The organism is Roseobacter sp. FCG-D35, assembly GCF_033436665.1.
Classification (GTDB): domain Bacteria; phylum Pseudomonadota; class Alphaproteobacteria; order Rhodobacterales; family Rhodobacteraceae; genus JAWQFO01.
The window spans coordinates 1-57671 of the sequence record NZ_JAWQFO010000008.1; the positions used below are offsets into that span (position 1 = coordinate 1).

Below are 57671 nucleotides of genomic sequence, written 5' to 3' on the forward strand. Positions count from 1 at the left end.
CCTGATGTTCAGGAGCTTGAATCAGCCCGATGCACCGACTGCAACCAAATCAATGGGTCCAGAGCCTAGGGCAGGGCGGCGCGTCAGTCCTTTTCGGACGTCTCGGCGAGACCGTCCCGGATCCTGGTGACAAGCTGGTCGAGCCGGCTCTCGGGTCGGCGGATCAGGTCGATGGCCATGATGCGCACGCGGGCGCGGTTCACCTCCGACAGGTACTCCACCGGGGATTTTCCGTCGACGCGGGCCAGCATCAAGGCGGGCAGCAGCCGTGTGATGCGCGTCTCCAGTGCGCCGCGGGCTCCGGCATCGACATGCGCCATGTAGGCGTCACGGAACACAAGAACCGAGTTCAGCAGGCGCCCGCGCGATCCGGGCCGGTGCACGGCTTTCAGCAACAGGTGGTTGAGGCAGTAGGCCGGGTCGAAGCTGCGGTCGCCCATCGTGGCGCATTCCGAGTCCAAAAATACAGGCCCCGCCGCGCGGAACAGAATGTTCTTGGGGCTCACGTCGCCATGCACCAGCACCTCGTCCGCCTCGTAGAGCGTGTCGGCCAGCGAGGTCAGCGGTTCGGCGAGATCGGGGTGAACAGAGGCCGTGAAGGTCAGATAGGGTTCGATCCGAATGGCGCGGAAATCGTCGCGGTTGCGAAACGCCCGCGTGTCGAACTCCGGACAGTCTGACGCCGCATGGAGGATGCCGAGCAGGTCGCCGACCTGCCGTGCCTCATCGCGGTCCGGCGCCTCTTCCAGCAGCGCGGCTTTCCAGAGGTAGACCTCGGGACCCGTGATGAACTCCATGATGAAGCCGTGGGCCTCTTCCGAACGTCCGAAAAGCCGAACGGCGGACTCGGGACTGACTTGTGCCGCGAATTGCAGCCAGGCATACTCCGCGGCGCTTCGGTGAACCGGCACATGCCAATCCTTCTCGACCTTCAGCTTCGGAAGGGCGAATTTCGCGCAGTAGTTTCGGCCATTCATCTCGAACCGCGCGATGTCCGAGGCAACGCCGCCGGTCAGCGGCTCGACACCGCGGACGTCCCCGGGACGCCCCAACCCGAGGTCCGCGACAAGCGCCCGGCACCGGCTGTCGATATCGCTGGCCATACATCGTCTTTCATGCAATTGTTCACGTGAACATAGATGCTATCGCTCGTAAAATGTCAAGACAGCACGAAACGTCTGCGGTAATCATCCTTCGGCAAGGAAAGTAGATGTCGAGACGCGTCACGATCAAGTCTATCGCCGAGGATTTGGGCATCTCGCACATGACGGTGTCGCGGGCGCTTTCCGGGCATCCCAACGTCCAGCAATCGACCCGCGACGCAGTTGTGCGACGCGCCGAGGAACTGGGATACGTGCGCAGTGCTGCCGCAAGCGCGATGCGGGGCGACCCAAGCTCGATCGTGGGCCTGCTGATCCCGAACATAACAAACGATTTCTATGCCCGTTTCGCCAATACCCTTGCCGAGACCTGCGAAGCGCATGGCCTGCAGCTGATCATTCATTTGACCAAGGACGACTACGAGGCCGAGCGGCTGGCGACGCTGCGGCTGCGCGAGGTCCAGGCCAGGACCGTGGTGAGCGTCCCGACGCCATTGCCAGGCACGCTTCCCACCGCGCCGGAGAGCGGACTCGACACGGTGCAATTGATCCGCGACCGCCCGGGGGCGGACCCCGCCGCTTCGGTTCTTGTCGACGATGCGCGTGCCCTTCGCGATGCGGTTTTGCATCTGCACCGGCAGGGTCATCGCCGTATCGCCTATCTCGGGGCGCCCGAAACGCTGTCCTCGGGGCGGCAGCGTCTGGCCGCCTACCGCGCGGGCATGCGAGACGCGGGCCTCGACCCGGATCCGGTTCTGACCTTGCTCGAACCGCCCTCGATCGCCATGGGCGACCGGCTGACGTGCCGCCTTATCGATCACACCGACGCCAGCGCGGTGCTCTGCGGCGGGTTCGAGATCTCCAACGGGGCGCTCAAGGCCGCCATGCAGCGCGAGGCGCTCGGCTCGCGGCTGGCCTTCGTCGGGTATGGCGACCCGGAATTCTACTCGTGGATCAGGGGCGGGTTGACCACGATCGAGGTTCCGGTGGACGAGCTGGCGATCCGTACGGTCGACGTGATCACGCAGCCGGAGAGTGCGCCGCGCGGACAGCGCCACAGCTTCGCCGCCAAGCTGAAGGTTCGGGGCTGAAGTCGAACCGCGCGTTTCCGCAGCGGGCATCTAGCGCCGTCTCAGCTGCCGGCGTTCAGCTCGACCGGGTGCGCTCACTTGTGCCGGGACTCGGTCCGCGGCGAACCACCAGCCGCCAGGTGCGCAGGTCGAACACGACCTTGGCCAAAGCCGCTGCGACCGCCAGGCACAGCACGATCTTCGACGCTTGCCCCATCGTTCCTTCGATGAGCAGCGCGTGAACGATGCTGCCCAGTACAACGACGCTCACCAGTGCGGTATGCGCCAGTCGCCAGACGCGCGGGCCGATCCGTCGTCGTCTGTACAAAGCAGCGCAGACGGCAGCGGCAAAGAGTGCCCACATCGCCACAACGCCCCAGGCCGAGAACGGCGTCGGAGAGACGAACAGCAGCGCATCGACAACGTCCGGAGGGCTGGTGATCCACAGGCCCGCCACGTGGATAACAACGGCGGTCAGGAGGCCCATGCCGACAACGGCATGCACCTGGCGTCCGCGCCGCGCCGGAAGGCCGGGCAGGTAGCCGCCGGCCAGAAGCGGCTGGATCAGTACAAGCACCATGGCGATGACGCCCGCCAGTCCCGCGAGAACATAGACAGGGCCGCGCCAGGCAAGCAGGGGACTTGTAGCCGCAACGATAATCGCCGTGCCGGCGATAAGCGCGAGCGCGGACCAGACAATGACCGGGCGCGGCGATTGCATTCCGGTCAGACAGGTTCCAGGACGAAATGCGCGGCGAGGGTCTTGTCGCGGGCGCTGGACATCACGGGGCGAAGGAACACGGTCTTGTACCCACCGCTGTCATAGGCGAGGTGGCCGTGCGGCTGTCCGAAGGCCGGGACGATTTGCGGCATCTCGAGCCGGAAAGCACCGGTCGCGTCCGTCAGGGTCGCACCGTGACTGTGAGGATCGCGTTCGTGACCCTCGGTCGTATGCGCCCAGATCTGGATGCGTGCGCCGGACAGCGGGGCGCCGTCTCCGGCGCGGCGCACGGTGCCGGTCATCAAAAAGCCGCCGCCACCAATCCGCTCGACGATGGGCGCGCCCGGCAGGTAATTGTTCGCGCCGCCCCGCATCGTCGGGGTCGGTGCCACGCCCTGCGCGCGGGCGGGAACAGGCAGAGCGGCTGCACAGGCCGCGGCGGCGGCCCCCGTGATCAGCGCGGTGCGTCGGGTTATGATGGTCTGGGTCATCCGGGTTCTCCCGTTGCTCAGAAAAGGATGGTCCGTAGCCTTCAAACCCGCGCGCAGCACGCGAAGATCATCGGCCTCATCAGTCTTACCCAGCCAACCTATGTGCGCACGATGGCGCGAACAGCGGTTGCACAAACATGTGAACCGGGTCGATGACCTTTTTTGACCGGTCGAAGCGCTTCGCGGCCGTCACCGGCCCCTCAGGGCGATGGCGGACAATGGTGCGTTGGACCCTACTCGGCCGCGTGGCGAACGATGCCGAGATGCCGAGGCGGTTCTGGCGTGGGATCGGGATTGATCTCACCGAGTTCCGGCAGGATCTCGGCCAGTTCCGCGCGCAACGTGTCAAGCTGCGACCCGGCGACCGCCTCATCCAGTTCCACCTTCTGCGTCCAGCCCTTGAGCTCCATCAGGACACCCTTGGCGTGGTCGATCCGCTGGCGGAACAGGTCGACCTCTTCCTGGCGCTGCTGCAGGAAAGTGCGCGCCCGCGCCACGTTCTCGTCCGAGTAGGTGTCGGCGAGGTCTCGCGACAGATGGCTCATCTGTGCCGCGATCTCGAGGATCGAGGGTTCCAGCCCCTGCAGTTCGGGATGGTCACGCAGATGCACGATGCGCTCGCGCACCGCGTCAAACTCGGAGGCGAGTTGGAAGGCCCCCTGCCGATCGGCGGCATGGGCCGTGTAGTAGGCCCGGGCGACGTCTTCCATCTGCATGTGAAAGCGCCGGTGCGAGTTCTCCAGCGTCAGCACGCGTGTGCTGGCGGGAAGCGCCGACGCCATCATCACCATCAGCGCCGTGAGACCGATTTGGACGACCATGCCGGCCTGCGCGGCGGGAATGGCGCCGATCGCGATGTCGAGGTTGAGCCACGGCAGAAGTCCGAAAGCCGACAGCGCCGTCCAGGCCAGGCCGGCCGCCGCTCCGAGAGAAATGAGAAAAATGCTGAGCCAATTCAGGCAGACCTGTGCCTGGCGCGAAAGGGTATGAAAAGCATGCATAAATTTTACTCCGTCACTGAACGTGCCAAAATCGGGCACGAGAAATCACTAAATTCGCTGCGCCGTTGCGCTTCCTCCTGCATCTGCCTCGGGTTCGGGAGCCGGTCACTGTCGCCAGCACCACTATAAGGATAGTAACGCACGAAGGCGTTTTGACAAAATTTTTAGGCGTTTGTTGGTTGCACGCACTCCGGGCGAAACTGCACCGGTCGCCCATTTTGGCGCGAAAATGCCGTCCGCGCGCAACCGGGACCCGTGGTGCAAGCATCCATCGGTCCGGCAGAATGACCGGATGCCGAATCGACGTTTGTCTTAACCAGCGCGCCTCGGCCCCAGGCAAGCGTTGCAGAACTGCCGCTCGCGGCCCGCGTGATGGGTGACTGACCCCTGGTCGGGATTTGATCCGACGCCCATGCGCTGACACTATGCAGCCGGCACTACCGAGGAACGACGACATGATCCAAATGGCGCTGCACCGCGTGGTGGCAATCGGTCTGATGCTGGCGCTGTCGGCCTGCGCCCCCAAGGTCGTAGAGGTCGCCAAACCGCGGTCCGCCGCGTTCTCCGATACCGGCGATACCTTTCTCGCAAGCCGCGCCCGTGCCCTGGGTGATCCGGGCAACGGCACCTCGGGTGTCCGCCTCGTGGCCAGTGGTCCGGAAGCGCTGGCACTGCGCCTGTTGCTGTCGGAACGCGCCGAGCGCAGCATCGACGCGCAATACTACATCCTGCACAACGACACGACCGGCCATCTCTTCGCCGGCGAACTGCTCCGCGCGGCCGATCGCGGCGTCCGGGTGCGGCTGCTGCTCGATGATATGTACACTGCCGAGTATGACCCGATGACGGCCGCTTTGACCCGTCACCCGAATATCGAGATCCGGCTCTTCAATCCCTTTCGCAGGGACATCGGGCGGGTGCTGGGCGGCCTTCTGGAGTTCGGTCGCATCAACCGCAGGATGCACAACAAGTCGATGACCTTCGACAATCAGGTCACGCTCGTCGGGGGTCGCAACATCGGCGACGAATACTTCGCCGCGCGCGAGGACAGCAATTACGACGATCTCGATCTGCTTGCCGCCGGGCCGGTTGTGCGGGACGTGTCGGCGGTCTTCGACGACTACTGGAACAGCCCCTACGCGATCCCCGCGGACGTCCTGATCGGGCCGATGCCGGCGCTTTCGACCGAAGATGCACGCGCCCGGATGCAGGCGCTCTATGAAGCTGCCAAGCTCACCGAATACGGGTCGGCGCTCGATCACGAGATCCGCGCCCAGCTGCAATCGGCGCGGCTGCAACTCGACTGGGTGCCTGCCCAGGTCGAATCGGACCCGCCCGACAAGGCGGGGCGCTCGGAGGCCTCGGTGCTCGCCGACGACCTGCTGCCGGTGCTGCAGGCGGCCGACAGCGAACTTGTCGTCGCCTCGGCCTATTTCGTGCCCGGTCCGCGCGGCACGGCCCTGCTGACCGGGCTGGCGCGGCGCGGCATCCGGGTGACGATCCTGACCAACTCGATGGATTCCAATGACGTCGAGCCGGTCCACGCGCATTACTCGAAATACCGCAAGGCGTTGCTCGAAGCCGGGGTCGAGCTGTGGGAATTGCGCCCCAACAAGGAGCGCCCGGACCGCACCCTGCTTCAGCTTGGCCAGTCCCTGTCGGGGCTTCACAGCAAGGCCTTCGCGGTCGATGAGCGGCATTTCTTCATCGGGTCGTTCAACTGGGATCCACGCTCGGTCGCCCTGAACACCGAGATGGGCATTCTCATTGACGCGCCGCGTGTGACGCGCGCAGCGATCCGAGAATGGCGGGCGGGCCTGCCCGACGCGGCCTACCGTCTCGTGCTGACCGAGACCGGCGAGATCGCCTGGCTTGAAAAGCGAGAAGATGGATCGTGGACTGGCTACGGGCGCGAGCCTACGTCCTCGGGCTGGCGAAGGTTTCGGATGGGTCTTTACCGCACGCTGCCGATCCGCCGACAGCTTTGAAACATCGCGCTCGGCGCTGAGAGAGGCCCTGCCGCGTGGTCGGTGTCCACCAAGCGGCGCAACCTGCGCCCTGCCTTCCAAGGACAGGACGGTATCCGGTCTGATGCTGTTGCGGTTCTGGCCGCGCTGGGGTTCTATGCGCGCGAATTATGCCCGATCCGCCGACTGCAAGGCTGTCGCGGCGCACCAGAACCGGAGACCGGCCGATCGCGCATGACCTCGATACCGCCCTCAGAGGCATCTCTGGCATCCTGGTGACCCCCTACGATGCTGCGGGCGAAATCGCGCCGGGTCGGCTTGCGCCGATCATAGACCGGGCGCTGGGCGCGGGGGTGCACGTCCCTGTGGTCAACGGCAACACGGGCGAGTTCTACACCCTCACGACCGACGAGGCCTGTGCGATGGTCGGCGCGGTGGCCGAGCTGGTCGACGGGCGCGCGCCACTGGTCGCCGGTGTCGGGCGCGGCATCCGCGACGCTTGCCGGCTGGCCGCGGCGTCGGCGCAGGCCGGGGCGGCGGCATTGATGATCCACCAGCCGCCCGATCCGTTCGTCTCGGCGCGCGGCACGGTCGACTATGTGAAAGCGGTGTCGGATGCGGCAGACGGGTTGCCGATCCTGCTCTATCTGCGCAACGACGCCATCGGAACGCAGGCCATCGCCGACCTGTGTGCCGTTCCGGGCGTCAAGGGCGTGAAATGGGCCACGCCCAACCCGCTGAGGCTGGCTGCCGCGATCCGTGCCTGCGATCCGTCGATCGTCTGGATCGGCGGGCTGGCCGAAGTCTGGGCGTCGCCGCTCTATGCCGTCGGCGCGCGCGGCTTCACCTCGGGCCTGATCAATGTCTGGCCGGAGCATTCCGTCGCCATCCACGCGGCACTGGACGCAGGCGACTACGCCGCAGCGAACCGCCTGATCTCGCGGATGCGGGCCTTCGAGGACATCCGCGCAGAAGAGTTGAACGGCACCAACGTTACCGGCGTCAAGGCAGCACTTCAGGCGCTGGGCCTCGATTGCGGTCCGACGCGCCCCCCGTCGGCCTGGCCGCTGAGCGTAGACCAGAAAGCCCGACTGGACGCCTTTCTTGCCGATAACGGCCTGACCTGAGGACACCACCGAATGACCGACCACCCGCTGAAGCCCGAGACCAAGGCGCGGCTCGAAGCCGTTTCCGTCGCAACGCTGGCGACCGCGCTTTACAAGCGCGGTCTGCGCAACCAGGCCATCCAGGATGTCCGGCCGCTGGCGCAGAAGGGCCGCAACATGGTCGGACCGGCCTTTACCCTGCGCTACATGCCGGCCCGCGAAGACCGCAACCAGCTGGCCGAATTCCGCAATCCCGATCACCCGCAGCGCAAGGCGGTCGAGACATGTCCGCAAGGCCACGTGCTGGTGATGGACAGCCGCAAGTCTGCCTATGCCGCCAGCGCCGGCGACATCCTGATCACCCGTCTGATGGTGCGCGGCGCGGCCGGGGTGGTGACCGACGGCGGCTTTCGCGACGCGATGAACATCGCCAAGCTCGACATGCCGGCCTACCACAACCGCCCGTCCTCGCCCACGAACCTGACCATCAACGAGGCCATCGACATCAATGTGCCGATCGGCTGCGGAGACGCGCCGGTCTTTCCCGGCGACATCGTCGTGGGTGACGACGACAGCGTGATCGTGATCCCGGCGCACCTGGCCGAAGAAATCGCCGAGGAGGCGGTCGAGATGACGGCCTACGAGGATTTCGCGCTCGAGCAGGTACAGGCCGGCGCTTCGATCATTGGCTTGTATCCTGCGACTAGAGAAGAGAACCTGACCAAATTCGCCGAATGGCGTAAGACCAACAACCGCTGATACCGGAGAACGACATGCTCGACGATACCTTCAAACCGCACGGACGGCACCTGATCGCCGGAGACTGGGTCGAAGGCGAAACCACCTTCCGCTCGGAACCCGCCAGCGGCGAAGCCTTCGACTACTCGGTCGGGACGCCCGACCTTGTCGACCGCGCCTGCAAGGCGGCGGAAGAGGCGTTCTGGTCCTACGGCTATTCGAGCCGCGAGGACCGCGCCAGGTTCCTCGAGACCATCGCCGACGAGATCGACGCACGCGGCGCGCAGATCACCTTCATCGGAACCTCCGAGACCGGCCTGCCGCAGGCGCGGCTCGAGGGCGAGCGCGGGCGCACGACCGGTCAGCTGCGGCTGTTCGCCGAGCACATCCGCAAGGGCGACTACCTCGACCGGCGCCACGATGCGGCGCTGCCCGATCGTCAGCCGCTGCCGCGCCCGGATATCAAGATGGTGCAGCGCCCGATCGGGCCGGTTGCGGTCTTCGGAGCGTCTAACTTCCCGCTTGCCTTCTCGACCGCCGGCGGCGACACGGCTGCGGCGCTGGCCGCGGGCTGCCCGGTCGTGGTCAAGGGCCATTCTGCGCATCCCGGCACCGGCGAGATCGTCGCCGAGGCCATCCACGCCGCGATCGGAAAATGCGACATGCCCGCCGGGGTCTTCTCGCTGATCCAGGGCGGCAAGCGCGATGTCGGGCAGTCGCTTGTCCAGCATCCGCTGATCAAGGCGGTGGGCTTCACCGGGTCTTTGGGCGGCGGGCGCGCGCTGTTTGATCTGTGCGCCCAGCGTCCGGAGCCGATCCCCTTCTTCGGCGAGCTGGGCTCGGTCAACCCGATGTTCCTGCTGCCCGCGGCGGCCAAGGCCCGCGGCGCGCAGATTGGCGAAGGCTGGGCCGGTTCGCTGACGATGGGAGCGGGGCAGTTCTGCACCAATCCCGGCATCGCCGTGGTCGAGACGGGTGCGGACGGAGACGCTTTCGTTGCCGCCGCCAAGGACGCGCTGTCGAAGGTCGATCCGCAGGTCATGCTGACCGATGGCATCGCCGCGGCCTACAAGGACGGCAAGACCCGGTTCGATGGCCGAAACGCGGTAAAGCCGGTGCTGACCAACGACGACGAGGGCCGCCATGCCTCTCCGAACCTCTACGAGACCGACGCCGACGCCTACCTGCAGGACCACGCACTGGGCGAAGAGGTGTTCGGACCGCTCGGCCTTGTCGTGCGGGTGTCCGGTGCGGACGAGATGGAAACGCTTGCCCGCGGCTTCGAAGGCCAGCTGACGGCAACGCTGCACATGGATGACGGCGACACCAACCGTGCGCGGACATTGCTGCCGATCCTCGAACGCAAGGCCGGCCGGCTTCTGGTCAACGGCTTTCCGACAGGCGTCGAGGTCGCGGACACGATGGTGCATGGCGGGCCGTACCCGGCTTCGACGAACTTCGGGGCGACGTCGGTGGGCACGCTGTCGATCCGCCGTTTCCTGCGTCCGGTCTGCTACCAGAACGTTCCCGACGCGATCCTTCCGGGCGACCTGGCCTGAGGTCGCCAAACCGGTGATTTGAGCCGGACCGCCGCCCGTTCGGACGGTGGTCTGTCCTTGAGAAGACCTCAAGCGGGCGCGGCGGCGACCTGCATATCGACCACGGAGCGGCCCGACGCCCCCTTCAGGTTCTCGGTCAGGCGGCGGGTGATCGTGCGCATCACCGCCAGCCCAAAGCTTGGATCCTCGAACTGCAGGCGCATGAACTGCTTGGCATCGACACTGTAGACCACGGCCTCCGACAGGCAGCGTGCCGTCGCCGTGCGGGCCGCCGCATCGGTGAAGAACGCGATCTCGCCGAAGATGTCACCGGGAGACAGGTCGATCCCCAGTTCCGCGATCCGAACGCGCCCCTCGGCGAGGTAGTAGAGCCGGTCGACGGGATCGCCGCGCTCGAAGACCACCGCGCCGGACGCGAGCTTGCGGCGCCGACCGTAGGTTTGGACCACCGAAAAGTCCGCCTGCGCGTTGCCGGACGCGTTGCTCAGCTTGCCGCGCAGCGCCACGACCTGCCAGAAGCGGTAGAGGTTGATCGGCAACAGCAGCAGTTCCATCGCCAGCAGCGGCCAGAGTTGCAGGACCGACGCGTAGATCACGAAGCAGACCGACGAGGCTATGGCGAGAATGCGCAGCGGCAGCATCGTGCTCATCGAGTAGGTGGCGATGGTGAGCAGCGACGCCACCCAGCCGACGGCCTCGATCCAGTCGATCTGGCTAAGGTGATCCATTGAGTGTCTCCCGATGTTCAATGTACGTCACGACGCAGCTCTCGCGATGCCGGGCGCTTGGTGATTGGCGAATAGCTTGGATGAAAAACGTGCCTTTCGCAGGCCGCGCGCCGGTCTTGCCGGAACCCTGACCTGCGTCGATACTGGCGCAGCGACCCGGAAAGGAAGGCCGATGCGACCGCGGATATTGATTGCCTGCCTTGTCGCCGTGGCTTGTCCCGGCGCGGTGCCGGGCGATCCCGGTGAAGCGATGGCGCAGGCGAAAGCTGGCGCGTTTGACGCGATGGGCGAGGTGCGTTGCGCACAAGAAGTGGGGCAGACGCTCGGGATATGTGTCGCGGACGTCGCCCGCCATGAAAGATCCGCCGCGGTGGTCGTCACCTTCGCCAACGGATTTGCGCGCACGCTCACCTTCGAAGATGGCGACTTTTTGCGCGGCAACGCGACGATGTCAGGCGTCGGTACGGATATCGAATGGGAACTCGTCGAGGGTCTTTACCGCGTCAGGGTAGACGACCAGCGCTTTGAATTGCCCGAAGCGCTGGTCTTCGGCGACTAGCCCCGCGCGATGCGCGGGGCTGCCGACACTCAATTGCCGGGCGTTAGCTTGTGGATCATGCCCTCGTCGATGGCCGTGTAGAGGCTGCCGTCGGGCCCCATGACCAGCGACCGGAAACGCCCGGACTCCATCGGCAGGGTCATCTCGGTCACGTCCTGCACGTCGGTGTTCTCGTCGTTGAACTGGATCACGTCGATGCGCTGGCCGATCGGCGTACCGCCGAAGCCGATGCCCATGATGCCGACGACCATCGCGCCGTTCCAGTCACCCCATGCCTCGCCGTCGAGGAAGGCCGCCGACGAAGTCCCCTGCGACCAGCCGTTGTTGTTCCAGATCGGCGGCATGGCGTCTGGGTAGGTGTCGAAGTCGGTCATCGGCATGAAGGCGGCGCGCTCGTAGCGGTTCATGCCGTCTTCCTGGTTCGGGCTGTAGCCGCAGTAGTTGTCCGGGCAGTCGCCCCGTCCGGCCATGTTCGGGCGCGGATCCCAGCCGGCGTTGCCGCCATTCTCGAGGATCGTGATCTCGTCCGAGTGCCAAGGTCCGTGCTCGGCGGTGATCGCCGCGCCGGTCTCGGGGTGGAAGGCGATGCCCTGCACGTTGCGGTGACCGTAGGTGTAGGTGCGCTGGTCGAAGCCCTCGGGCGGGCTGTTCTCGGCATGGGCATTGCCGTCGGTGTCGATGCGCAGCACCTTCGAGCCCATCATCGTCGGGCTTTGCGGCACCTCGCCGTTGTGGGTGTCGCCGGTGGTCAGGAACAGGTTGCCATCGGCGTCAAAGCGGACGCGGCCGCCGTTATGCGCGCCGGGACCGCCGAACGGGTGATCGGAGGCCGCCATCTTGTAGGGTACGTCGTCGACGATGTCGGTGCGATCCGCGACGGCCGTGAAATCCTCGCTCAGCGTGAAGCGCATCAGCCGGTTGGTGTGCGGATCCGACATGTTGGAGGTCGAGTAGACATAGATGCGGCGGTTGTTTCCGAATTCCGGGTCGAAGGCGACGCCCATCATGCCCGCCTGTCCCTCGCAAAAGAGGTCCGAACCGTTCGAGTTGTACCCTTCGGTCTCGCCGACGCCGTAAAGCGCGTTGACCGTGCCGTCCGGCAGGCGCACCGACAGTCCCTTGCACTTCTCGGTGAACAGCATCGTGCCGTCGTCGAGGAACGCCATGTCCCACGGGTTCTCCAGCCCTTCGAGCACGACTTCGTGCTGAAGGCTGGTGGTGTTCATGCCGCTTTGCGCCAAGGCCGGAGTCGCGACAAGCGCCGCCCCGGCCATGAGCGTTGCAGTAACCGAACAAGTCCTGAAGCCAACCATTTTATCCTCCCAGATTTTGGTCAACGATCTTCCCCGGAGCGGTCGAAGCCACTCTCGCGGAGCGGGAAAACCGAGCCTGCAGCGTAGGTCTGGGTTGACTCTCGGTCAACGCAATATTGACGCTGCGTCAGGCGGATATCCGCCCGCGGCCCGGCAAAACGCATCAGTCGAATGCCGTGGCGACGTAGACCGCGAGGCCCTCGATATCCTCGTCGGACAGCTTCTTGGCGTGCTGGATCATCAGCACCGAATTCGGCCCGATCTTCTCGCCCGAGCGGTAGATCCGCAATTTCTCGGCGATCTGCTCGGGCTCCTTGTCCGAAAGCTTGGGATAGCTCGCCACGCCTTGCGCCTTGTTGCCGTGGCAGGCCCGGCAGGTCTTGCTGAAAATCTTCTCGGCGGCCGCCAGATCGACGTCGGCATCACCCGAGGCCGCAGCAGTGTCGTCGGCCGAAGCTGCGACCCCCCACAAGACGAGTGCCGATGTCAGAATTAAGCGCGTTACCATCTATGGTGCTCTCCCTCGCTATCAGATTGCGACCCTTGTAGTGGGTTCCAACGCCGTGGCCAATGTAGCGTCACATGACACTTTCGTATCGGTCTGCACCGGACGCTTTGTCCCTTGTATCGAAGCGTACGCGTCACCGGCAGGACCGTTGCGACCTGCAAAACGCCTTTGATGGGCGCTTCTGCCGGATGCCGGGCGAGGCTCAAAACAGAGCGCTGACAAAGGCGGGCTTTGGCAGCAGACTCGGATCCAAAAGCGTGGCAAGGGGGCGCAGGTTCTCCGAGTTAAACTCGTCCGCGATTTCGTCGAAGGACAGCGCCCACGGTTCTCGATCAGGATCGAGGTCTCCGTTGTATACTGGCGCCAGACCGAAATCTGCGCGCCCGCGCACACCTGCCCGGTTCTTGTGCGATCGCGCAGCCGACACCGCTGCAACGGCCACCTGCAAGAGCCTCGCACGTGACATGCGGCGCACATGACATAGGTCTTGGTCCGGACAAGCCGCGCCCGGACGCGCACGGAACCAATAAGCTCTGGAGGAACTCACTTTGCCAGCGCCAGCACGACACAGCACACAAACCCCGGACATGCAGACCCTTGCCCAGTCCCGCCTTGTGATCGAGGGAATATCACCCGAGATCGACCACGGAGCCTTCCCGGCCAAGTCGGTCGCCGGCTGGCCGATGCGCATCGAGGCCGACATTTTCGGCGATGGTCACGAACTTTTCGGTGCGGCGGTGGTCGCGGCCGACGGCTCAGAAACGCCGATGGAGGCGCTGCCGAACGACCGGTGGTTCGCCGAGATCGTGTTTGCCGAAAACGGCCCGTCGCATTTCACGCTGATCGCTTGGCGCGACGTGTGGGCGACATGGTCTCGCGACACCCGGAAGAAGCAGGAGGCAGGCCAGGACATCTCGGTCGAGCTGATGGAAGCGCGGGACCTTCTCGACCGGGTCACCGCGGCCAAGGGCACGAAAACGGCCGTCGCCAAGCTCAAGCGCGCTGCAAAGGCGGGGGACGCCGACACGCTTCTGTCCGCGGACACTTCGGCGCTGATGGCGCGCGTCGGACCACGGGCAAACCTCACGCCGCTTGGACGCGACATCCCGGTCTGGGTCGATCGCGAACGCGCCGCGTTCTCCGCCTGGTACGAGCTGTTTCCACGGTCGTTGGGGGCAGAGGGGCAGCATGGCACGTTCCGCGACGTGATCGACCATCTGCCATATGTCCGCGATCTTGGTTTCGATGTCCTCTATTTTCCGCCGATCCATCCGATCGGGACGACGAACCGGAAAGGCAAGAACAATTCACTGACGTCAGCGCCCGGCGACGTCGGCTCGCCCTATGCCATTGGTTCGCCAGAGGGCGGCATGGATGCCGTTCATCCCGAACTCGGCACGCTCAAGGATTTCGACGCCCTCGTGTCCGCCGCGCGCAAGGAAGGCCTGGAGATCGCGCTCGACATCGCGCTCAATGCCTCGCCCGATCACCCCTGGATCGAAGAGCATCCCGACTGGTTCGAGCGCCGGCCCGACGGCACGATCAAGTTCGCCGAGAATCCTCCGAAGAAATACGAGGATATCGTCAATTTCCGCTACTACCGCGACGATGGCACGCCCAACGCGCCGTTCTGGGAGGCGATCCGCGACTTGTTCCTGTTCTGGGCCGGTCACGGGGTCACCGTGTTCCGCGTCGACAATCCACACACCAAGCCGTTCCCGTTTTGGGAATGGATCATCGCGGAGGTAAGAAAGGATCATCCCGGCGCGATCTTCCTGTCCGAGGCTTTCACCCGGCCCAAGCTGATGAAGCGGCTTGCCAAAATCGGCTTCAACCAGAGCTATACCTACTACACCTGGCGCAATACCAAGGCTGAGTTGACCGAATACCTGACGGAACTCAGCACCGAGGAATGCCGGCATTACATGCGGCCGAACTTCTTCACCAACACACCCGACATCAATCCGTACTTCAACCACGACTCCGGCCGCGCCGGGTTTCGTACCCGCGTGATCATGGCCGGGTCGCTGGTCGGAAACTGGGGCATGTATTCCGGCTACGAGCTGTGCGAGGCCGAGTGGCTGCCGCCGAAGGACGAATACCTCAACGCGGAGAAATACGAGTTGAAACACCGCGATTTCGCGGCGCCCGGGAACATCACGGCCGATGTGAAGTTGATCAACAGGCTCCGACGCGACAATCCAGCGATGAAGGATTTCACCAACTTGCAGTTCTTCAATGCCTGGGACGACCGGGTGCTTTGCTATGGTCGCTTCGACGAGGCCGCCCGCAACTACCTGCTGTTTCACGTTCTGATCGACCCGCATGCCGGCGCGTCCTTCGACTTCGAACTGCCGCTCTGGCAATTCGACCTGCCCGACGAGGGCGCGATCGAGGTAGAGGACGCGATCCACGGCAACCGGTTCACATGGTTCGGCAAGACCCATCACCTCACGCTCGATCCCGCGGACCGGCCCTATGCCATCTGGAAACTCTTTCCCCCGGGAGGCGCACAATGAATGTCGCAGACAAGACCCTCGTCGCACCCGACCCGGCTGCGGCGGCGGCCGACTGGTACAAGGACGCGATCATCTACCAGGTCCACGTCAAGGCCTATCAGGACGCCAGCGGTGACGGCATCGGTGATTTCGCCGGGCTGATGAACCGGCTCGACCACGTACAGGAGCTTGGCGCCACGGCGATCTGGCTGCTGCCGTTCTATCCGTCTCCGCTGCGCGACGACGGCTATGACATCGCCGAATACAAGGCGATCAATCCGTCCTACGGCACGATGGAGGATTTCGAGGGCTTCGTCGAAGAGGCCCACCGGCGCGGGCTCAAGGTCATCACTGAGCTTGTGATCAACCACACCAGCGACCAGCACGACTGGTTCCAGCGCGCGCGCCGCGCGCAGAAGGGCAGCCCAGAGCGCGATTTCTATGTCTGGTCGGACGATCCGCAGAAATGGATGGACAAGACCCGCGTGATCTTCAACGACACGCACGATTCCAACTGGTCCTGGGATCCGGTGGCCGAGCAGTTCTTCTGGCACCGCTTCTTCGATCACCAGCCGGATCTCAACTTCGACAACCCCGAGGTGCTGCGCCAGGTGCTCGACGTGATGCACTTCTGGCTCGACAAGGGCGTCGACGGGCTGCGGCTCGACGCGATCCCCTACCTGATCGAGCGCGACGGGACGAATAACGAAAATCTGCCCGAGACCCATGACGTGCTGAAGGCGATCCGGGCCGATCTGGACAAGCACTACGATGACCGGATGCTGCTGGCCGAGGCGAACCAGTGGCCCGAGGACACGCGCCCCTATTTCGGCGAGGGCGACGAGTGTCACATGGGCTTTCATTTCCCTCTGATGCCGCGCATGTACATGGCTGTCGCCCAGGAAGATCGCTATCCGATCAGCGACATCATCCGGCAGACCCCGGAGATCCCCGAAGACTGCCAATGGGCGATTTTCCTGCGCAACCACGACGAGCTGACGCTGGAGATGGTCACCGATCGCGAGCGTGACTACCTTTGGAACTTCTACGCCAGCGACAAGCGGGCGCGGATCAACATGGGCATCCGGCGCCGCCTCGCACCGCTTCTGGAAAACGACCGGCGCAAGGTCGAACTGCTGAACTCGCTGCTCTTCTCGATGCCGGGCACCCCCGTGGTCTACTATGGCGACGAAATCGGGATGGGCGACAACTACTACCTCGGTGACCGCGACGGCGTGCGAACCCCGATGCAGTGGTCGGCGGACCGCAACGGCGGGTTCAGCCGGGCCAACCCGCAACAGCTTTACCTGCCCACGATCCAGGACCCGGTCTTCGGCTATGCCACGGTCAACGTCGAGGCGCAGGCCGCGGCGCCGTCCTCGCAACTGAACTGGATGCGCCGGATGATCGGTGTGCGGCAGCGGCACGCGGCCTTCGGGCGTGGGTCGATCCGGCTGCTCTACCCGCGCAATCGCAAGGTGCTCGCCTACCTGCGCGAGCACGAGGGCGAAACGGTGCTTTGTGTCGCCAACGTGTCGCGGCAGGCGCAGGCCGCCGAGATCGACCTGTCGGAATTCTCCGGGCGAGTGCCGGTCGAACTGACCGGACAGTCGCCGTTTCCGCCGATTGGCGATCTGCCATACCTGCTGACGCTGCCAGCTTACGGCTTCTACTGGTTCCTGCTCGCCGACGACGAGGACGCGCCGTCCTGGCATCTTCCGCACGGCCAGATGCTTCCCGACTTCCTGACCCTTACGACCCGCGATGGCAAGCTTTCGACCGCGCTGCAGGATCGCTCGGCCAAGGAATTCCGCGACGGGTCGCTCAAGGACTACCTGCCGCTGCAACGCTGGTTCGCCGCCAAGGATAGCAAGATTGCGTCCGTCGACTACCGCCCGCTGGCCGAACTTGCCGAGGGTCAGGCGTTGCTCGGGCTTGTCGATGTCGAGACCGGCGCGGAGACCCAGCGCTACTTCCTGCCGCTCGCGGCGGAATGGAGCGAGGACGCGCTGGGTACACCGGCGACGCTGGCCAAGCTGCGCCAGGCAAACCACGTTGGCGCGATGATCGACGGGGCGTCCGGCGCGCTGTTGCCCGAGACGCTTCTCAAAGTGATCCGAGACGGTGCCGAGATCGAGGCCGAGGGCGGCCGCATCGTCTGCACGCGCAGCGACCGGCTGGACGCGATCGCCGATGCCGACGAACCGCCGAAGCTCTTGTCCGCCGAGCAGTCCAACGCCTCCATCGCGTTCGGAGACGCGGTGATCCTCAAACTCTACCGCCGTCTGCGCGAAGGTGTTCAGCCTGACATCGAGATCTCTCGGTTCCTGACCGAGAAAACTGCGTTCGAAGCGACACCCGCGCTGCTCGGCACGGTGGATTTCGTGGCGGACGACGGCACCGTGACCACGCTTGCCAGCCTCAGTGAGTTCGTGCGCAACCAAGGCGATGCCTGGGCCTACGTTATCGATGCGCTCGACCGCGAGATGGAACGCGCGTCCGTCGCGGACGCCAGCGAGAACAGCGAACAGGAGGCGATTATCGCCGGCCCGCTCGACCTTGGCGAGGTGCTGGGGCGGCGCACCGCAGAAATGCATCTCGCGCTCGCCTCGGGCGACCAGGATGGCGCGTTTGCCGCACGACCGCTGACCGGCGATGACCTTGGGACGATCACCGATCAGGTTGCGGAAGATGTGCGGGAGGTTCTTGCCGAACTCGAGAAACGCCAGTCGAGCCTGCCGGACCCCGCCGCCGCGCTGGCGAGCGCCTTGCTGGACCGTCGCCGTTCCTTGGAGTCATGGATCGAAAGCGTGCGGGACATGACGCCCTCGGGCGCCTTGACGCGAATCCACGGCGACTATCACCTAGGGCAGGTCCTCGTGGTGCAGACGGACGTGCGCATCATCGACTTCGAAGGCGAGCCCGCGCGCAGTCTCGCGTCGCGCCGCGCCAGAACTTCGCCTCTGCGCGACGTGGCCGGCATGCTGCGCAGTTTCGACTACGCGCTCTGGTCCACGATCCGGCGCCGCATCGAGCTTGGCGCGGACCCGGAGGCGACCGTCAATGGAGTCGAGACCTGGCGCGCCGCGACCCAGGACGCCTTTCTCGAGGCCTACCGCGAAACGATGGCCGATGCGGAGATCCACCCCGCCGATCCGGAGTTCGAACGCGCGCTGCTCGATCTTTTCGTGATCCAGAAAGCCGCCTACGAGGTCGGTTACGAGGCGAAGATGCGCCCGGACTGGATCGAGATCCCGCTGCGCGGACTTCTCAACCTTGCCGAAGGAGTGACGTCGACACCATGACAGGCACGCCAACGCTTTCCCGAACCGACCTTTGCCCGCCGCAAGACGTCATCGCGGCAATCCTGCGCGGCGAACAGGGCGACCCGTTCCGCCACCTCGGCATGCATGTCGACAGCGCGGGACAGGTGGCCGTGAACGTCTTTGCGCCCGACGCCATGACCGTGCGCGTCGTCACGCCCGAAGGTGATGCCGTCGGCGCGCTCGAGCGGATCGACCCGCAAGGGTTCTTTCATGGCGTGATGGCCGACAAGTCGTCGCATTTTGCCTACAGGCTGCGGCTCGAAAACGCGACCGGCCATCGGTGGGAGCTGGCGGATCCCTATGCGTTCGGTCCGGTGCTGGGAGAGATGGACGAATACCTGATCGGCGCAGGCGATCACGAGGAGCTTTACAACCGCCTCGGCGCGCATCCGACGATCCACGAAGGTGTCGAGGGCACGGCCTTTGCCGTCTGGGCGCCGAACGCGCGTCGGGTCAGCGTTGTCGGGCATTTCAACGCCTGGGACGGGCGGCGGCACGCGATGCGCAGCCGCGGCGCAACCGGGGTCTGGGAGATCTTCATCCCCGGCATCAGTCCGGGCGAAGCCTACAAGTACGAGATCCTCGGCGCCTATGGTCACCTGCAGCCGCTGAAATCGGATCCCGTCGGTCGCGCCGCCGAGCAGGCGCCCGGCACGGCCTCGATCGTCGCCGCGGCCGATCCGTACGAGTGGACTGATGCGGCGTGGATGGCGCGGCGCGACACGGACCTGCGCGACAAGCCGGTGTCGATCTACGAGGTGCATCTGGGCAGTTGGCGCCGCGGCGCGGACGGCGCGCCGCTCGACTACGACACGCTGGCCGAGCAGCTTGCGGAGTACGCGACCGAGATGGGCTTTACCCATATCGAGTTTTTGCCGCTCAGCGAACATCCCTTTACCGGATCCTGGGGCTACCAGCCCATCGGCCTCTTCGCGCCCACCTCGCGCTTCGGCGATCCGGCGGGCTTCGCCCGGCTGGTCGACCGGCTGCATGGGGCCGGGATCGGTGTCATCATGGACTGGGTGCCGGCGCATTTTCCGACCGATGCGCACGGGCTGGGCAATTTCGACGGCACGGCGCTTTACGAACACGCCGACCCGCGCATGGGATTCCACCAGGATTGGAACACGCTGATCTACAACTTCGGCCGGCGCGAGGTCGCCAACTTCCTGCGCGCCTCGGCCACCTACTGGCTCAAGGAGTTGCACGTCGATGCGCTGCGCGTGGATGCGGTGGCCTCGATGCTCTATCTCGACTACTCGCGCGCCGCCGGAGAATGGATTCCCAACCGCTATGGCGGGCGTGAAAACCTCGATGCCATCGAGTTTCTGAAAAAGACCAACGTGGTCGTGCACGATTACGTGCCGGGCAGCCAGATGATCGCCGAGGAAAGCACCGCCTGGCCGGGGGTCAGCCGTCCGACCGGCGAGGGCGGACTCGGTTTTGACTTCAAATGGAACATGGGCTGGATGCACGACACGCTCGACTACATGTCGCAGGACCCGGTGCACCGTCAGTATCACCACGACCGAATGACCTTTGGCCTCGTTTACGCCTTTTCGGAAAATTTCGTGCTGCCGCTCAGCCATGACGAGGTGGTGCACGGGAAGGGCTCGATGTTGAACAAGATGCCCGGGGACCGCTGGCAGAAGTTCGCGAACCTGCGTGCCTACTACGGCTTCATGTGGGGGCATCCGGGCAAGAAGCTGCTGTTCATGGGAGGCGAGTTCGGGCAGGAGCGCGAGTGGAACCACGACCGTTCGCTGGACTGGCACTTGCTGGAGGACGGAGCGCACGAAGGGATTCAAAGGCTCGTCGGCGACCTGAACCGGCTCTACCGTGACGAAGCGGCGCTGCATGCGCGCGATTGCGCGCCCGAGGGTTTCCGGTGGATCGAGGGCGGGGACAGCCGCAACAACGTATTTTCCTTCGCCCGCTTCGGTGCGGACGGCGACGCGCCCGTGGTGGTCGTCTGCAACATGTCGCCTGTCGTCCAGCACGACTACCGCGTCGGCATGCCCGAAAGTGGGACCTGGACCGAGCGCCTGAACACAGACGATGGCCGCTATGGCGGCTCTGGCGTGTCCAACCCCGACCAGATCGTGGCGGAGGACGCGCCAATGCACGGGTTCCCGGCCTCGGCCTCGCTGACCTTGCCGCCGCTCGGCACCGTGTTTCTGACCCTCGAGAGGTAGAAATGGACGCAAACGTTACGAAGGCCCCTGCAGTCGTCGGCCGCAGGCTGCAATCCGGGTCGCATGTCGAACTTGGCGCCACATGGGACGGGTCCGGGACGAACTTCGCCCTGTTCTCCGCCCATGCCGAAAAGGTCGAGCTGTGCCTTTTCGACGCACGCGGCCGGCGCGAGATCGAGCGGATCGAATTGCCGGAGTTCACACACCAGGTCTGGCACGGCTATCTGACCGATGTCCGGCCCGGTCAGCTTTACGGCTACCGGGTCCACGGGCCCTACGCGCCCGAGGCCGGTCATCGGTTTAATTCCAACAAGCTGCTGCTCGACCCTTACGCGGTCCAGCATCATGGCACCATGCGGTGGCATCCGGCGATCTTCGGATACAAGGTCGGCCATCAGAGCGGCGACCTGTCCTTCGACCGGCGCGACAGCGCTTTCGTGATGCCCAAATGCGTGGTCGCCGATCCGGCCTACACTTGGGGCAGCGACATCCGCCCCGAGGTCCCGTGGAGCCGGACGATCATTTACGAGGCGCATGTCAGCGGCATGACCGAAGGCCTTGGCGACATGGAGCCGCCGATGCGTGGCACCTTCGAGGGTCTGGCGGACCCGCGCGTGATCGACCATTTCGTGAAGCTCGGCGTGACATCGGTCGAGCTTCTGCCGGTGCAGGCGTTCTACGACGAAGGGCATCTGACCGAAAAGGGCCTGGTCAACTGGTGGGGCTATTCCACCATCGGCTTCTTTGCGCCCGCGCAGCGCTACCTCACGGCGGGCGGCAGCCACCACGAGTTCAAGCTGATGGTCCGTCGTCTGCACGAGGCCGGGATCGAGGTCATCCTCGACGTCGTCTACAACCATACGGCCGAGGGCTCCGAACTCGGCCCGACGATCAGCTTCCGCGGGATCGACAACGCGAGCTACTACACGTTGGCCGACGATCCGCGTTACTACTTCGACACCACCGGGTGCGGCAATTCTTTGAACCTCAAGAATTCGCGCGTGCTTCAGATGGTGATGGATTCTCTGCGCTACTGGGTCGAAGAGTGCCACGTCGACGGCTTCCGCTTCGACCTCGCCACGACACTCGGGCGGGACCGCGACCACTATTCCGAACACGCCGTGTTTCTCGAGGCGGTGCGCCAGGACCCGGTGCTCAAGGGCGTCAAGCTGATCGCCGAACCCTGGGACACTGGTGCGGGGGGCTACCAGGTCGGGAATTTCCCGCCGGGCTGGGCGGAGTGGAACGATCAGTACCGCGACACCGTGCGCGGCTACTGGCGCGGCGACGGCGGCACTCTGGGTACGCTTGCAGCGCGCATGCTGGGGTCGTCCGAGACCTTCAGCCACGCCGGGCGTCGCCCGTGGTCGAGCGTCAATTTCATCACCGCGCATGACGGGTTCACGCTGATGGACCTCGTGTCCTACAACGAAAAGCACAACGCGGCGAATGGCGAGGACAACAAGGATGGACATTCGCATAACCTGAGCTGGAATTGCGGGGTCGAAGGGCCAACGGACGATCTCGAGATCCGCGAATTGCGAACCCGGCAACGGCGCAACATGATGGCCACGCTCCTGCTGAGCCAAGGCACGCCCATGATCCTGATGGGCGACGAGCGAGGCCGCAGCCAGGACGGCAACAACAACTCCTACTGCCAGCCGGGCGAGATGAACTGGTTTCCGTGGGAGGCGTCGGACGACGCGGAGTTCGAGACCTTCGTGGCCGGGCTGATCGCAGTGCGCAAGAGTTTCGACCTTTTCGCCGCGGATCGCTACCTCCACTCGGGTCCCGACGTCCGGGTCAACCGGCGCGCCGCTTGGATGCGTCCCGATGGCCGGTCGATGGAACCGGGCAACTGGAACGATCCGAATGCGCGTGCGGTCGGGCTGCTGATGCACCGCAAGGGGACGGACCTTTACCTGGTCCTGAATGCCTCGGAGACCGAGGTGGCCTTCATGCTACCCGAACCTATCGAGCGCCCCTGGCAGCGGCTTGTCGACACGCAGACTGGCCTCGCCGATCCCGACAGCCCGCATGTCGAGAGCGCGCGCGAGGTCGTGACGATGCCGCGCTCGCTGATCCTGCTGAAAGCGCCGGCGGATGATTGACGTGACTGCCTGGAAGGCGCCCGAGTACAATTGGGGCGCCCGACCGGTGGGCGAGAACGCGTGGCGGTTCCGGTTGTGGGCTCCGGGGGCAGCGAAGGTGTCCTTGCGCCTTCCGGGCAGGGACCACCCGATGGTCAGGGTCGGACAGGGATGGTTCGAATGCGAATGCGGCGCGGCAGAGGGCGATGCTTACGGTTTCGTGCTGCCCGACGGCATGATTGTTCCCGACCCGGCCGCACGCCGCCAGTCTGGCGGTGTCCACGACATGTCGGTCCTCGTTGCCCCGCCGGGCAGCGATCCGCGGGAAGGCTGGGCCGGACGGGCCTGGCACGAAGCGGTGATCTACGAGCTGCATGTCGGCACGTTCACAGACGCCGGCACTTTCCGCGCCGCCATCGACCGTCTCGACCACGTGGCCGCCTGCGGCTTCACCGCGATCGAGATCATGCCTGTCGGTGCGTTTCCGGGCGATCGGGGCTGGGGCTATGATGTCGTGCTGCCTTATGCCGTCCACGGCGCCTACGGGTCGCCGGAGGATCTGCGCGCGCTGGTGCAAGCCGCTCAGGCGCGCGGGCTGATGGTGTTTCTCGACGTGGTCTACAATCACTTCGGACCTGACGGGAACTACCTGTCGGTCTACGCTCCGGACTTCTTCGACCCCAAGCGGCAGACCCCGTGGGGCCAGGCAATTGCCTACGACAGGGCTCCGGTGCGGCGGTTCTTCACCGAGAACGCGCTCTGTTGGCTGGTCGAATACGGGTTCGATGGGCTGCGGCTCGATGCCATCGATCACGTGCGCGACCCGCATTCCGAAACCGAGTTTCTTCTGGAACTGATCGCCGAGATCCGGGCGGTTCTGCCGGACCGGCACGTGCACACGATGACCGAGGACAACCGCAACGTCACCCACCTGCACGAACGTGACCGATGCCGCGTAACCCGGCATACGGCGGAATGGAACGACGATCTGCACAACGCGGCCCATGTGATCGCAACCGACGAGTCCGAAGGCTACTATGCCGACTTTGCGCAGGACCCCTGGCGGCTCTATTCGCGCGCGCTGGCCGAGGGCTACGCCTACCAGGGCGAGCCGACCCTGGTGGACGGCCGTCCGCGGGGCGAGGTCTCGGCGCACCTGCCGCCCGACGTCTTCGTCGATTTTCTGCAAAATCATGACCAGGTCGGCAACCGGGCCTTCGGTGAGCGGCTGTCGGCGCTTACCTCGGCCGACATGCTCGAGGCACTGACCGCCGCGCTCCTGCTGTCGCCGCATGTCCCGCTGATATTCATGGGCGAAGAATTCGCGGCCGTGACGCCATTCCTGTTCTTTGCCGACTATGACGGCGACCTCGGGCAAGCCGTGACCGAGGGGCGGCGGCGTGAATTCGCGGAGTTCTCCGCCTTTGCGTCAGGCGGGACTTCGCACATTCCGGACCCGGTGGCGCGGAGCACCTTCGAGGCATCGCGCCTCGACTGGTCGGAAGCCGCCAAATCCCCGGGACAAGAGCGTATAGCGTTCATCCAGGACCTGCTCGCGCTTCGGGCGCGACACGTCGTGCCGCATATCCCTGACGCAGGTCCCAACGCCGGGACGGTTCTGCAGGCCGAGGCCGGAGCCGTCGCCGTCGATTGGCGGCTTGGCGACGCGCGACTGCAGCTCAGGGCGCGCCTTGCCGAGAACGCGCCTGATCCGGTGCAGCCGGGCTCCGGTCAGTTGCTCATCCGCGCCGGGGCAGGGGAGGGGCAGATCCCCGTCTCGGAAGTCTGGATAGACTTGGAGAAAGCGTCATGACCCGGTTGCCGTCAGCCTGCTACCGCCTGCAGTTCCGCAACGGGGTCGATTTCGCGGCGGCGGAAGGTCTTGTGCCTTATCTCGCCGGGCTCGGCATCAGCCACCTCTACTCATCGCCGCTTTTCAGCGCCTCGACCGGGTCGACACACGGGTACGACATCACCGACCCGGCCGAGATCGACCCCGTGCTCGGCGGACTGGAAGGCCTCAAGCGCCTGTCGGCCGCGCTGAAGGCCGAAGGGCTGGGTCTCATTCTCGATATCGTGCCGAACCACCTGGCGTTTTCCGTCGAGACTCCGTGGCTGCGCGACGTGCTGCGGCACGGCGCCGAAAGCCCCTACGCCCGACACTTCGACACCGATCTCGCGGCCGTCCGGCTGCGCCTGCCTTGGCTGGAACAGCCTTTCGAGGATGTTCTTGCGTCCGGGATCCTCGGCGTTGCAGACGCCGCGGACGGCCCGGTCCTGACCGTGGGTGACGGCCTGCGCATCCCGCTCGCCCGGTCTTCGGCGCTCGACGCCGCCCGCGACGGCGACCCCGCGGCGCTGCGGCGCCTGCACGATGATCAGCCCTGGCGTCTCGCGGCCTGGCGGACAGAGGCGGATGCGATCACCCATCGGCGCTTTTTCAACGTCACCGGGCTGATCGGCGTGCGGGTCGAGGACGAGGCTGTGTTCGAGGACGTGCATCGGCTGCTGTTCGATCTCGTCGATGATGGCGTCGTCGACGGTGTCCGCATCGACCACATCGACGGTCTGGCCGATCCGGGCGCCTATCTTGACCGGCTGAAGGCGCGTCTCGGCGAGACCCCGATCTGGATCGAAAAGATCCTGTCTGGCCGCGAGACGCTGCCGCCGGACTGGCCGGTGGAGGGAACCACCGGGTATGTCGCAGCCCGCGCGCTGGCGCGGCTTCTGACCGACGGTGCGGGGCTGGAGGCTGTCGAGGAGGACTACCGCGCCGCCACGGGGCGGACCGAACCGGTCGCGGACGTGATGGACCGCGCACGCCGGCAGATCATGACCCACGACCTTGCCGCCGAACTCTGGACGCTGCAGACCGAATTTGCACGCATCGCGCAATTCGACCCGCGCGGCGTCGAATGGGGGCCGGAGGCGCTCCGTACCGCGCTGATCGCCTATATCTCGGCCTTCCCGCAATACCGGACCTACAGCACCAAGGACGATGTTTCGGAGGGTGACGCGCGCACCATCCGCCGGACCGCGGAGCGCGCGGCGTCACGCCAGCCGACGCCGGGTGCGCTGCCGTTTCTGGCCGAGGTCCTGACGCGCTCGGACGCGGATACCGCAGCCTTCCGCGTGAGGATGCAGCAGGTCACCGGCGCGGCGGTCGCGAAAAGCCAGGAGGATACCGCGTTCTACCGCGAGGTCCGGCTTCTGGCGCTGAACGAGGTCGGCAGTGAACTCGACGACGACGCGCTGGGCGTCGACGGGTTCCATCGCGCGATGCAGCGCCGCGTCCGCGACATGCCGCATGGGCTGACGCTGACTTCCTCGCACGACACCAAACGCAGCGAGGATGCCCGTATGCGGATCGCGGCCGTCACCCATGCGCCGCAGGATTTCCACGACTGGTTCCGGATCTGCGCGGGCTTCGCGCCGGAGGCGCTGAACCCCAACCTCGTCTGGTACGCGGCGCAGTCCTTTCTCGCGCTCGATCAGGGCGACGGCGACATGGGCGCGCGCCTGGCCAACCATATCGTCAAAGCGCTGCGGGAGGCCAAGTCCGAGACCTTCTGGACCGCGCCCGATCTCGAGCTTGAGGCGGCCGCGCAATCCTTCCTGCGACGCCTTGCCGAGCACTTCCCGCGCCATGCGCCCGAGGTTGGCCACATCTTACAGACGGCGGACCGCCTGTCGGTCGCGCAGTTGGTTCTGAAGCTCACGATCCCCGGCATTCCGGACATCTACCAGGGGTGCGAACTTGCCAGCTATGCGCTCACGGACCCGGACAACCGGCGCGAGGTCGATTTCGACGAACTGCGGAAAGCCCTGTCCGGTGAGGCTGGTTTCAAGCGCCCTCTCGACGTACAGAAGTTTCATCTGACACGGCGCCTTCTCGGGCTGCGGCGCGAACACGCGGCGCTGTTTCTGAACGGCGGCTACCAAGCTATCGAAGCACCGGCCGGCGTCTGCGCGTTCACGCGCCGGGACAATTCAACAGCGGTGCATGTGGCCGTTGCGGTCCTGCCCGACGCCGAGGTCCGGTCGCTGGACCTGCCTGCCGGCCGCGATGTGCTGGACGCAAGCGAGGTTCCGTCCGCGCGGGTGCGCATCGAAACCGGGCTTTAGCGGCGATCCGCAACGCGATTTTCGGAACCACTGGGGGCGGCTGACGGTTTTTCGATCAAGGCAGAAAAAGTCCAGTGGGAGGGAAAATGACCGATCGCTCGAAGCGCACAGAAAAACCAGAGAGTAACAAGAGACCTCGCAATGGCGCCGGAGAGCAAGATGGTCCTGCGGCGGCACGGAAAGGCGGTGCGCAGACGGACGATATGGGCACCATGGGCGACGAAGCCTCGGCCCGTTCCTTCGTGCGCGACCTGAAGGCCGCTGACTCACCGGAAGGGCGCGACGATGGTAAAGACAAGAAAGACAAATCGGACGGGTGAGCTGCGGCTGCAAGCGGTGTCAGCGCAGATTAAGACCCCGCCGATCCCCTCGATGTGCTACGCTGGCGCGACAGACCCGCCCGCCGCGGTTGAATGCCGCAACGTCATTTCGAGACTTTTTGCGGCTCGCGTGGAACATCTCGCAAGGCGGCCTATGCTGCACAAGGCTCCGGTATCGGTCCGCGGGTCTACGCGGCCAGCCTATTGGGGTGCCGAGGGCCTGTAGCGAGGTCACTTTTGACAAACGGTCGTCCCTTCGCGTGAAAGTTCGGTGCGACCAGGGAGACGAAGATACCGCAAGCCGTGCAAAACTTGCCCGACCCTTCCGAAACGATGACGAACCGTGACCGCCTCGAAGCCCTGCTGACGTCCTCCTTGCTCGACAGCCCGCCGGAAGCTGTTTTCGATCGCGCGGTCAAACTCGCGACGCAGGTTTTGGGCACGCCGGTCGGTCTTTTGTCCTTCGTCGACGACCGGCGTCAGTTCTTCAAGGCGCAGATCGGGCTTACCGGTCAGGCTGCGTCCGACAGGGGCACGCCGCTCAGCCACTCCTTTTGCCAGTATGTCGTCGCAGCAGACGCGCCGCTGATCGTCCGAGACGCACGCACGGACCCGGTGCTGAGCCGGAACCTCGCTGTGCCAGATCTGGGCGTCGTGGCCTACCTCGGCGTGCCGGTTCATGACGGCGACGGCCACGTGCTCGGATCGTTCTGCGCCATCGACGTCGAGCCGCGCAACTGGTCGGACTACGATCGCGAAATCCTCGAAAGCATCCGGGTCGGCGTGGAAAGCGAGATCGCGCTGCGGGCGGAACTCAAGAAACGAACGGCGGCCGAGGATATCAGGGCGCAGGCCGAAGAACGCCTTCAACTGGCGCTGCGCGCCGGACAACTGGGCAGTTTCGATTTCGACCCGCGGACGGAAATCGCCGCGTGGGACCCGGGCATGTACGAACTCTGGTGGATCGATCCGCAGGAGCAGGACCCGTACCCCCGCGCCGTGGCGCGTGTGCATCCCAGCGACAAGGCGGAGGAAGCTGCTGCGCGCGAAGCAGCACTTGACCCCGCCGGAACCGGGCGGCACGAGGCGGAGTTCCGTATCGTCCACCCCGAGACCGGCGAGGTGCGCTGGCTGCATCTCGATGGAAAGACGACCTTCGTCGAAGGTGTGCCGGTGCGGGTCGTGGGAACGGCGCGGGATGTCACCAAGAGACGGTCGGCGGAACTGCAGAACGCACTTCTCACCAAGGAACTCAACCATCGGGTCAAAAACCTGTTCGCGATCACCCTGGGCATGATCAACCTGACCGCGCGGTCCTCGGAGACACCGGCAGAGATGAGCACAGCCCTGAGCGGCCGGATCCAGGCCCTCGCCAGTGCGCATGAGATCATCCAGCCGGCAATTGTCGGCCAGCCGGATCTGGCCGACGCGGCGACGCTCCGCCAGCTCGTCGAGGCGGTGCTCAGGCCGCACGGCGGAACCAATCAACAGGTGAAGATCGACGGTCCGGACGTCCATCTCAACGCCCGCCCGTCGACCAGCCTCGCACTTGTGGTGCACGAACTGGTCACCAATGCGGTGAAGTACGGCGCGCTCTCGGTCGACAAAGGTGTCGTCGAGGTCACATGGTCGCTCGATCGCGGACCCGAGGACACGCTGCACCTGGTTTGGAGCGAGGTCGGCGCACCAACAGGTCCGGGCGCGGATGCGACCGCGGGCTTCGGAACCAGGCTGATCGAGGAGACCGTCGCCGGGCAGTTGCTGGGCTCCTGGTCGCGGACCTGGCGACCGGTCGGTCTGCTGTGCGAACTCTCGATCCCGATGCGTGTCCTGGTGCAGTAGGCAGCGCCCCATTGGCTCTGCGGAGATATGTCCGCATCGTGTGGCCTGCGCCGATAAGACCCAGTTCTCCCTATCTGGCTACCCGTGATCCTTGTCAGCGCATTTTATGCCGCGACAAGCATTTTTGCAGGGGCGTCCGGGGGCCGGTCGTAAAGGCAAGCGCGGCAACGGCTCCTTTCTCCGGTTGACGGAAAGCCTTCACGCGGGAAGACCCTTCGCCCTTCAACGTATCGGGCAGGAACCCAACATCGAGCCTTGCAACGGGCCAGTCGTGTCCGCCCTGTGACAGAGTTTCGACCCGCCGTGACACCACACCGAAAATCGAGGGCCGAGCGCCTGAGAGTTATGGTCCTGCATGGAAAGATGGCTGGGGTGGTAGGATTCGAACCTACGGTACACGGTACCAAAAACCGCTGCCTTACCGCTTGGCTACACCCCAACGTGAGGCGCTAATTAAGCCGGTGGCGCGCGGGGTGCAAGGGCGGATTTTCCAAAAAGTCGCTGCCGGACGCCGCGTGATTACTCCTTGGGGGCTTGCTGGTCGAGAAGGTCCTCGCCGGCGGTCCGGGCGCGTTCTTCGTTGATGATCGTCTCGAGATGGCGGTCTGCGCGCGCAGCTACCTTCTGTGGCGCGCCCGCGGGCGGAGCGCTCGAAGGCGCGTCCGGGGCCGACATAGCAGGTTCGGCGCGCACGGGAGCGTCCTTGGAACCGGACGCGATGCCCAGCACCCGCAGGCCGGGTTCGGGCATCACGATACCCGCCGCACCGAAGGCCGCGAGTGTCTGGCGGATGGCCTCGCCGCGGGCGAGCTGCAGGTTGCTGTCGCGCTGGTCGATCCAGCCAGTGCAACGCAGCAGGATCGTGCTGTCGCCCGCCTCCTCGACCCAGACCGAGACCTCGGGATGGGCCAGTACGAACGGCAGCCCAGACAGCGTTGTGTCGGCCAGCGTCACGGCGGCGGCGAGATCTGTGTCGGGCGCCACGCCGACGTCGAAGACGAACCGGATCTCGGCATTGCGGGTGTAGTTGATGATCCGGCTCTTGAAGACCGTCGCGTTGGGAATGCGCACGTGGTTGCCGTCGAAGCTCAGCAGGATCGTCGCCCGGCTGGTCAGCCGGATCACCTTGCCGACATCGCCCTCGATCTCGACCGTGTCGTTGGGCTCGAAGGGTTGGCGGATCGACAGCATGACCGAGGCAATGAAGTTCTCGACCGTGTCGCGGACCGCAAAACCGATCGCGAGACCGACGAGGCCGGCGGCACCGAGGAAAGTCGACAGCAGCGCCGTCGCATCGAGGACGTCGAGGGCGACGACAATCCCGGCGAGCACGAAGGCGAGACGCACGATCTGGCGGTAGATTTCTGCGATGAAGGCGTTCGGGGCGAGACGGTCCCATGGCGCGCGCAGCCGCGCGATGAAGAGGCCGAGAAACACAATGACGGCAAAAATGCCAAGCGCTATGAGCAGGAGCGGCAGGAAGGCGATGGTCTGGGCGATGCGGTTACGGAAGCGGTCTACGGCAGGGTTGAGGCGTTCGCCGACATCGGTCGATTCGGCGACTTCGTTTTCGACGGCGACCACGCCTTCGACCCGGCTTGCAAGTTCCGTGAGCCGCGTCGCGGTGGCGGCGTCGGGCGTCGTGCCCTCGAAGGTCACGATCCCCGAGGACACGTCGACGCTGACCTGACCGTAGCCTTCGAGTTGCGACAGGATGCGGCGGATGCGCTCGGCGATGGCGGCATCCTGGGCGGCGCTGTCCTCGACGGCGATGGGCGTGTCGGGCTGGCCGTCTTGCTGTGCCGCCGCCACCACCGGAACGCAGAGCAGGCATAGCGAGACAAACATGTGGAGCAGGATACGGAACATGGGTTTGTCTCAGCCGGAGGTATCGACCAGGATCGCACCCTCGCGTGCGCCGCGCTCGACCGCTTCGTGAGCCTCGGCGGTGCGGGCAAGCGGGAAGGTTTCGGCAACCGGACAGTCGAGCGCGCCCTGCGTGAGGGCACTGTGCAGCCGTGCGATGGCGAGATCGCGCGCCTGCTTCGGCAACAGGTAGATCAGCAGCACGTCGATGGTGACGGCCTTGAAAAGCAGCGGGCCGAAGTTCAGCGTCGGCGCCATTTCGAGCTGCGAGCCGTAGGCGGCGATGGTGCCGTTCTCCGCGATGACCTCGGCGTCGGTCGCGAGATTGCGCCCGAACTCGACCTCGACGATGCGCTCTATCGGATCGCCATCATTGGCTTCGAGGATCTGCGCGGCAAGATCGGGGGCGGAGTGATCGAGCGCGGCATCGGCTCCGGCGGCCTCGCAGCGGGCGAGGTTCGCAGCACTGGCGGTGGCGATGACCCGCGCGCCGCCCCAGTGTGCAAGCTGGACCGCAAGGTGGCCCACCGATCCGCTGCCGCCCTGGATCAGCAACGTCTTGTCCTTCACCTCGCCGCCGCCGAAGACCGCGTGACAGGCCGTCAGACCAGGGATCCCGAGCGACGCTCCGGTGTCGGGGCCGATGCCTTCGGGCAGGGCAACCGCCTGTTCGGCGGGCAGGGTGATCGACTGCGCGGCGGTGCCGAAAGCACGGCGCCATTGCCCGTTCCAGACCCAGACGCGCTGGCCTTTGCGGCCCGGCTCGACGCCCTCGCCGATGGCGGTGATGACCCCGGCACCGTCGCTGTGCGGGATGATCACCGGAAACGGCGGCTCGGTGACACCGGGCCGGGTGCCGGCGCGGGCCTTGGTGTCGGACGGGTTGACGCCCGACCGCGACAGTTCGACCGTGACTTCGCCCGGACCGGGCGCGGGCAGGTCGATATCGGCCAGCTTCAGAACGTCCGCGGCTGCGCCGAATTTCTCGTAAGTGATCGCCTTCATGCCGGTGCCCTCCCGCGCTGGCTCGTCCCGGTCACCCTAGGCAAGCGCGCGGTCCGTGAGAAGGGCGGAAACGGACGTCCGGTCAGGCGGGATCAGTCACGCAGTTCGGTCGTCGCCACACCCCAGAGGCGGGATTTCTCCGCCCAACCGCGAAACCCGCCCGAGCGGAGCTGGCACCAGCGCGCGTCGCAACTGCCCAGCCGCGCGATGACCCCGGCTTCGAGCTTGGCTTCGACGGGCGCGTTCGCGTCCGGACGCACGTGCAGCGGCAGCATGTCGGCCTCGACGATGACCGTGCGCAGGCCCGACAGGAGCGAGTAATGCACCCATCCGCCCTGTCCGTCGCGGTCTTCGACCCGGCGCCAGTGGCCGTGTTCGGCGGTGATCCTGAGCGGCATGTCGCGGCGCGTGAACACCCAGTCGATGCGGTGGGTCAGCGACGGTCCGCGCCGGGCGTTGCCCTCGGTGGCCTTCAGCGACACGTAGCGCGGCATCGGCAGGTTGGTCTCGGGGCCAAGCTGCTCGGCCCCGACGGTCCCGGCCAGCGCGACCCCGGCGGCCAGCACGCACAGCAGACGACGGATCATGGAGAAACCTGCAATTCCTGAATTTGCCCTTTTGCCCGCGCGAGGTTCTTGTGCCTCGTCGCCACATTCGGCACGATGCCATGCAAGGACCGTATGCGCCAAGACCGAGGACGCCTTCCATGCCAAAACCGCGCCTGAGTGTTGTCGTGACGCGACGGTTGCCGGAGGTGGTCGAGACCCGGCTGGCTGAGCTTTTCGACGTCACGTTGCGCAGCGACGACGGAAAGATGACGCGTGCCGAACTGGCCGAGGCGATGAAGTCCGCCGACGTGCTGGTTCCGACGGTGACGGACGAGATCGACAGCGCGCTGATCGGACAGGCGGGTGGGCGGCTGAAGCTGATCGCGAACTACGGCGCAGGGGTCGATCACATTGACGTCGCGACCGCCCGGCAGCATGGCATACTGGTCTCGAACACGCCCGACGTGCTGACCGACGATACCGCCGACATGACCATGGCGCTGATCCTCGCCGTGGTGCGGCGCATGCCCGAGGGGCTTGCCGTGATGCAGACCGGCGACTGGTCGGGCTGGGCTCCGACCGCCTTTCTGGGCGGGCGGCTCGGCGGGCGGCGCCTGGGCATCCTCGGGATGGGCCGCATCGGGCAGGCGGTGGCACGTCGCGCGGCGGCCTTCGGGATGCAGGTGCACTACCACAACCGCCGGCGTCTGCGCAGCGAGACCGAGCAGGAGCTTGCCGCCACCTACTGGGAAAGCCTCGACCAGATGGTGGCGCGCATGGACATCCTGTCGATCAATTGCCCGGCGACGCCTTCGACTTTCCATCTGATGAACGCGCGGCGCCTGAAGCTGATGAAGCCCGAAGCCGTGATCGTGAACACCTCGCGCGGCGAGGTCATCGACGAGAACGCGCTCACCCGGATGTTGCGCGCTGGCGAGATCGCGGGGGCCGGGCTCGACGTCTTCGAACGCGGGCACGAGCTCAACCCGCGGCTGCGGGCGCAGAACAACGTGGTGCTACTGCCGCATATGGGCTCGGCCACCGTCGAAGGCCGGGTCGAGATGGGCGAGAAGGTGATCATCAACATCAAGACGTTCGACGACGGGCACCGGCCTCCGGACCAGGTGATCCCGTCGATGCTCTGACACGACGCTGACCAAAAGGAGTGAGACCATGCGCAAGACGGCAATTCTTCTGAACCTGGTGCTTGCGGGGATGGCGCACGCCCAGCAGGCGGCCGATGCGGTGGCGCCCGAAGGCGCGACGAGCGGGGCGTTCGAGACGCTGTCGCCCGAGGTCACCGAGGCTTTCGAGGCAAAGGATGCCGGTCGTCCGGTCGAAGCAGCGACCTGGATGGTTGCGGCGGCGAACCCGCATGCCGTCAAGGCCGGCGCAGACGTGCTGGCGAATGGCGGCACGGCTGCGGACGCGCTGGTTGCCGTCCAGGCGATGCTGGGCCTCGTGGAGCCGCAGTCTTCGGGCCTCGGCGGCGGCGCGTTCCTGGTCTGGTATGATGCCGCGACGGGCGAGATCACGACCCTCGACGGGCGCGAGACCGCGCCGCTGGCGGCGACACCGACGCTGTTCCAGAACGGTGGCGAGACGATGGACTTCATGTCCGCCGTTGTCGGCGGGCGTTCGGTCGGAACCCCCGGCACTCCGGCGCTGATGGAGGCGGTGCAGGCACGCTGGGGTACGCGCGACTGGCCCGAGCTTCTGCAACCCGCCATCGACCTTGCCGAGGCGGGCTTCACGGTCTCGCCGCGTCTTGCGCAACTCGTCGACGGCGACGTGACGGCGCTGTCGCTGCATGGTGCCACCAAGGACTATTTCATTCCCGACGGTGCGGCGGTCGTGGCTGGCGACACGCTGGTCAACCAACCCTACGCCGACACGTTGCGCGCCATGGCCGAAGGCGGGTCTGCGGCCTTCTACACCGGTGAGATCGCGGCAGATATCGTGGCGACCGTGCAGGGCGCGGGCTGGAACCCCGGGCTGCTGTCCGAGACCGACCTTGCCATCTACCAGGTCAAGGAACGCCCGCCGGTCTGTGTTACCTACCGCGCGCACGAGGTCTGCGGCATGGGTCCGCCCTCGTCGGGCGCGCTGACCGTCGGGCAAATCCTGGGGATGCTGGAAAGCTACGACCTCGGCGCCGGGCCGGACGATCTGGAGGTCCGCCGCCTGATCGGCGACGCCTCGCGCCTCGCCTTCGCCGACCGCGGTCGCTACATGGCCGATTCCGATTACGTTCCGATGCCGACCGCCGGGCTGGTCGACCCGTCCTACCTGTCGGATCGCGGACAGCTTCTGTCCGGTGACGACGCGCTGCCCGAGGTGAGCGCCGGCAACCCAGAGTTTGATCACGCGATGCTCTGGGGCGATGACGATGCCATCGAGTTTCCCTCGACCTCGCATGTCTCGATCGTCGACGCGCAGGGCAACGCGGTCTCGCTGACCACGACAATCGAAAGCGGCTTCGGCTCGCGCCTGATGGTGCGGGGGTTCCTGCTCAACAACGAGCTCACCGATTTTTCCTTCTCGACCCATGACGAAGGACGTCCCATCGCCAACCGGCTGGAACCTGGCAAGCGGCCGCGCTCGTCGATGTCGCCGACCATCGTGACCCGCGACGGTGCGCCGGTGCTGGTCATCGGCAGCCCGGGCGGCAGCCGCATCATCGGCTACGTGGCCGAGGCGATCATCGCGCATCTCGACTGGGGCATGGATGTGCAGCAGGCGGTTTCCGTGCCGCACGCGGTAAACCGGTTCGGGACCTACGACGTGGAAGAAGGCACCTCGGCCGCGGATCTGGAAACCGGGCTGGCCGAAATGGGCTTTGAAGTGAACGTCCGGGACTTGAACTCGGGCCTGCACGCGATATCCATCGGCGACGGGTTGAAAGGCGGTGCGGACCCGCGCCGCGAGGGGATCGCGCTGGGCGACTGACCCCGGCCACCCGAAGGGAGGATGACATGATCGAAGCGCTTGCGCTGCCGCGCAACGAGGACGGAATTTCCGCGGCCCTGGGTATCCTGAAACAGCGGTTTGGCGACCGGTTCCAGACCGGGCAGGCGATCCGCGACCAGCATGGCCACACCACCACCTGGATTCCGACCCAGGCGCCGGATGCCGTGGTCTTTCCCGACTCGACCGAGGAGGTGGCCGAGATCGTGAAGACCTGCGCCGAGTACCGCGTGCCGGTCATCGCCTATGGCACCGGCACCTCGCTCGAGGGTCATGTCAACGCGCCGGCGGGCGGTGTCTGCATCGATCTGACGCAGATGGACAAGGTGCTCGCCGTCAACGCCGGCGATCTCGACTGCCGGGTTCAGCCCGGTGTCACCCGCGAGGATCTCAACACCCATCTGCGCGATCAGGGTCTGTTCTTTCCCATCGACCCCGGCGCCAATGCCTCGCTCGGCGGGATGGCGGCGACCCGGGCTTCGGGCACCAACGCGGTGCGCTACGGCACCATGAAGGACAACGTCATCGCGCTCGAGGCGGTGATGCCGGACGGCACGGTGATCCGAACCGGCCAGCGCGCGCGTAAGTCCTCGGCGGGCTACGACCTGACGCGGCTGTTGGTCGGCGCGGAAGGCACGCTCGGCATCATCACCGAACTGACGCTGCGCCTGCAGGGCATACCCGAGGCGATCAGTGCGGCGCGATGTTCCTTTCCGTCGGTCCGGGATGCGGCGGAGGCGGTGATGGCCGTCATCCAGTACGGCGTACCGGTGGCCCGGATCGAACTGGTCGACACGCTGGCGATCAAGGCGTTCAACGCCTATTCCAAGCTCGATCTGCCCGAGACCTGCATGTTGCTGCTCGAGTTCCACGGCTCGGAAGCGGGCGTGGTCGAACAGGCCGAAACCTTCGGCGAGATCGCCAAGGAGACCGGCGGCACCGGCTATCAGGCGGCGACCACTCCGGAAGAGCGCAACCGCCTCTGGAAGGCGCGGCACGATGCCTACTGGGCGATCCGGCAGTTGCGGCCCGGGACGATGGGGATCTCGACCGACGTCTGCGTGCCGATCTCAAGGCTTGCCGAGTGCGTAGGCCAGGCGCGCGACAAGCTCGACGAATTGGGCCTGATCGGACCGATCGTGGGACATGCGGGCGACGGCAATTTCCACGTGGCCCTCTTGATCGACATGGAGGACGCGGACGAAGTCGCGCGCGCGGAAACCTATGTCGGCTGGCTCAACGAACTCGCGATCTCGATGGACGGCACCTGCACCGGCGAGCACGGGATCGGCCAGGGCAAGAAACCGTATCTGGTCAAGGAACTGGGACCGGCCACGCGTTTCATGTCGGCGATCAAGGTGGCGCTGGACCCCGACAACATCATGAACCCGGGAAAGATTCTGCCTGACTGACCGAGCCCACGCGAAAGGCGCATGTCGCTTTCCCGCCATGACTGGTCGGGCGAGTTTTGCGCGGCTCGACTGCAGGCGCTAATGCTGGCGCAATTCGGTCACCGGGAAAGGCGCGCGTCATGAAAACCCAAGTCAAGGCTCTGGTCGTGGGCGGCGGCGCTGTCGGCACCTCGATTGCCTACCACCTCGCGAAAGCCGGCTGGGAGGATGTGATGCTGCTGGAGCGCGACGAGCTGACCAGCGGCAGCACCTGGCACGCGGCGGGGCTTTTGCCCTATTTCAACATGTCCTACGCGACGACCCACATCCACGACTATTCGATCAAGTTTTACAAGGCGCTGGAAGAGGAGACCGGGCTCAACGCCGGGTTCTTCGTGGTCGGCAACCTGCGCATGGCGCAGTCGAAGGCGCGCATGGACGAGTACATGCTCTATGCCTCGACCGCCGAGACCTGCGGCGTGCCTTACGAGTGGATGAGCCCGGCGCAGATCAAGGAACGCTGGCCGTTGCTGCGCACGGAAGACCTCGAAGGGGCGATCTACCATCCGACGGACGGCTACATAAACCCCGCCGACGTGACGATGGCGATGGCCAAGGGCGCGCGCCAGCATGGCGCCACCATCGAGCGCAAATGGCAGGTCGATGGCTATGCCTGGGCCGGCGATCACTGGGACGTCACCTGCACCAGGATGGTCGAGAAGGGCGGTAATCTCGTACCCTCAGACGAACAGATCGTGATCTCCGCCGAGCATGTCGTGACCGCGACCGGCAACCATGCACAGCGCACCGCGCGGCTTCTTGGCATCAAGATGCCCGCCATCCCGGTCGAGCATCAGTATATAGTCACCGAACCCGATCCGGCGCTGGTCGAATGGCGCAAGACCAACGAACAGCATCCAGTGCTGCGCGACGCGGACGCCAAGTGGTACGTGCGCGAGGAACGCGGCGGCTGGATCCTCGGGCCCTACGAGCGCAACGCGCCGGCGCGGTTCCTCTACGACGTTCCCGAAAGCTTCCGGGCCGACCTCTTCCCGCTTGATCTGGAGCGGATCGAGGAGGAGTACATGTCGATGATCCACCGTATTCCGTCCTCCGAGGAGGTCGGGCTGAAAGACGATTACAACGGCCCGATCTGCTACACGCCGGACGGCAACCCGCTGATTGGCCCGGCGCCGGGGCTGCGCAACATGTGGCTGGCCGAGGGCTTTTCCTTCGGCATCACCGCCGCGGGCGGGGCGGGGTACTACCTGGCGCAGATGATGGTCGCGGGGGAGGCCGAGATCGACATGGCCTCGCTCGATCCCAAGCGGTTCGGCGGCTGGATGACGACCGAGTACGCGGCGCGCAAGAACGAGGAAGCCTACGAGCACGTCTACATCCTGCATCATCCCGACGAAGAGCGTCCGGCCTGCAGACCTCTGCGCACGTCGCCTGCCTACGACCGTCAGAAGGCACGCGGCGCGCAGTTCGGACAGGTCAACGGCTGGGAGCGGCCGAACTATTTCGCGCCCGAAGGCTTCGACGACCACGACGGCCGCAGCTTCCGGCGCGGCGGATGGTGGCAATACGCGGTCGAGGAAGCGCAGGCGATCCGCAAAGGCGTTGGGCTGATCGACGCCACCGCCTTCACCAAGCATGTCGTGCGCGGACCGGGAGCGACCCAGTTTCTCGACTGGTTCACCTGCAACCGGCTGCCGAAGGTCGGGCGCATCAACCTGACCTATGCGCTCACCTCGCATGGCACGACGCGCACCGAATACACCATCGTGCGGCTGGCCGAGGACGAATACTATCTCGTCTCCGCCGGCGCGTGGACGGCCTACGACGGCGACTATCTGCGCAAGGCCATCGGGGACAAGCGCGAAGCATTCGGCTGGATCGACTGCCATGACGTGACGACCCAATGGGGTGTCTTCGCGATTGCCGGACCGAAATCCCGCGACGTGCTGCAATCGCTGGTGCGCGATGCCGACGCCTCCACGGTGCTGTCGAACAAACGCTTTCCGTGGCTTTCCATGCGCGACATCGAGCTCGGCATGGTCCCGGTGAGGGCGATCCGCGTGGCCTATACCGGAGAGCTTGGCTGGGAATTGCACCACCCCATCGAGATGCAGAATCATCTTTTCGACGCGCTGATGGCGGCGGGCGCGGAGCATGGGCTGCAACTGGTCGGCGCTCGCGCGCAGAACTGGCTGCGGCAGGAAAAGAGCTACCGCGCCTTCGGCACCGAACTGGGTCGCGACGCGACCCCGCTCGAAGCCGACCTGCCGCGTTTTGTCGATCTCGAGAAGGACTTTCACGGCAAGGATGCGATGGTCGAAACCGGGGTGCGCAGCAAGTGCGTGACGGTTCTGATCGACGGGCCGGAAGATGCCGATCCCTGGGGCCGCGAGGCGCTTTATGACGGCGAAACCCGCGTCGGGCGCCTGACCTCCGGCGGCTACTCGGTGCATTTCGGCAAGAGCATCGGCATGGGCTACGTCACCCCGGATCGCGCGACGCCCGGCACGCGGCTCAAGGTCCGCATGTTCGACGCGCTCTGGGACGCCGAGGTGGTCGAGGACAGCCCCTACGATCCGAAGAACGAAGCGATCCGCAAGGACGGTTGACCCTGACAGGTATCGCCGGCGCGCGCCCGAAAGGGGCGCCGGCAGTTCAAATCGGGCGCAACTTGCCACAATCCGGCATCGAATCTCCCCATTTCCGCCCCACTGTTTCGGGACGATGAGTCGATCACGGGCGCAAAGCGGGGCAAGGCCGATGAGCTACCAGGGAAAATTCGCGGTCTCCGAACTGGTGCAACCGACCTTCACGGGCGGTATCGCTGAAGGGGCCAATCTGCGCACCCCCTGCGGGTTGCGCCGGATCGAGATCATCCGCCCGGGCGACCTGATCGTGACCCGCAGCGGCCTCGAGCCCGTGCAGATGGTGTGGAGACGCCGCGTGGCGGTAACGCCGGACACCGCGCCGATCTGCCTCAAACCGCGCGCCGTCGGACCAATGATGCCGCAGCGCGACCTCATGCTGGCCCCCGACCACCGGGTGCTGATCCCCGGCTTCCGCCTGCTTGGCGTACCCGACGAGACCGCGATGCTGACCGAGGCGCGCCGCATCGCCGGCACCAGCGACGCGGTCTATGTCGACATGTCGTGTGAAAGCGTCACCTACTACCAGCTTGTCTTCGACCGTCACCTCGTTCTGATGGCCAACGGTCTGCCGGTGGAAAGCTTCCTGCCCGATGAGGCGGCTATCGCGGCTTTGGGCGGCGAGATGCGCACCGCGCTCGAGGCGCGGTATCCGTGCCTGCGCAGCGAACCCGACGCCTATCCCGGCGCGCAGTTCCCGATCGCGACCGAGGTCGAATATCTGCCATTCCACGCCTGAACCACGGCCCTTAGCCGCGTTGCGCCACCATGGCGAGGTTGTTCGCCGGCATCTCGACCTGCACCACCGAGAGCCCCTCGGAATTCAGCCATTTCTCGACCAGGGCGTCGTCCTTGTAACCGATGTCCGGATCGGCGGCGCGCAGTCCGGCGTCGAACTGCACGTCCCCTTCGCTGGTCAGGCGCCCGTTACGCTTGAATGGCCCGTAGACCAGCAGGATGCCGCCCGGACCGACCGCCGAGGCGGCCTCGCGCGCAACGGTCTCGGCTTCGGCGCCCGAGATCAGGTGCAGCAGGTTGACAAGAACGACCAGGTCGAACGCGCCGGCCTTGCGACCCCAGCTCGGTGTTGCGGCATCGAGCCGGCGCGCCTGTTCGACATTGCCCAGCCGCGCTTCGGCGACATAGGCATCGATGCTGGCCAGGCGATCCTCGGCGAGGTCGGTGGGCTGAAACACCATGTCGGGCATCGCACGGGCGAAGGCGACGACATGCTGACCGGTGCCCGACGCGATCTCGAGCGCACGCCCGCTGCGCGGCGCATGCTTGAGCAGCAGGTGCGTGATCGGCTCGGCATTGCGGTCGGCGGAGGGCGCGTGCAGCTTTGCGCTGCCGGACGGGTCCGGGTTGGCGACGCTGGCCTGCGGCGGCAGCGCCCGGCTCATGCGAACCGTCCCGGTGCAAGCGCCGCGACGGTGCCGGCGTCGACTTCGGGCGGGCGGCCCATCACGAGATCGGCCACAAGTTGCGAAGCGGCCGGTGCGGACTGGAAGCCGTAGCCGCCCTGCCCGGCGCACCAGACGAATTCCGGCACTGTCGCATCACGCCCCAGCACCAGCCCACGATCGGGGGAAAAGCTGCGCAACCCGGCCCAGCTTGCCAGCAGACGGGTGACGGGCACGGTGACCAGTTCCTCGTAACGCGCGAGTCCCTCCGCCAGGGTCAGGTCCTCGGGCCAGGCGTCGTGCGGTTCGACCGCGTCCTCGTCGGCAGGCGAGACCAGCAGCGCCCCGGCATCGGGCTTGGCATACCAGGTCTCGCCGGTCCCGAAGAACATTGGCCATTGCTTCACGTCGTGATCGCCCGGGGCCGGAATGCGTGCCATCGAGCGGCGGTGCGGAACGATGCCCACCGGAGCAACGCCCGCCATGCGGGCGATGCCGTCGGCCCAGGCACCCGCGGCATTGACGAGAAGCGGCGCCGCGTAGCTCTCTTCGCCGCAGCTGACGCGCCAGGTGCCGCCATCCCGGGCGATGCCATCGACCTGTGCGCCGGTGCGCACCTCGCCGCCGCCGGCCCGGATGTCACGGGCGAAATCCTGCATCAGCCGGTCGGTGTCGATGTCGTACGCCGCACCGTCATAGCCGGCGAAGGCCACCTTTTCCGGGTCGAGCACCGGCACCATCGCAACCGCCTCGGCGGGCGAGATTTGCTGGATCTGCATGGTCTCGAGATCCGTCTCGAAGGCGTCCCGCTCGTCGGCGCGCCCGAGCACCATGAAGCCGCGCGGCGACAGGTAGCCGCCATTGGCGGTGGCGTGGTAATCCGCGCTGGCCCGGTTCAGCGCGATGGTCGAGGGTTTGCCGTAATTTTCCTCAAACAGCGCCGCCGACCGGCCCGAAGCGTGGTAGCCTGTTGCCTTTTCCGCTTCGAGCAGCGTCACTCTCGCGTCCGCCGATAGCCGCGCAGCCGCCGAGAGGCCGGCGATACCGCCGCCGATGACGATGATGTCGCTCATGCCTGCTCTTCGATCCGGTCGGTTGCGGGCGGCGGAGTCGGGCTGAGCGCCGAAAGCCTTTCGTAAAGATCTTCCGGCAGCACGTAGTCGAGCGCCGCCAGCGAGGGTGCGAGCTGTTCGGTCGAGCGTGCCGAGATGATCGGCGTCGGCCCGGCCGGATGGGCTGCGGCCCAGGCGACCGCCAGCGTTTCCGGTGCGGTGCCCACCTCTTCCGCGATCTGCGACAGGCCTTGCGCGGCCTCGTGCATCCAGTCGTGCCCGTAGCGCTTGGCGTAGCGGTCGTCGCTGGTCAGCCGTCCACTGCCGCCGGTCGCATACTTGCCGGTCAGAAGCCCGCCGCCCAGCGGCGAATAGGGCGCGCAGGCGACGCCCTGGTCGGCACACATAGGCAGGATTTCCACCTCGGCCTGGCGTTTCACGAGGTTGTACATCGGCTGCATGATGTCGATGGAAAGGTCGTATTCCGCGGCGATCCTGATCGCCTTCATCACCTGCCAGGCGGCGAAATTCGACACGCCGATGTAGCGGATGTGACCTTTGGCCTTGAGCTCGGCGAAGGTTTCGAGGCTTTCGTGCAGGTCGGTGTCCGGATCGAACCGGTGCATGTAGAGCACGTCGAGCGTGTCGAGTTGCAGACGCTGCCGCGACACCTCGCAAGACTGCAGGATGTTGTCGCGCCCCGCGCCGCCGTCATAGGCCGCCTTGGTCGCGATCACCAGCCGTTCGCGCTGCGCGCCGATCATGGTGCCGAGCAGGGTCTCGGATGCGCCCTTGGTGTAGACGTAGGCGGTGTCGAAATGGGTGATCTCGGCGTCGATGCAGGCCTCGAACATCGCGCGCGAGGCGGCTTCGTCGGCATTACCTCCGAACTGCATGGTGCCGAAGGCGAGGCGGCTCGCCGGGGTTCCGTCGGGGCTGGTGAGATGCGTGCTCATGGCCGAATTGGTGGCATGGCGGGCAGGGGGGTGCAATGGCTGCCGGTCATTTCGGCCCCGCCGCGTCGCGCCGGTCCGGCACGAAGGCTTCGAGAAAGCGCAGCACGCGCTCGGGCGTCGTTTCGCAAGGGAAAAGGCGCGGTCCGGCCGCGGTGAGGTAGAGGTTGAGCGAGAGCCGGTCCGGACCGCCGAGTTGGGACGCGACCAGTTTCAGCGAGCGTCCCTTGGCATGGCGGGTGATCTCGACGCGATAGGGTTTGCCGGCAGCCGACCCCTTGAGGTGCCCGGCGGGCAGGGCGGCGATCAGCGCTTCGGCCCGCGCCGCCTGCGGATCGGTCAAGACTTGCGGCCGATCCTGGGCTCTGTGCCTGCGCGGATGCGGGCGATGTTGCCGGAATGCCGCCACCAGACCAGCGCCGCCAGCAGGATGCCGAGCACAAGCGCCTGAGCAAACCCGAGAACCAGCAGAAGCGGGATCGACGTCGCGGAAGCGGTCAACGCGCCAACCGAGGAAATCTTCGACAGGAAGGCCCCGGCAAGCCAGGCGAGGCAGCAGGCAAGGCCCACCGGCCAGGCGAGCGCCAGCATGATCCCGAGAAAGGTGGCAACGCCCTTGCCGCCCTTGAACCCCAGCCAGACCGGGAAGCAATGGCCCAGCATGGCCGCCAGCCCGGCGAGTTGCGCCGCGTCCTCGCCCGCCGCGGCCCGGGCGAGCAGAACCGCCACCGCACCCTTGGCGCCGTCGAGAACGAGCGTCAGCGCGGCCGCGGTCTTGTTGCCGGTGCGCAGGACGTTCGTGGCCCCGATGTTGCCTGACCCGATCTCGCGCAGGTTGCCCAGGCCCATGATCCGCGCCAGTACCATGCCGAAGGGGATCGAGCCCAGCAGGTAGCCGAGACCGGCCCAGAGCAGGAGGATTGTCGCGGGGCTGTCAAAGATCGGCATCAATTGGCCTCGTAGACGCGGGCGCCGGCGACCCAGGTGCCGAGCACGCGGCCCTGCATCCGGGCGCCGTCGAACGGCGTGTTGCGGGATTTCGAACGCAGCGTGGCGCGGTCGAGCACGAAGGGCGCGTCGGGGTCGAACAGAACGAGGTCGGCGGGCGCTCCGGGTGCCATACGCCCGCCGGGCAAGCCCAGCCGGCGCGCCGGGTTCAGCGACATGGCGCGCCAGAGCGCGGGAAGTTCGATCAGCCCGGCGTGGTGCAGGCGCATGGCCGCGGGAAGGAAGGTTTCGAGCCCGACGGCGCCAGAAGCGGCTTCCTCGAAGGGCAGGCGCTTGCTTTCCTCGTCCTGCGGCGTGTGCATCGACGAGATCACGTCGATCAGCCCGGAGGCCACCGCTTCGGCCACGGCAAGCCGGTCGTCCTCGTCCCGCAGCGGCGGCTTCAGTTTGAAGAAGGTGCGGTAGTCGGCGATGTCGAGCGCGTTCAGGGTCAGGTGGTGGATCGAGGTGCCGGCGGTGACGTCGAGCCCGTTGCGCTTGGCGCGCTCGAGCGCGGGCAGGGCGCGTGCGGTGGTGATCTGGTCGAAGTGGTAGCGCGCGCCGGTCATCTCGATCAGGGCCACGTCGCGATCGAGCGCCATGCGCTCGGCCATTGGCGACACCGCCGGCAGGCCGCGTAGCGAGGCGAACTTGCCCGAGGTCGCGACGGACCCTACCGAAAGACCCGGGTCCTGGGGGTGTGCGACGACAAGCGCGCCAAGCGCCCGCGCGTAGGAAAGCGCCCGCGACAGCACCTTGGTATCGGTAACGACACGGTCGCAGTCGGTGAAGGCGACGGCACCGGCATCCATCAGGAACCCGATCTCGGTCATCTCGCGGCCCGCGCGTCCCTTGGTCAGCGCCGCCATCGGCGCGACGTTCACCGGCGTCGCCTCGCGCGCGCGCCGGGTGACGAACTCCAGCGTTTCGGGGTTGTCGATGGCCGGCAGGGTGTCGGGGCGGGTCACGATGGTCGTGACGCCCCCCGCAGCGGCGGCGAGGCCCACCGAACGATAGCTTTCCTTGTGACGCTCGCCAGGTTCGCAGACCTTGACCCCGAGATCGACGATTCCGGGCGCGAGGTGCCGCCCGGCGCAGTCGATCACCCGCCCGCTGCCGCCGCCGTCGCCTTCGCCTTTGGGCAGAAGCCCGGCGATGCATCCGTCCTCGACCCTGAGGCCGCCGGCCCGGATCGTTCCGGCCTCGGGATCGACGAGCCAGGCGTTCACGAAACTGAGCGCACTCATGCGCCGACCCAGAGCATCAGCCCGACGACGCCGAAAGCCACGAGCAGGGCCACCATCGCGACGCGACCCGACATTTTCGGGTCCTTCGGTTCCTTCATGCCAGCAGCCACCAGAGCAAAAGTACGATCCCGGCCGCGATGGCCATGACCACGAGCGCGCTGCCGGCGCGTCCGCGCGGCGCGGTGGGAGGGGTCTGTCCGGGTGTCCCGCTGAAGGGCTTGGCGCTTTCCGCAGTCACAGGCGCGCCCGCAAGGTCCGGCTGGAACTCGGAATAGGTGCCGATCAGCGTCACGTCTTGCCCGGGGTCGAGCCGCGCCGCCTTGCCGTCGAAACTGTCGGAAAACACCAGCAGCACGTAGCCGTCGAGCGCCTCGAGTCGCGTCCGATCGCGGGCCAGTTGCGCCTCTTCGACAGCATAGCCGTCCGCGAGGTACCCGGCCAGCCCGACGCCCTCGAGATCGGAGACCGCGAACAGCTCGGCGCCCGAGGTGTCGAGGCCAGGCGCGCCCAGAAGTTCGGCGGCCAGCGCCTCTTTCGGGGTGGTCTTGAGGGTGGCGGCAACCTCGAGTGCCGACCGGTTGACCGCGAAGACGCGGATCACGCCCCTTTCGTTCTTCGGAATGTCGATCTGGCTCATGCCGCTCCTTTCCGTTGCGCACGAAGGTTACGCGCCAAGAGGTCCATCCCCGCCATCCGAACCGCCACGCCCATCTCGACCTGGTCCTGGATGACCGAGCGGTTGATGTCGTCGGCGATCGTGCCGTCGATCTCGACGCCGCGGTTCATCGGGCCTGGATGCATCACGATAGCCTCGGGGCTGGCGTTGGCCAGTTTCTCAGCGTCGAGCCCGTAGCGGTGAAAATACTCGCGCTCGGACGGGATGAAGCCGCCGTCCATGCGTTCCTTCTGCAGTCGCAGCATCATCACGACGTCGACGTCCTTCAGCCCCTCGGCCATGTCGTCGAAGACCTCGCAACCGAACTCGGCGATGCCTGCCGGCATCAGCGTCGGCGGCCCGATCAGACGCACTCGGTTTTCCATCTTGCCCAGCAGGATGATGTTCGAGCGCGCCACGCGCGAATGCGCGATGTCGCCGCAGATCGCGATCGAAAGCCGATGCAGGCGCCCTTTCGCGCGCCGGATCGTCAAAGCGTCGAGCAGGGCCTGCGTGGGGTGTTCGTGCCGCCCGTCGCCGGCGTTGAGCACGGCGCAGTTGACCTTCTGGGCCAGAAGGTCCACCGCACCCGACTGCGGATGACGCACCACCAGAAGGTCGGGGTGCATCGCGTTGAGCGTGAGCGCCGTGTCGATCAACGTCTCGCCCTTATTGATCGAGCTGGCCTGCATGGCCATGTTCATCACGTCCGCGCCGAGCCGCTTGCCGGCGATCTCGAAACTCGCCTGCGTGCGGGTCGAGTTCTCGAAAAACATGTTGATCTGGGTGAGCCCGGCCAGCGCGTCGGCGTGCTTGTTCGGCTGGCGGTTGAGCGCCACGTAGCTGTCGGCGAGATCGAGGAGGGTCGCGATCTCCTCAGGGCGGAGATGTTCGATTCCCAGAAGGTGCCGGTGGGCGAATGTCATGCGGCCGAAAACCCCTCGTGCGTTTGCGTGGTTTATATCAGCGCGGGGTCGACGGGCAAGGCGGTGAAGCGCGCTGGCGCGCGCTGCCTCCGGCGGGGATATTTGAAAACCAGAGAGGGGCGCATTCCGCATCGTCGTTTGGCATTCTATCCCGGGGCGCACGGGTCTAGTCTGCGATGCATGGAATCGATGGATTATCATTCGGCGCTGGCGCTGCTGGAATGGCAGGTCGAACTGGGCGCCTCCGAGGCGATCGGTGACGCGCCGGTCGACCGCTACGCGTTGCCGTCGGTTCAGCCGCGGCCGGCGCGTGACCCGGCCTCCAGGACCGCCGGGACTTCCGCCGCCCCGGAGCCGGCGGCAGAGCTCGTCGATCCGGTGGCCGAGGCGCGCGGGGCCGCAGCCGCGGCGGGCTCGCTCGAGGCGCTGCGGGCGGCTATGGCGGAGTATCCGCATTGCGACCTGCGCCGGGGTGCGCGCAACCTCGTGTTCTCGGACGGCCTGCCGGGGGCGCGGGTGATGGTGGTGGGCGAGGCCCCGGGACGCGAGGAGGACCGTGCCGGCAGGCCCTTCGTGGGCCGGGCGGGGCAGCTTCTCGACCGGATGCTGGCCGCGATCGGGCTGGGGCGGAGCCTTGACGAGGCGCCGGTCTACATCGCCAACGTGTTGCCCTGGCGCCCGCCGCAGAACCGCGACCCGAGACCCGAGGAGATCGCGATGATGCAGCCCTTTCTCGAACGACACATCGAGCTGGCGGCGCCGGAGCTGCTGGTAGTGATGGGCAATATCTCGTGCCAGGCGCTGCTGGGACGACGCGGTATCACGCGCCTGCGCGGAACCTGGAGCGAAGCACAGGGGCTGCCTGCGATGCCGATGTTCCACCCCGCCTACCTGCTGCGCAACCCGTCGGCCAAGCGCGCGGCCTGGGCCGACCTGCTCGAAGTCAAGGCGCGCCTGGGCGATGGTTGACCCGGTTATGCTCGTCGCCGTCGTGCCGGCGGCCCTTGCGCTTAACCTTGCGCCGGGGGGCCATGGTCAACGGGAACCCGGCGGGTGGCGGGCTCGGGGCGCGGCTTGCCAGGGAGTGCCGGGTTCTAAGCGGAAACTTCGCCGGCCCGTCACCGCGGCTTGCGCTGCTGGAAAGGAGTTGACATGAGCCGGATCGACGACAGCCGGGAGTTCATTGCTGTCCGCATCGCGGTGCTGACGGTCTCGGACACGCGCGGACCCGGCGAGGACCGGTCAGGCGACGTGCTGGCAAACCGGATCGCCGAGGCGGGCCACGTGCTTGCCGACCGGCGCATCGTGGTGGATGACCGCCAGCGCATCGGCGAGCAGTTGCGCGCCTGGATCGCCGATGAGGACGTCGACGTCGTGATTTCGACTGGTGGCACCGGGCTGACCGGGCGCGACGTGACGGTGGAGGCGCATCGCGACGTCTACGAAAAGGAGATCGACGCCTTCGGGACAGTCTTCACGCTTGTCTCGATGCAGAAGATCGGCACCAGCGCGGTGCAGAGCCGGGCCACCGGCGGCGTGGCGGGCGGCACCTATCTCTTCGCGCTGCCGGGCAGTCCGGGGGCCTGCAAGGATGCCTGGGACGAAATCCTGAAACTGCAGCTCGACTACCGGCACCGGCCCTGCAACTTCGTCGAGATCATGCCGCGTCTCGACGAGCACAGGCGACGGAAGTAACCGCGCCGCGCGTAGAAAGGGCGGAAGGGCACATGCCGTGCCTTTCCCGAGGGTTATCTGGTACACTTCCATCGTGCGAGGATTGAACGTGACATGAGGTTCCTGCGCCAGAGCATGATCGGCCTTTTCCTGGCGGCGGCGACGCTGGGCCTGCTGATCTATGCAGTGCAGATCGTGGCCAGCGCCGTGCAGACACGGCTGTCGGAGGAAACCGCGGCTCCGCCGCCGCGCGAGCGGGTGTTCACGGTCAACGTGGTGACCGCCGAACTGACCAATATCGCGCCGGTGCTGCAATCCTTCGGCGAGGTGCAGTCGCGGCGCACGCTCGAGTTGCGCGCGGCGGTGGCCGGGCGGGTGGTCGACCTGTCAGAAAGCTTCGAGGACGGTGGCCGCGTTCGGGCCGGCGACGTGCTGATGCGCATCGATCCGGCGGACATGCAATCGGCGCTCGACCGGCTCGGCGCCGATCTCGCCGATGCCGAGGCCGAGGTGCGCGAGGCCGACCGTGCATTGGCACTGGCCGGGGACGAGCTCTCCGCCGCCGAAGCTCAGGCCACGCTGCGCCAGAACGCCTATCGCCGTCAGAGCGACCTCGCGGAGCGCGGTGTCGGCACGACCGCGGCCGTCGAAGAGGCGGAACTCGCCGCCGCCTCGGCGCGGGCGGCGGTGCTGGCGGTGCGCCAGCAGGTCGATGCGGCCGCGGCCCGTGTCGATCAGTCGGAGACGCGGCTCGCCCGGGCGGAGATCGACCTTGCCGAAGCCCGGCGTGACCTTGAGGATGCGGTTCTTGAGGCGCCGTTCGACGGCACGCTGAGCGAGACGACGGTGATCGCCGGGCGGCTGGTGTCTGTGAACGAGAAGGTGGCGGACCTGATCGACCCGGACGATCTCGAGGTGTCCTTCAGGGTCTCGACCGCGCAATACGCCCGGCTTCTGGACACCGAGGGTGGGCTGCTGCGGTCCGAGGTGACAGCTTTCCTGGACGTAACGGGCGTCGATCTGCAGGCGACCGGACGCATCAGCCGGGTATCCGCCGGGGCGGGCGCCGGCCAGACCGGGCGGCTGGTCTTTGCACGCCTCGAGCAGGCACCGGGTTTCCGACCCGGAGATTTCGTTACAGTGAACGTGCGCGAACCGGAAATGCGCGGCGTCGTGCGATTGCCGTCCTCGGCACTGGGATCGGAGAGCACCCTGCTGGTTCTTTCCGGCGCGGACCGCCTCGAATCCGTCCCGGTCGAGCTCTTGCGGCGACAGGGCGATGACGTGCTCGTGCGCGGCGAAGGTCTTGCCGGGCGCGAGGTGGTGATCACGCGATCGCCTCTGCTCGGACCGGGGATCAAGGTGCGCCCGGTCCGCCCCGAAGGCGAGGCCGCACCCGATACCGCGGAGATGGTCGAACTGAGCGATGAGCGCCGCGCGCGGCTCGTGGCCTTCATCGAGGGCAATCCGCAAATGCCCGAGGACGCCAAGGCGCGGGTTCTGGCGCAGCTTGCCGAACCGATGGTTCCCGCGCAGATGATCGAACGTATCGAAAGCCGGATCGGCGGCTGAGATGGCGCGAACCATCCCTGCGACAGCCGGTGGCATCCTCGCCTATTTCACGCGTCACCGCACCGTTGCGAACCTGCTTTTTGCGCTGATGTTCATCGCCGGCGCGGCGGCGATCCCGAACATGCGCGCGCAGTTCTTTCCGGACGTCATCCTCGATACGGTGAGCGTCTCGGTCAGCTGGGACGGAGCCGGGGCGGAGGACGTCGACGCGGCGATCGTTCAGGTGATGGAACCGGCGCTGCTGTCGGTCGAGGGCGTCGAATCCTCCGAATCGACCTCTCGCGAGGGAACCGCGCGGATCGACCTCGAATTCGAGGCGGACTGGGACATGACCCGCGCCGCCAACGACGTGCAGGCCGCCGTCGACACGATCACGACCTTACCCGAGGATGCCGAAGATCCCGAGGTCCGCCGGGGGGTATGGCGCGACCGGGTGACGGACGTCGTCATCACCGGTCCGGCAAGCCCCGAACAACTCGGACTTTATGCCGACGAACTGGTGACCCGGCTTTTCGCGGTGGGCGTCACCCGCACCACGGTCCGGGGCGTCGCGGCGCCGAGCACGCTGGTCGAGGTCCCATCGGCGCGGCTGATCGCGCGCGACGTGACGATGGCCGAGGTGGCTGCTGCCATCGCGGGCGAGGTCGACGCCGATCCGGCGGGCTCTGTAACGGGCGCCAATGCCCGGGTGCGCACCGGCACGGAAAAACGCGACCCCGAGGAGATTGCGGGCATCGTGCTGCGGTCGAACCCTGACGGCTCGAAACTGACGGTGGGCGACGTGGCGACGATCCGGCGCGAAGGCGCGGACCGGCTTCGGGGCTATTTCGTCGGCGCCGATCCGGCGATCTCGATTCGTGTCGACCGGTCCGACCGCGGCGATGCCATCGATATTCAAGGCCAGGTCGAAACCGTCGCCGCCGAGCTCGAGGCGACCCTGCCGCAGGGCATCGCGATCGATCTCATCCGGACCCGGGCCGAGGCGATCACCGCGCGTCTCGACATCCTCGTTTCCAACGGGGCGCAGGGGCTCGGCCTGGTGATCGTGGTGCTGTTCTTGTTCCTGAACGCGCGCACCGCCTTCTGGGTCTGCGCCGGAATCCCGGTCGCGATGGCGGCGGCGATCGCGATGATGTACCTCGGCGGGCTCACCTTCAACATGGTGTCGCTGTTCGGGCTGATCATCACCCTCGGCATCGTCGTGGATGACGCCATCGTGGTAGGCGAACATGCCGATTACCGCGCCAACGCGCTGGGCGAACGGCCCATTCAGGCGGCGGAAACGGCGGCGCGGCGGATGTTCATGCCGGTGGTCGCGGCGACGCTGACGACGGTGATCGCGTTCTTCGGGCTGACCGCCATCGGGGGGCGGTTCGGATCGCTGATCGAGGATATTCCCTTCACCGTGATCGCCGTGCTGCTGGCCTCGGTGGTCGAATGCTTCCTGATCCTGCCAAATCACATGGCGCATGCCCTCGCAGCCGGCGCCAAGGAACGCTGGTACGACTGGCCCAGCCGAACGGCCAACCGCGGCTTCGTCTGGCTGCGCGAAAAGCTGTTCCGGCCTTTCGTCGCTGGAGTAGTGGCAGCGCGCTACGTGGTGCTGGCCGCCACGGTCGTCATCCTTGCAGGCCAGGTCGCCCTGCTGATCCGGGGCGACGTGCAGTGGCGTTTTTTCAACGCGCCCGAGCGCGGCTCGGTGACCGGGAACTTCGCGATGACCGAAGGGGCGACCCGCGCCGATACCGTCGCCATGATGCGCGAGATGCAGCGCGCCGTCGAAGCCACCGGTGCCGCCTACGAGGAGCGCCACGGCACCAATCCCGTCGACTACGTCATCGCAGAGATCGGCGGCAACGCGGGGCGCGGACTTGCGGGTGCGGACAGCAAGGACTCCGACCTCCTCGGCGCGATCTCTGTCGAGTTGATCGACGCCGACCTGCGGCCCTATTCGAGCTTTGCCTTCGTGGCCGAGTTGCAGGACGCCGTGGTGAACCATCCGCTGGCCGAAACCGTCAGTTTCCGCGGCTGGCGGTCGGGGCCGGGGGGCGACGCGCTCGACGTGCAGTTCTTCGGCGCGGGCACACAGCAGCTCAAGGCGGCAAGCGAGGACCTGCAGGCCGCGCTGCTGCGCTATCCCGAGGTCAGCGCGGTGCAGGACAACCTGGCTTACGACAAGGACGAACTGATCCTCGACCTCACGCCGCAAGGGCTGGCGCTGGGGTTCACCATCGACGACCTCGGGCGGGTGCTGCGCAACCGTCTGAACGGGATCGAAGCGGCGACCTATCCGGACGGTCCGCGCTCGGCCCAGATCCGGGTCGAACTTCCCGAAAGCGAACTGACCGCCGATTTCCTCGAGCGCATGCAATTGCGCACGCCCGAGGGCGCCTACGTCCCGCTGGCCGACATCGTCAGCGTCGATCGCCGCGCCGGTTTCTCGACCGTGCGGCGCGAAAACGGTATCCGCGTGGTCTCGGTCACCGGAGACATCTCAGAAGACGACGCCGCACGCGCCACGGAGATCGAGCAGGCGCTGGCCGAAGAAATCCTGCCGCGCATCGCCAGCGAACGGCAGATCGAATGGCGTCTGGCAGGGCTCGCCGAACAGGAGAACGCCTTTCTCAGCGATGCGCTCACCGGCCTCGTACTCTGCCTCGCGGGCATCTTCCTGGTCCTTGCCTGGGTCTTCGAAAGCTGGACCCGGCCGCTGGTGGTCATGGCGATTATCCCCTTCGGTCTCGTCGGAGCGATCTGGGGCCATGACCTGCACGGCGTCCCGCTCAGCATGTTCTCGGTCGTCGGATTGCTGGGCATGACCGGCATCATCATCAATGATTCCATCGTGCTGATCACCACCATCGACGAGTACGCGCGCGACCGCGGGCTGATCCCGTCGATCATCGACGGTGCCGCCGATCGGTTGCGTCCGGTGTTTCTGACCACCATGACCACGGTTCTCGGCATGGCGCCGCTGCTTTTCGAAACCAGCCAGCAGGCGCAGTTCCTCAAGCCCACGGTGATCACGCTGGTCTACGGGCTGGGCTTCGGGATGGTTCTGGTCCTGCTGGTCGTCCCGGCGGTGATGGCCGCCCAGCACGACGTGCACCGCAACGTGCAAGCGATGGCGCGGGGGCTGCGCGCGCCGGTTTCCGGCCTCAGGTGGGGGTTGGTCGCGCTCTGGGGCCTGATCCTGGCCTGGGGCATCGCCACGATCGGCCACGCGATCCGGACCGGCCAGCTGCCGGACTGGTTGTCGAAGGCAATGCCGGCCCTGTCCGGACCGGCGCCGGTGATGGCCGGGCTGCTTGTCTTCCTTGCCGGAGCGGCCGTGATAGCTCTGACAGGCTATCTCGCCTTCGCGCTGGCCTGGACGTTGCGGCGGACACGGACGGGCTAAGCGTTCAGCCCGGCGTGCAGCCCCGGATGTCGACGGCGTGGTTCCGGCCGAGCACGGTAAGGCGGATGTTGCGACGGTCGACGGCGAGCGGTTCTCCGTGGATCTGCACCATCTCGGACACGCCCGTGACCTCGCCGCCGTTCCTTCGGGTATCGGCCTCGCTGACCCAGACGCCGCCTTGTCCCGGTTCAATCACCATGAACTCCTCGCCGCCCGCGCTGGGCATGCCGACACGGGCTTCGATGCGCAGACCGTCGGGCGAGGGCGAAAAAGCGCAGGTGGCCGAGATCACGCCGGCCTCGCGGGCAGAGTAGGGGACCTGCGCGAGTGCTGCGGCGATCACCGGGTCCGGCTGTGTCGCGTCGGTGTCGATCCGCGCCGAGATGTCGAGCCGATGCGGAATGCAGATGTCCGAGCAGATGCCCATGTCGAGCCCGAGGCTGAGCGAGACCGGCGCGCCGGGCGTCTTCGGCGCGATGGTCAGCGGGATGACCACGCGGTCCTTGTATCCGATCGAGCGCATGCCGCTCTCGTCGAACACCACTGGCGTCGGCCAGTTCACCCCGACCGAGGCGAGGTTGCGTGACCCCGACCAGTCGAACTGCGGCGGGATGCCGGCGTCGCCGGGCGCGCGCCAGTAGGTCTTCCATCCCTTGGCGAGATCCATCCGCAGGGCGACGACCCGGCTGCCGTCTGCGCGCACCCAGCCGGGCAGGAAGCTTGCCGTGATCGGCGCTTCGGGACCGCCCGCCGAGACCGGAAAGGCTGTGGCGGCGATCGCGAGGATGGCGGCGGCAAGAGAGGCGGTGGTTTTGCGCATGCTGCCTAGATGAGACAGGGCGCGTGAAACGGCAAGTCACGTTCCGGTCAGCCATGTTTCGCGACCCGGCGCGGGACGCCGGACTTGAACGCCTACCGGCACCGCGCCATGTTCAGCATATGGATGAAATGAAGACCGATACCGGCGTGCTGGACCTGACCGGCAAGCTGCTCGTGGCGATGCCGGGCATGGGGGATCCGCGCTTTGACCGCTCGGTGATCCTGCTGTGCGTACATTCCGATGACGGCGCGATGGGGCTCATTCTCAACAAGCCCAGTGCCGAGGTCGGCATGACGGACGTTCTCGACCAGCTCGATATCGACCCGGTGGCCGAGGCCGCCGCGATGCCTGTCCATATCGGCGGGCCGGTCGAGATGGGGCGCGGCTTCGTGCTGCACTCGCGCGAATACGAATCGCGCCTTCACACGCTGGAGGTTCCGGGCGGCTACGGCATGACCGCGACGCTCGACATCCTCGAGGATATTGCCCGCGGCGCCGGGCCGGAGAAGGCCCTGATGATGCTGGGTTATGCAGGCTGGGCGCCGGGGCAGCTCGAAGACGAGATCGGGCGCAATGGCTGGCTGACCGCCGATGCCTCTCCGAAACTGGTGTTCGGCACACCCGCCGCGCGCAAGTGGGAGGCGGCTCTGGCGAGCCTCGGCATCGACCCGTTGGGTCTGTCGTCAGCGGCCGGACATGCCTGACAGCACCAACGAGGGCCCGAGCGCTGCTCGAGCGGCTTAGTCGCGCGGCGCGGCGGCCCGGCGCAGGCGGTCGTTGATCGCGCGGCCAAGCCCGGTCTCGGGCACCGACGCGACCGCGATCGGGCGACCCATGGCGTCGAGCCGATGCAGGTGGCCGAAAAGATTGGCCGCCGCCTCCATCAGGTCGCCGCGCTCCGACAGGTTCAGTGTGCAGTCCATGTGCCCGAACCCGAGCAGCACCTCGTCGCCTTGGGCCTTTTCCGCGAACAGCCGGACCCGTGCCGCCGGCGCGTAATGCGACGACAACTGGCCCGGTGCGCTGATCTCGCCGCTCGAGGGCAGCGCAAGCGGCTCGCCCAGGGCGTGTTCCAGCGCCTCGGTCGGCAGACCGCCCGCGCGCAGAAGCTGCGGCGCGTCTTCGGCGAGGCCGACAATGGTGCTTTCGAGCCCGACGGCGCAGGGGCCGTCGTCGAGCACGGCTGCAACCCGGTCGGCCAGCCCGGCGATCACATGCGCGGCGGTGGTCGGGCTGATCCGACCAGAGGGATTGGCCGATGGTGCGGCAACCGGCCCGCCGAAACCCGCCAGCAGCGCCTGCGCCGAGGCTTGCGCCGGCACCCGGATCGCCACCGTTCCAAGCCCGGCGGTCACCAGATCGGAGAGCCCACAGTGGTCCGCGCGCGGCAGCACCAGGGTCAGCGGACCGGGCCAGAAGGCTGCGGCCAGCCGGTCGGCGACCTCAGACCATTGGACGTATTGCCGGGCGGCGTCCACATCCGACACATGCACGATGAGCGGGTTGAAACTCGGCCGTCCCTTGGCAGCAAAGATCGCGGCCACCGCCTCACCGTTGCGTGCATCGGCTCCGAGGCCGTAGACCGTCTCGGTGGGAAAGGCGACAAGCCGACCCGCGGCAAGCAGGTGCGCGGCTTCGGCAATGCCGTCGGCGTCGGGACGCAAGGTTAGGGCGCTCTCATCGGACATCGGTCTCCCGTGACGCCGCGTTCCGGTTGCCGCAGCCCGTGCGGCGCATCATTCTCGGCGCGAAGGCGCCTTTTAGAGGCTTGTGCGGGCCTTGCCAATACCGCACCGGCAGCGGCCCCGGGATCGCCCCGGCGGCAGCCCCGAGATGGAGAGACGATATGCCCTACAGAGCCCCGGTCGAGGATTTCCTGTTCCTGTTCGAACACGTCGTCCCGCTTGACGCGCTGCGCGAGACCGAACGCTTCTCGGAGGCCGGCCATGACGTGACCCGCGCGATCCTGACCGAAGCCGGCAAGCTTTGCGACGAGGTCATGGCGCCGCTGCAGCGTAACGGCGACCTGCACCCCGCACGGCTCGAGAACGGGGTCGTGCGCACCTCGCCGGGCTATCCCGAGGGGTTCCGGGCCATTGCCGAGGGCGGCTGGATCGGCATGGCCGCCGACCCGGAATACGGCGGCATGGGACTACCGATGGCGCTGACATCTGCGGTCAACGAAATGATGAGCGGCGCCTGCCTGTCGCTGCAGCTCGCTCCGCTGATGAGCCAGGGGCAGATCGAGGCGCTCGAGCATCACGCCAGTGACGCGATCAAGGAGCTCTACCTGCCCAAGCTGGTCTCGGGCGAATGGACGGGCACGATGAACCTGACCGAGCCGCAGGCCGGCTCGGACGTCGGGGCGTTGAGCACCAAGGCCGAACCGCAGGGTGACGGCACATACGCGATCAGCGGCCAGAAGATCTATATCTCCTGGGGCGATCACGACGTGGCCGAGAATGTCTGCCACCTCGTCCTTGCCCGGCTGCCCGGTGCGCCGGCGGGAACCAAGGGCATCTCGCTTTTCCTTGTGCCCAAGTATCTGCCCGAAGGCGACGGCAGCCTTGGCGCGGCGAATTCGCTGCGTGTCGTAAGCCTCGAGCACAAGCTCGGCCTGCACGGCTCGCCCACCGCGGTGATGGAGTATGACGCGGCCACCGGCTGGCTCGTCGGACCCGAGCAGGGCGGGATGGCGGCGATGTTCACGATGATGAACAACGCCCGTCTCGGCGTCGGCGAGCAGGGCATCGGTGCTGCCGAGGCTGCGTATCAGAAGGCGCTGGAGTATGCGGCCGAGCGCAAGCAGGGCCGGTCGCCCGTCGAAGGCGGGACCGGCACGATCCTCGATCATGCCGACGTGCGGCGCATGCTGATGACGATGAAGGCCGATGTCTTTGCCGCCCGCGCCATCGCGGCAAGCTGCGCGGTGGCCATCGACATGGGCAACGCCACCGGCGACGCGGCCTGGAAGGCCCGCGCGGCGCTGCTGACGCCGATCGTCAAGGCCTTCGGCACCGACACCGGCATCGCAGTCAGCGAGATGGGCGTGCAGGTGCATGGCGGCATGGGTTTCATCGAGGAAACCGGGGCCGCGCAGTTCGCCCGCGACGTGCGCGTGACCGCGATCTACGAAGGCACCAACGGCATCCAGGCCATGGACCTCGTCGGGCGCAAGATGATGGACGGCGGCGAGGCGGCGCAGACGCTTCTGGAAGAGATCGAGGCAGGCTCCGAAGCCGCAAGGTCCACGATCCCCGATCTGGCCGAGGCGGTCTGGCA

The 57671-nt window shown here is 66.4% G+C and carries 46 protein-coding genes and 1 tRNA gene (1 of these 47 running past the window's edge); 25 read left to right on the forward strand and 22 right to left on the reverse strand.

Annotated features, from left to right (window positions below):
• Positions 1-83: 83 nt before the first annotated feature.
• Positions 84-1103 carry a phosphotransferase family protein gene (locus R5H30_RS17190; RefSeq protein WP_318329800.1) on the reverse strand — a complete coding sequence of 340 codons (1020 nt, stop codon included), beginning with the start codon at positions 1101-1103 and terminating at the stop codon, positions 84-86.
• A gap of 107 nt (positions 1104-1210) precedes the next feature.
• Here R5H30_RS17190 and R5H30_RS17195 point away from each other — a divergent pair, with 107 nt between their 5' ends.
• Positions 1211-2191 (forward strand): LacI family DNA-binding transcriptional regulator, encoded by a 981-nt coding sequence (locus R5H30_RS17195; protein ID WP_318329801.1) that lies wholly within the window; start codon positions 1211-1213, stop codon positions 2189-2191.
• Positions 2192-2246: 55 nt separating this feature from the next.
• Here R5H30_RS17195 and R5H30_RS17200 read toward each other — a convergent pair whose 3' ends face one another.
• The 3 genes from R5H30_RS17200 to R5H30_RS17210 form a co-directional block, all read right to left on the reverse strand.
• Positions 2247-2891, reverse strand: coding sequence for a ferric reductase-like transmembrane domain-containing protein (locus R5H30_RS17200; RefSeq protein ID WP_318329802.1), 645 nt, complete (start codon positions 2889-2891; stop codon positions 2247-2249).
• A 5-nt stretch (positions 2892-2896) separates the two neighbouring features.
• A complete protein-coding gene (locus R5H30_RS17205) occupies positions 2897-3382 on the reverse strand; it encodes a peptidase associated/transthyretin-like domain-containing protein (protein WP_318329803.1) in 486 nt (161 codons plus the stop codon).
• A 233-nt stretch (positions 3383-3615) separates the two neighbouring features.
• Complete coding sequence (locus R5H30_RS17210) at positions 3616-4383, reverse strand: DNA repair protein (RefSeq protein WP_318329804.1); 768 nt, start codon at positions 4381-4383, stop codon at positions 3616-3618.
• Positions 4384-4838: 455 nt separating this feature from the next.
• On the opposite strand from R5H30_RS17210, the gene R5H30_RS17215 reads away from it, so the two are divergent.
• The 4 genes from R5H30_RS17215 (at position 4839) to R5H30_RS17230 (ending at position 9753) form a co-directional block, all read left to right on the forward strand.
• Complete coding sequence (locus R5H30_RS17215) at positions 4839-6371, forward strand: phospholipase D family protein (protein WP_318329805.1); 1533 nt, start codon at positions 4839-4841, stop codon at positions 6369-6371.
• A gap of 149 nt (positions 6372-6520) precedes the next feature.
• A complete protein-coding gene (locus tag R5H30_RS17220) occupies positions 6521-7477 on the forward strand; it encodes a dihydrodipicolinate synthase family protein (RefSeq protein WP_318329806.1) in 957 nt (318 codons plus the stop codon).
• A gap of 12 nt (positions 7478-7489) precedes the next feature.
• On the forward strand, positions 7490-8215 hold the full coding sequence (locus R5H30_RS17225; RefSeq protein ID WP_318329807.1) for a ribonuclease activity regulator RraA: 726 nt from the start codon (positions 7490-7492) through the stop codon (positions 8213-8215).
• A 14-nt stretch (positions 8216-8229) separates the two neighbouring features.
• Positions 8230-9753, forward strand: coding sequence for an aldehyde dehydrogenase (NADP(+)) (locus R5H30_RS17230; protein ID WP_318329808.1), 1524 nt, complete (start codon positions 8230-8232; stop codon positions 9751-9753).
• Between the two features lie 68 nt (positions 9754-9821).
• Here R5H30_RS17230 and R5H30_RS17235 read toward each other — a convergent pair whose 3' ends face one another.
• Positions 9822-10481, reverse strand: a complete 660-nt coding sequence (locus tag R5H30_RS17235) for a Crp/Fnr family transcriptional regulator (protein WP_318329809.1) — start codon at positions 10479-10481, stop codon at positions 9822-9824.
• 226 nt (positions 10482-10707) lie between these two features.
• Between R5H30_RS17235 and R5H30_RS17240 the strand changes: the two genes are divergently transcribed.
• Positions 10708-11040, forward strand: a complete 333-nt coding sequence (locus tag R5H30_RS17240; protein ID WP_318329810.1) for a hypothetical protein — start codon at positions 10708-10710, stop codon at positions 11038-11040.
• Positions 11041-11069: 29 nt separating this feature from the next.
• Here the strand turns inward: R5H30_RS17240 and R5H30_RS17245 are convergent, their stop codons facing one another.
• The 3 genes from R5H30_RS17245 to R5H30_RS17255 all read right to left on the reverse strand — a co-directional run bounded on the left by R5H30_RS17245 (position 11070) and on the right by R5H30_RS17255 (position 13327).
• Positions 11070-12266, reverse strand: coding sequence for a PQQ-dependent sugar dehydrogenase (locus R5H30_RS17245; protein WP_318329811.1), 1197 nt, complete (start codon positions 12264-12266; stop codon positions 11070-11072).
• A 250-nt stretch (positions 12267-12516) separates the two neighbouring features.
• The gene (locus tag R5H30_RS17250; protein ID WP_318329813.1) at positions 12517-12861 is read right to left on the reverse strand and encodes a c-type cytochrome; all 345 of its coding nucleotides are present in this window, start codon (positions 12859-12861) and stop codon (positions 12517-12519) included.
• A gap of 202 nt (positions 12862-13063) precedes the next feature.
• Positions 13064-13327 carry a hypothetical protein gene (locus R5H30_RS17255; protein WP_318329814.1) on the reverse strand — a complete coding sequence of 88 codons (264 nt, stop codon included), beginning with the start codon at positions 13325-13327 and terminating at the stop codon, positions 13064-13066.
• Positions 13328-13448: 121 nt separating this feature from the next.
• Between R5H30_RS17255 and R5H30_RS17260 the strand changes: the two genes are divergently transcribed.
• From R5H30_RS17260 to R5H30_RS17295, 8 genes are all read left to right on the forward strand, one after another.
• A complete protein-coding gene (locus tag R5H30_RS17260; RefSeq protein ID WP_318329815.1) occupies positions 13449-15380 on the forward strand; it encodes an alpha-1,4-glucan--maltose-1-phosphate maltosyltransferase in 1932 nt (643 codons plus the stop codon).
• Positions 15377-18664: a maltose alpha-D-glucosyltransferase gene (treS, locus tag R5H30_RS17265; protein WP_318329816.1), complete on the forward strand. Its 3288-nt coding sequence runs from the start codon at positions 15377-15379 to the stop codon at positions 18662-18664. Before R5H30_RS17260 ends, treS begins: the two co-directional genes overlap by 4 nt.
• Positions 18661-20880 (forward strand): 1,4-alpha-glucan branching protein GlgB, encoded by a 2220-nt coding sequence (gene glgB, locus R5H30_RS17270; RefSeq protein WP_318329818.1) that lies wholly within the window; start codon positions 18661-18663, stop codon positions 20878-20880. The genes treS and glgB overlap by 4 nt, the downstream gene beginning before the upstream one ends.
• A gap of 2 nt (positions 20881-20882) precedes the next feature.
• Entirely contained in the window at positions 20883-22991 is a 2109-nt protein-coding gene (gene glgX, locus R5H30_RS17275; protein ID WP_318329820.1) for a glycogen debranching protein GlgX, read from the forward strand.
• Positions 22984-24783, forward strand: a complete 1800-nt coding sequence (treZ, locus tag R5H30_RS17280) for a malto-oligosyltrehalose trehalohydrolase (RefSeq protein WP_318329821.1) — start codon at positions 22984-22986, stop codon at positions 24781-24783. The genes glgX and treZ overlap by 8 nt, the downstream gene beginning before the upstream one ends.
• On the forward strand, positions 24780-27095 hold the full coding sequence (treY, locus tag R5H30_RS17285) for a malto-oligosyltrehalose synthase (RefSeq protein WP_318329822.1): 2316 nt from the start codon (positions 24780-24782) through the stop codon (positions 27093-27095). The genes treZ and treY overlap by 4 nt, the downstream gene beginning before the upstream one ends.
• Before the next feature lie 86 nt (positions 27096-27181).
• A complete protein-coding gene (locus tag R5H30_RS17290) occupies positions 27182-27415 on the forward strand; it encodes a hypothetical protein (RefSeq protein ID WP_318329823.1) in 234 nt (77 codons plus the stop codon).
• Between the two features lie 333 nt (positions 27416-27748).
• Positions 27749-29257 (forward strand): sensor histidine kinase, encoded by a 1509-nt coding sequence (locus tag R5H30_RS17295; RefSeq protein ID WP_318329824.1) that lies wholly within the window; start codon positions 27749-27751, stop codon positions 29255-29257.
• Positions 29258-29621: 364 nt separating this feature from the next.
• Here R5H30_RS17295 and R5H30_RS17300 read toward each other — a convergent pair.
• The 4 genes from R5H30_RS17300 to R5H30_RS17315 all read right to left on the reverse strand — a co-directional run bounded on the left by R5H30_RS17300 (position 29622) and on the right by R5H30_RS17315 (position 32715).
• A tRNA-Gln gene (locus R5H30_RS17300) sits at positions 29622-29696 on the reverse strand.
• Between the two features lie 80 nt (positions 29697-29776).
• Complete coding sequence (locus R5H30_RS17305) at positions 29777-31105, reverse strand: mechanosensitive ion channel domain-containing protein (RefSeq protein WP_318329825.1); 1329 nt, start codon at positions 31103-31105, stop codon at positions 29777-29779.
• Between the two features lie 30 nt (positions 31106-31135).
• Complete coding sequence (locus R5H30_RS17310; RefSeq protein ID WP_318329826.1) at positions 31136-32128, reverse strand: NADPH:quinone reductase; 993 nt, start codon at positions 32126-32128, stop codon at positions 31136-31138.
• Positions 32129-32220: 92 nt separating this feature from the next.
• On the reverse strand, positions 32221-32715 hold the full coding sequence (locus R5H30_RS17315; RefSeq protein ID WP_318329827.1) for an SH3 domain-containing protein: 495 nt from the start codon (positions 32713-32715) through the stop codon (positions 32221-32223).
• 119 nt (positions 32716-32834) lie between these two features.
• On the opposite strand from R5H30_RS17315, the gene R5H30_RS17320 reads away from it, so the two are divergent.
• The 5 genes from R5H30_RS17320 to R5H30_RS17340 all read left to right on the forward strand — a co-directional run bounded on the left by R5H30_RS17320 (position 32835) and on the right by R5H30_RS17340 (position 40439).
• The gene (locus R5H30_RS17320) at positions 32835-33821 is read left to right on the forward strand and encodes a 2-hydroxyacid dehydrogenase (RefSeq protein WP_318329828.1); all 987 of its coding nucleotides are present in this window, start codon (positions 32835-32837) and stop codon (positions 33819-33821) included.
• A 28-nt stretch (positions 33822-33849) separates the two neighbouring features.
• The gene (ggt, locus tag R5H30_RS17325) at positions 33850-35625 is read left to right on the forward strand and encodes a gamma-glutamyltransferase (RefSeq protein ID WP_318329829.1); all 1776 of its coding nucleotides are present in this window, start codon (positions 33850-33852) and stop codon (positions 35623-35625) included.
• Positions 35626-35651: 26 nt separating this feature from the next.
• On the forward strand, positions 35652-37055 hold the full coding sequence (locus tag R5H30_RS17330) for an FAD-binding oxidoreductase (RefSeq protein WP_318329830.1): 1404 nt from the start codon (positions 35652-35654) through the stop codon (positions 37053-37055).
• A gap of 119 nt (positions 37056-37174) precedes the next feature.
• Positions 37175-39664, forward strand: coding sequence for a GcvT family protein (locus R5H30_RS17335; protein WP_318329831.1), 2490 nt, complete (start codon positions 37175-37177; stop codon positions 39662-39664).
• Between the two features lie 151 nt (positions 39665-39815).
• Positions 39816-40439 (forward strand): Hint domain-containing protein, encoded by a 624-nt coding sequence (locus R5H30_RS17340; RefSeq protein ID WP_318329832.1) that lies wholly within the window; start codon positions 39816-39818, stop codon positions 40437-40439.
• Positions 40440-40449: 10 nt separating this feature from the next.
• Here R5H30_RS17340 and R5H30_RS17345 read toward each other — a convergent pair whose 3' ends face one another.
• The 8 genes from R5H30_RS17345 to R5H30_RS17380 form a co-directional block, all read right to left on the reverse strand.
• Complete coding sequence (locus R5H30_RS17345) at positions 40450-41103, reverse strand: DUF938 domain-containing protein (protein ID WP_318329834.1); 654 nt, start codon at positions 41101-41103, stop codon at positions 40450-40452.
• Positions 41100-42176, reverse strand: a complete 1077-nt coding sequence (locus R5H30_RS17350; RefSeq protein WP_318329835.1) for an NAD(P)/FAD-dependent oxidoreductase — start codon at positions 42174-42176, stop codon at positions 41100-41102. Before R5H30_RS17350 ends, R5H30_RS17345 begins: the two co-directional genes overlap by 4 nt.
• A complete protein-coding gene (locus R5H30_RS17355; protein WP_318329836.1) occupies positions 42173-43111 on the reverse strand; it encodes an aldo/keto reductase in 939 nt (312 codons plus the stop codon). Before R5H30_RS17355 ends, R5H30_RS17350 begins: the two co-directional genes overlap by 4 nt.
• 46 nt (positions 43112-43157) lie before the next feature.
• On the reverse strand, positions 43158-43451 hold the full coding sequence (locus tag R5H30_RS17360) for a hypothetical protein (protein ID WP_318329837.1): 294 nt from the start codon (positions 43449-43451) through the stop codon (positions 43158-43160).
• Positions 43448-44056 carry a glycerol-3-phosphate 1-O-acyltransferase PlsY gene (gene plsY / locus R5H30_RS17365; RefSeq protein ID WP_318329838.1) on the reverse strand — a complete coding sequence of 203 codons (609 nt, stop codon included), beginning with the start codon at positions 44054-44056 and terminating at the stop codon, positions 43448-43450. The genes R5H30_RS17360 and plsY overlap by 4 nt, the downstream gene beginning before the upstream one ends.
• On the reverse strand, positions 44056-45342 hold the full coding sequence (gene pyrC / locus R5H30_RS17370) for a dihydroorotase (RefSeq protein ID WP_318329839.1): 1287 nt from the start codon (positions 45340-45342) through the stop codon (positions 44056-44058). The genes plsY and pyrC overlap by 1 nt, the downstream gene beginning before the upstream one ends.
• A 94-nt stretch (positions 45343-45436) precedes the next feature.
• Positions 45437-45979, reverse strand: coding sequence for a hypothetical protein (locus R5H30_RS17375; protein WP_318329841.1), 543 nt, complete (start codon positions 45977-45979; stop codon positions 45437-45439).
• Positions 45976-46923: an aspartate carbamoyltransferase catalytic subunit gene (locus R5H30_RS17380; protein ID WP_318329842.1), complete on the reverse strand. Its 948-nt coding sequence runs from the start codon at positions 46921-46923 to the stop codon at positions 45976-45978. Before R5H30_RS17380 ends, R5H30_RS17375 begins: the two co-directional genes overlap by 4 nt.
• A 180-nt stretch (positions 46924-47103) precedes the next feature.
• On the opposite strand from R5H30_RS17380, the gene R5H30_RS17385 reads away from it, so the two are divergent.
• From R5H30_RS17385 to R5H30_RS17400, 4 genes are all read left to right on the forward strand, one after another.
• Positions 47104-47892 (forward strand): uracil-DNA glycosylase, encoded by a 789-nt coding sequence (locus tag R5H30_RS17385; RefSeq protein WP_318329843.1) that lies wholly within the window; start codon positions 47104-47106, stop codon positions 47890-47892.
• Positions 47893-48075: 183 nt separating this feature from the next.
• A complete protein-coding gene (gene moaB, locus R5H30_RS17390; protein WP_318329844.1) occupies positions 48076-48618 on the forward strand; it encodes a molybdenum cofactor biosynthesis protein B in 543 nt (180 codons plus the stop codon).
• 93 nt (positions 48619-48711) lie between these two features.
• On the forward strand, positions 48712-50169 hold the full coding sequence (locus tag R5H30_RS17395) for an efflux RND transporter periplasmic adaptor subunit (protein WP_318329845.1): 1458 nt from the start codon (positions 48712-48714) through the stop codon (positions 50167-50169).
• A gap of 1 nt (position 50170) precedes the next feature.
• A complete protein-coding gene (locus tag R5H30_RS17400; protein ID WP_318329846.1) occupies positions 50171-53569 on the forward strand; it encodes an efflux RND transporter permease subunit in 3399 nt (1132 codons plus the stop codon).
• A gap of 4 nt (positions 53570-53573) precedes the next feature.
• Here the strand turns inward: R5H30_RS17400 and R5H30_RS17405 are convergent, their stop codons facing one another.
• Complete coding sequence (locus R5H30_RS17405) at positions 53574-54389, reverse strand: protein-disulfide reductase DsbD domain-containing protein (protein WP_318329847.1); 816 nt, start codon at positions 54387-54389, stop codon at positions 53574-53576.
• A gap of 119 nt (positions 54390-54508) precedes the next feature.
• Here R5H30_RS17405 and R5H30_RS17410 point away from each other — a divergent pair, with 119 nt between their 5' ends.
• Entirely contained in the window at positions 54509-55093 is a 585-nt protein-coding gene (locus tag R5H30_RS17410) for a YqgE/AlgH family protein (RefSeq protein ID WP_318329848.1), read from the forward strand.
• 36 nt (positions 55094-55129) lie between these two features.
• Here R5H30_RS17410 and R5H30_RS17415 read toward each other — a convergent pair whose 3' ends face one another.
• Positions 55130-56077, reverse strand: a complete 948-nt coding sequence (locus R5H30_RS17415; RefSeq protein WP_318329849.1) for an L-threonylcarbamoyladenylate synthase — start codon at positions 56075-56077, stop codon at positions 55130-55132.
• A gap of 158 nt (positions 56078-56235) precedes the next feature.
• Here R5H30_RS17415 and R5H30_RS17420 point away from each other — a divergent pair, with 158 nt between their 5' ends.
• A protein-coding gene (locus tag R5H30_RS17420) for an acyl-CoA dehydrogenase family protein (RefSeq protein WP_318329850.1) crosses the window boundary here: on the forward strand, positions 56236-57671 show its 5' portion. Its footprint extends 277 nt past the window's final position; only the first 1436 of its 1713 coding nucleotides appear in the window; it begins with the start codon at positions 56236-56238; its stop codon lies beyond the right edge, outside the window.

Coding starts and splice junctions, on each gene's coding strand:
- R5H30_RS17385 (WP_318329843.1), top strand. CDS start 47,104: ATGGAATCGATGGATTATCATTCGGCGCTGGCGCTGCTGGAATGGCAG.
- R5H30_RS17415 (WP_318329849.1), bottom strand. CDS start 56,077: ATGTCCGATGAGAGCGCCCTAACCTTGCGTCCCGACGCCGACGGCATT.
- R5H30_RS17375 (WP_318329841.1), bottom strand. CDS start 45,979: ATGAGCCAGATCGACATTCCGAAGAACGAAAGGGGCGTGATCCGCGTC.
- R5H30_RS17290 (WP_318329823.1), top strand. CDS start 27,182: ATGACCGATCGCTCGAAGCGCACAGAAAAACCAGAGAGTAACAAGAGA.
- R5H30_RS17255 (WP_318329814.1), bottom strand. CDS start 13,327: ATGTCACGTGCGAGGCTCTTGCAGGTGGCCGTTGCAGCGGTGTCGGCT.
- R5H30_RS17350 (WP_318329835.1), bottom strand. CDS start 42,176: ATGAGCGACATCATCGTCATCGGCGGCGGTATCGCCGGCCTCTCGGCG.
- R5H30_RS17305 (WP_318329825.1), bottom strand. CDS start 31,105: ATGTTTGTCTCGCTATGCCTGCTCTGCGTTCCGGTGGTGGCGGCGGCA.
- R5H30_RS17200 (WP_318329802.1), bottom strand. CDS start 2,891: ATGCAATCGCCGCGCCCGGTCATTGTCTGGTCCGCGCTCGCGCTTATC.
- R5H30_RS17215 (WP_318329805.1), top strand. CDS start 4,839: ATGATCCAAATGGCGCTGCACCGCGTGGTGGCAATCGGTCTGATGCTG.
- R5H30_RS17380 (WP_318329842.1), bottom strand. CDS start 46,923: ATGACATTCGCCCACCGGCACCTTCTGGGAATCGAACATCTCCGCCCT.
- R5H30_RS17190 (WP_318329800.1), bottom strand. CDS start 1,103: ATGGCCAGCGATATCGACAGCCGGTGCCGGGCGCTTGTCGCGGACCTC.
- R5H30_RS17335 (WP_318329831.1), top strand. CDS start 37,175: ATGAAAACCCAAGTCAAGGCTCTGGTCGTGGGCGGCGGCGCTGTCGGC.
- R5H30_RS17250 (WP_318329813.1), bottom strand. CDS start 12,861: ATGGTAACGCGCTTAATTCTGACATCGGCACTCGTCTTGTGGGGGGTC.
- plsY (WP_318329838.1), bottom strand. CDS start 44,056: ATGCCGATCTTTGACAGCCCCGCGACAATCCTCCTGCTCTGGGCCGGT.
- R5H30_RS17230 (WP_318329808.1), top strand. CDS start 8,230: ATGCTCGACGATACCTTCAAACCGCACGGACGGCACCTGATCGCCGGA.
- R5H30_RS17355 (WP_318329836.1), bottom strand. CDS start 43,111: ATGAGCACGCATCTCACCAGCCCCGACGGAACCCCGGCGAGCCGCCTC.
- R5H30_RS17235 (WP_318329809.1), bottom strand. CDS start 10,481: ATGGATCACCTTAGCCAGATCGACTGGATCGAGGCCGTCGGCTGGGTG.
- R5H30_RS17395 (WP_318329845.1), top strand. CDS start 48,712: ATGAGGTTCCTGCGCCAGAGCATGATCGGCCTTTTCCTGGCGGCGGCG.
- R5H30_RS17225 (WP_318329807.1), top strand. CDS start 7,490: ATGACCGACCACCCGCTGAAGCCCGAGACCAAGGCGCGGCTCGAAGCC.
- treS (WP_318329816.1), top strand. CDS start 15,377: ATGAATGTCGCAGACAAGACCCTCGTCGCACCCGACCCGGCTGCGGCG.
- moaB (WP_318329844.1), top strand. CDS start 48,076: ATGAGCCGGATCGACGACAGCCGGGAGTTCATTGCTGTCCGCATCGCG.
- R5H30_RS17400 (WP_318329846.1), top strand. CDS start 50,171: ATGGCGCGAACCATCCCTGCGACAGCCGGTGGCATCCTCGCCTATTTC.
- R5H30_RS17310 (WP_318329826.1), bottom strand. CDS start 32,128: ATGAAGGCGATCACTTACGAGAAATTCGGCGCAGCCGCGGACGTTCTG.
- pyrC (WP_318329839.1), bottom strand. CDS start 45,342: ATGAGTGCGCTCAGTTTCGTGAACGCCTGGCTCGTCGATCCCGAGGCC.
- glgX (WP_318329820.1), top strand. CDS start 20,883: ATGGACGCAAACGTTACGAAGGCCCCTGCAGTCGTCGGCCGCAGGCTG.
- R5H30_RS17410 (WP_318329848.1), top strand. CDS start 54,509: ATGGATGAAATGAAGACCGATACCGGCGTGCTGGACCTGACCGGCAAG.
- R5H30_RS17220 (WP_318329806.1), top strand. CDS start 6,521: ATGCCCGATCCGCCGACTGCAAGGCTGTCGCGGCGCACCAGAACCGGA.
- R5H30_RS17315 (WP_318329827.1), bottom strand. CDS start 32,715: ATGATCCGTCGTCTGCTGTGCGTGCTGGCCGCCGGGGTCGCGCTGGCC.
- R5H30_RS17195 (WP_318329801.1), top strand. CDS start 1,211: ATGTCGAGACGCGTCACGATCAAGTCTATCGCCGAGGATTTGGGCATC.
- R5H30_RS17330 (WP_318329830.1), top strand. CDS start 35,652: ATGATCGAAGCGCTTGCGCTGCCGCGCAACGAGGACGGAATTTCCGCG.
- R5H30_RS17340 (WP_318329832.1), top strand. CDS start 39,816: ATGAGCTACCAGGGAAAATTCGCGGTCTCCGAACTGGTGCAACCGACC.
- R5H30_RS17405 (WP_318329847.1), bottom strand. CDS start 54,389: ATGCGCAAAACCACCGCCTCTCTTGCCGCCGCCATCCTCGCGATCGCC.
- R5H30_RS17295 (WP_318329824.1), top strand. CDS start 27,749: ATGACGAACCGTGACCGCCTCGAAGCCCTGCTGACGTCCTCCTTGCTC.
- R5H30_RS17210 (WP_318329804.1), bottom strand. CDS start 4,383: ATGCATGCTTTTCATACCCTTTCGCGCCAGGCACAGGTCTGCCTGAAT.
- glgB (WP_318329818.1), top strand. CDS start 18,661: ATGACAGGCACGCCAACGCTTTCCCGAACCGACCTTTGCCCGCCGCAA.
- treZ (WP_318329821.1), top strand. CDS start 22,984: ATGATTGACGTGACTGCCTGGAAGGCGCCCGAGTACAATTGGGGCGCC.
- R5H30_RS17245 (WP_318329811.1), bottom strand. CDS start 12,266: ATGAACACCACCAGCCTTCAGCACGAAGTCGTGCTCGAAGGGCTGGAG.
- treY (WP_318329822.1), top strand. CDS start 24,780: ATGACCCGGTTGCCGTCAGCCTGCTACCGCCTGCAGTTCCGCAACGGG.
- R5H30_RS17205 (WP_318329803.1), bottom strand. CDS start 3,382: ATGACCCAGACCATCATAACCCGACGCACCGCGCTGATCACGGGGGCC.
- R5H30_RS17260 (WP_318329815.1), top strand. CDS start 13,449: ATGCAGACCCTTGCCCAGTCCCGCCTTGTGATCGAGGGAATATCACCC.
- ggt (WP_318329829.1), top strand. CDS start 33,850: ATGCGCAAGACGGCAATTCTTCTGAACCTGGTGCTTGCGGGGATGGCG.
- R5H30_RS17345 (WP_318329834.1), bottom strand. CDS start 41,103: ATGAGCCGGGCGCTGCCGCCGCAGGCCAGCGTCGCCAACCCGGACCCG.
- R5H30_RS17320 (WP_318329828.1), top strand. CDS start 32,835: ATGCCAAAACCGCGCCTGAGTGTTGTCGTGACGCGACGGTTGCCGGAG.